Origin of the sequence: Spirosoma profusum (assembly GCF_014699005.1) — a bacterium.
In the GTDB taxonomy this organism is placed as follows: Bacteria; Bacteroidota; Bacteroidia; order Cytophagales; family Spirosomataceae; genus Spirosoma; species Spirosoma profusum.
Map to the genome: position 1 here is coordinate 115,344 of NZ_JACWZY010000010.1, position 57,671 is coordinate 173,014.

The 57,671-nt window shown below is 46.9% G+C and carries 49 protein-coding genes (2 of these 49 cut by a window edge); 22 read left to right on the forward strand and 27 right to left on the reverse strand.

Translation table 11 applies throughout. The annotated features are described in order from the left end of the window. A protein-coding gene (locus IC229_RS14025; RefSeq protein ID WP_190887620.1) for a PAS domain-containing sensor histidine kinase crosses the window boundary here: on the forward strand, positions 1 to 322 show its final stretch. 2,798 nt of this gene lie to the left of the window's left edge; only the last 322 of its 3,120 coding nucleotides appear in the window; its start codon lies beyond the left edge, outside the window; the stop codon is at positions 320 to 322. Positions 323 to 421: 99 nt separating this feature from the next. On the opposite strand, the gene IC229_RS14030 is transcribed toward IC229_RS14025, so the two are convergent. The 8 genes from IC229_RS14030 to IC229_RS14065 form a co-directional block, all read right to left on the reverse strand. After that, positions 422 to 1,564, reverse strand: a complete 1,143-nt coding sequence (locus tag IC229_RS14030; RefSeq protein ID WP_190887621.1) for a cellulase family glycosylhydrolase — start codon at positions 1,562 to 1,564, stop codon at positions 422 to 424. 113 nt (positions 1,565 to 1,677) lie between these two features. Further along, entirely contained in the window at positions 1,678 to 2,679 is a 1,002-nt protein-coding gene (locus IC229_RS14035) for a glycoside hydrolase family 43 protein (RefSeq protein ID WP_190887698.1), read from the reverse strand. Between the two features lie 193 nt (positions 2,680 to 2,872). Continuing rightward, positions 2,873 to 3,346: a Fur family transcriptional regulator gene (locus tag IC229_RS14040; RefSeq protein ID WP_190887622.1), complete on the reverse strand. Its 474-nt coding sequence runs from the start codon at positions 3,344 to 3,346 to the stop codon at positions 2,873 to 2,875. Between the two features lie 182 nt (positions 3,347 to 3,528). Next, entirely contained in the window at positions 3,529 to 3,726 is a 198-nt protein-coding gene (locus IC229_RS14045; protein WP_190887623.1) for a hypothetical protein, read from the reverse strand. Positions 3,727 to 3,753: 27 nt separating this feature from the next. Continuing rightward, positions 3,754 to 4,095, reverse strand: a complete 342-nt coding sequence (locus tag IC229_RS14050) for a DUF6686 family protein (RefSeq protein WP_190887624.1) — start codon at positions 4,093 to 4,095, stop codon at positions 3,754 to 3,756. Positions 4,096 to 4,284: 189 nt separating this feature from the next. After that, entirely contained in the window at positions 4,285 to 5,007 is a 723-nt protein-coding gene (locus IC229_RS14055; protein ID WP_190887625.1) for a LytR/AlgR family response regulator transcription factor, read from the reverse strand. Next, positions 4,982 to 6,121, reverse strand: coding sequence for a sensor histidine kinase (locus IC229_RS14060; RefSeq protein ID WP_190887626.1), 1,140 nt, complete (start codon positions 6,119 to 6,121; stop codon positions 4,982 to 4,984). Before IC229_RS14060 ends, IC229_RS14055 begins: the two co-directional genes overlap by 26 nt. After that, on the reverse strand, positions 6,121 to 7,206 hold the full coding sequence (locus IC229_RS14065; RefSeq protein WP_190887627.1) for a sensor histidine kinase: 1,086 nt from the start codon (positions 7,204 to 7,206) through the stop codon (positions 6,121 to 6,123). The genes IC229_RS14060 and IC229_RS14065 overlap by 1 nt, the downstream gene beginning before the upstream one ends. A 264-nt stretch (positions 7,207 to 7,470) precedes the next feature. Here IC229_RS14065 and IC229_RS14070 point away from each other — a divergent pair, with 264 nt between their 5' ends. Continuing rightward, the gene (locus IC229_RS14070; RefSeq protein WP_223833992.1) at positions 7,471 to 9,549 is read left to right on the forward strand and encodes a beta strand repeat-containing protein; all 2,079 of its coding nucleotides are present in this window, start codon (positions 7,471 to 7,473) and stop codon (positions 9,547 to 9,549) included. A gap of 106 nt (positions 9,550 to 9,655) precedes the next feature. Here IC229_RS14070 and IC229_RS14075 read toward each other — a convergent pair whose 3' ends face one another. Beyond that, entirely contained in the window at positions 9,656 to 10,051 is a 396-nt protein-coding gene (locus IC229_RS14075; RefSeq protein ID WP_190887628.1) for a c-type cytochrome, read from the reverse strand. A gap of 173 nt (positions 10,052 to 10,224) precedes the next feature. Here IC229_RS14075 and IC229_RS14080 point away from each other — a divergent pair, with 173 nt between their 5' ends. After that, the gene (locus tag IC229_RS14080) at positions 10,225 to 10,962 is read left to right on the forward strand and encodes a class I SAM-dependent methyltransferase (protein ID WP_190887629.1); all 738 of its coding nucleotides are present in this window, start codon (positions 10,225 to 10,227) and stop codon (positions 10,960 to 10,962) included. Between the two features lie 24 nt (positions 10,963 to 10,986). Here IC229_RS14080 and IC229_RS14085 read toward each other — a convergent pair whose 3' ends face one another. The 4 genes from IC229_RS14085 to IC229_RS14100 form a co-directional block, all read right to left on the reverse strand. Continuing rightward, positions 10,987 to 14,298: a CotH kinase family protein gene (locus IC229_RS14085; protein ID WP_190887630.1), complete on the reverse strand. Its 3,312-nt coding sequence runs from the start codon at positions 14,296 to 14,298 to the stop codon at positions 10,987 to 10,989. A gap of 365 nt (positions 14,299 to 14,663) precedes the next feature. Beyond that, complete coding sequence (locus tag IC229_RS14090; RefSeq protein ID WP_190887631.1) at positions 14,664 to 15,341, reverse strand: cell division ATP-binding protein FtsE; 678 nt, start codon at positions 15,339 to 15,341, stop codon at positions 14,664 to 14,666. 106 nt (positions 15,342 to 15,447) lie between these two features. After that, positions 15,448 to 16,116, reverse strand: coding sequence for a fructose-6-phosphate aldolase (gene fsa, locus IC229_RS14095; protein ID WP_190887632.1), 669 nt, complete (start codon positions 16,114 to 16,116; stop codon positions 15,448 to 15,450). Between the two features lie 98 nt (positions 16,117 to 16,214). Then, the gene (locus IC229_RS14100) at positions 16,215 to 17,384 is read right to left on the reverse strand and encodes a galactokinase (protein ID WP_190887633.1); all 1,170 of its coding nucleotides are present in this window, start codon (positions 17,382 to 17,384) and stop codon (positions 16,215 to 16,217) included. 306 nt (positions 17,385 to 17,690) lie between these two features. Here IC229_RS14100 and IC229_RS14105 point away from each other — a divergent pair, with 306 nt between their 5' ends. The 3 genes from IC229_RS14105 (at position 17,691) to IC229_RS14115 (ending at position 19,706) form a co-directional block, all read left to right on the forward strand. Then, positions 17,691 to 18,440 carry a tetratricopeptide repeat protein gene (locus IC229_RS14105; RefSeq protein ID WP_317171571.1) on the forward strand — a complete coding sequence of 250 codons (750 nt, stop codon included), beginning with the start codon at positions 17,691 to 17,693 and terminating at the stop codon, positions 18,438 to 18,440. Between the two features lie 73 nt (positions 18,441 to 18,513). Then, positions 18,514 to 18,867, forward strand: coding sequence for a transmembrane 220 family protein (locus tag IC229_RS14110; RefSeq protein ID WP_190887634.1), 354 nt, complete (start codon positions 18,514 to 18,516; stop codon positions 18,865 to 18,867). Beyond that, entirely contained in the window at positions 18,864 to 19,706 is an 843-nt protein-coding gene (locus IC229_RS14115; protein WP_190887635.1) for a hydroxymethylglutaryl-CoA lyase, read from the forward strand. The genes IC229_RS14110 and IC229_RS14115 overlap by 4 nt, the downstream gene beginning before the upstream one ends. A gap of 45 nt (positions 19,707 to 19,751) precedes the next feature. On the opposite strand, the gene IC229_RS14120 is transcribed toward IC229_RS14115, so the two are convergent. Next, the gene (locus IC229_RS14120) at positions 19,752 to 20,276 is read right to left on the reverse strand and encodes a DUF7935 family protein (RefSeq protein WP_190887636.1); all 525 of its coding nucleotides are present in this window, start codon (positions 20,274 to 20,276) and stop codon (positions 19,752 to 19,754) included. Positions 20,277 to 20,441: 165 nt separating this feature from the next. On the opposite strand from IC229_RS14120, the gene IC229_RS14125 reads away from it, so the two are divergent. Beyond that, on the forward strand, positions 20,442 to 20,741 hold the full coding sequence (locus tag IC229_RS14125) for a HesB/IscA family protein (RefSeq protein ID WP_190887701.1): 300 nt from the start codon (positions 20,442 to 20,444) through the stop codon (positions 20,739 to 20,741). Between the two features lie 113 nt (positions 20,742 to 20,854). Then, complete coding sequence (locus IC229_RS14130) at positions 20,855 to 24,703, forward strand: sensor histidine kinase (RefSeq protein ID WP_190887637.1); 3,849 nt, start codon at positions 20,855 to 20,857, stop codon at positions 24,701 to 24,703. 52 nt (positions 24,704 to 24,755) lie between these two features. Here IC229_RS14130 and IC229_RS14135 read toward each other — a convergent pair whose 3' ends face one another. Then, entirely contained in the window at positions 24,756 to 25,340 is a 585-nt protein-coding gene (locus tag IC229_RS14135) for an HNH endonuclease (protein ID WP_190887638.1), read from the reverse strand. A gap of 257 nt (positions 25,341 to 25,597) precedes the next feature. Here IC229_RS14135 and IC229_RS14140 point away from each other — a divergent pair, with 257 nt between their 5' ends. The 6 genes from IC229_RS14140 (at position 25,598) to atpH (ending at position 29,162) form a co-directional block, all read left to right on the forward strand. After that, positions 25,598 to 25,969, forward strand: coding sequence for a CoA-binding protein (locus IC229_RS14140; protein ID WP_190887639.1), 372 nt, complete (start codon positions 25,598 to 25,600; stop codon positions 25,967 to 25,969). 55 nt (positions 25,970 to 26,024) lie between these two features. Next, positions 26,025 to 26,387: a hypothetical protein gene (locus IC229_RS14145; protein WP_190887640.1), complete on the forward strand. Its 363-nt coding sequence runs from the start codon at positions 26,025 to 26,027 to the stop codon at positions 26,385 to 26,387. A 19-nt stretch (positions 26,388 to 26,406) separates the two neighbouring features. Next, a complete protein-coding gene (atpB, locus tag IC229_RS14150) occupies positions 26,407 to 27,522 on the forward strand; it encodes a F0F1 ATP synthase subunit A (protein ID WP_190887641.1) in 1,116 nt (371 codons plus the stop codon). 135 nt (positions 27,523 to 27,657) lie between these two features. Beyond that, complete coding sequence (gene atpE, locus IC229_RS14155; protein WP_394355941.1) at positions 27,658 to 27,906, forward strand: ATP synthase F0 subunit C; 249 nt, start codon at positions 27,658 to 27,660, stop codon at positions 27,904 to 27,906. 215 nt (positions 27,907 to 28,121) lie between these two features. Next, entirely contained in the window at positions 28,122 to 28,616 is a 495-nt protein-coding gene (locus tag IC229_RS14160; RefSeq protein ID WP_190887643.1) for a F0F1 ATP synthase subunit B, read from the forward strand. Between the two features lie 6 nt (positions 28,617 to 28,622). After that, on the forward strand, positions 28,623 to 29,162 hold the full coding sequence (atpH, locus tag IC229_RS14165) for an ATP synthase F1 subunit delta (protein WP_190887644.1): 540 nt from the start codon (positions 28,623 to 28,625) through the stop codon (positions 29,160 to 29,162). Positions 29,163 to 29,262: 100 nt separating this feature from the next. Here atpH and IC229_RS14170 read toward each other — a convergent pair whose 3' ends face one another. From IC229_RS14170 to IC229_RS14180, 3 genes are read right to left on the reverse strand one after another with little or no spacing between them, the layout of a single operon-like run. Then, the gene (locus tag IC229_RS14170) at positions 29,263 to 30,189 is read right to left on the reverse strand and encodes a serine hydrolase (protein ID WP_190887645.1); all 927 of its coding nucleotides are present in this window, start codon (positions 30,187 to 30,189) and stop codon (positions 29,263 to 29,265) included. Further along, positions 30,189 to 30,644: a GNAT family N-acetyltransferase gene (locus IC229_RS14175; RefSeq protein ID WP_190887646.1), complete on the reverse strand. Its 456-nt coding sequence runs from the start codon at positions 30,642 to 30,644 to the stop codon at positions 30,189 to 30,191. Before IC229_RS14175 ends, IC229_RS14170 begins: the two co-directional genes overlap by 1 nt. Before the next feature lie 36 nt (positions 30,645 to 30,680). Beyond that, the gene (locus tag IC229_RS14180) at positions 30,681 to 31,331 is read right to left on the reverse strand and encodes an oxidoreductase (RefSeq protein ID WP_190887647.1); all 651 of its coding nucleotides are present in this window, start codon (positions 31,329 to 31,331) and stop codon (positions 30,681 to 30,683) included. A 72-nt stretch (positions 31,332 to 31,403) separates the two neighbouring features. On the opposite strand from IC229_RS14180, the gene IC229_RS14185 reads away from it, so the two are divergent. Then, positions 31,404 to 33,866: a TonB-dependent receptor plug domain-containing protein gene (locus tag IC229_RS14185; protein ID WP_190887648.1), complete on the forward strand. Its 2,463-nt coding sequence runs from the start codon at positions 31,404 to 31,406 to the stop codon at positions 33,864 to 33,866. Between the two features lie 56 nt (positions 33,867 to 33,922). Here IC229_RS14185 and IC229_RS14190 read toward each other — a convergent pair whose 3' ends face one another. From IC229_RS14190 to IC229_RS14200, 3 genes are all read right to left on the reverse strand, one after another. Beyond that, positions 33,923 to 35,362 carry a Gfo/Idh/MocA family protein gene (locus IC229_RS14190; protein ID WP_190887649.1) on the reverse strand — a complete coding sequence of 480 codons (1,440 nt, stop codon included), beginning with the start codon at positions 35,360 to 35,362 and terminating at the stop codon, positions 33,923 to 33,925. A gap of 259 nt (positions 35,363 to 35,621) precedes the next feature. After that, positions 35,622 to 36,062: a DUF5990 family protein gene (locus tag IC229_RS14195; protein WP_190887650.1), complete on the reverse strand. Its 441-nt coding sequence runs from the start codon at positions 36,060 to 36,062 to the stop codon at positions 35,622 to 35,624. 1 nt (position 36,063) lies between these two features. Continuing rightward, positions 36,064 to 36,462 carry an iron chaperone gene (locus IC229_RS14200; protein ID WP_190887651.1) on the reverse strand — a complete coding sequence of 133 codons (399 nt, stop codon included), beginning with the start codon at positions 36,460 to 36,462 and terminating at the stop codon, positions 36,064 to 36,066. Between the two features lie 137 nt (positions 36,463 to 36,599). On the opposite strand from IC229_RS14200, the gene IC229_RS14205 reads away from it, so the two are divergent. The 3 genes from IC229_RS14205 to rodA all read left to right on the forward strand — a co-directional run bounded on the left by IC229_RS14205 (position 36,600) and on the right by rodA (position 41,112). Continuing rightward, a complete protein-coding gene (locus IC229_RS14205; RefSeq protein ID WP_190887652.1) occupies positions 36,600 to 37,643 on the forward strand; it encodes an SMP-30/gluconolactonase/LRE family protein in 1,044 nt (347 codons plus the stop codon). Positions 37,644 to 37,779: 136 nt separating this feature from the next. After that, on the forward strand, positions 37,780 to 39,723 hold the full coding sequence (locus IC229_RS14210) for a penicillin-binding transpeptidase domain-containing protein (RefSeq protein ID WP_190887653.1): 1,944 nt from the start codon (positions 37,780 to 37,782) through the stop codon (positions 39,721 to 39,723). A 108-nt stretch (positions 39,724 to 39,831) separates the two neighbouring features. Next, positions 39,832 to 41,112: a rod shape-determining protein RodA gene (rodA, locus tag IC229_RS14215; RefSeq protein ID WP_190887654.1), complete on the forward strand. Its 1,281-nt coding sequence runs from the start codon at positions 39,832 to 39,834 to the stop codon at positions 41,110 to 41,112. 72 nt (positions 41,113 to 41,184) lie between these two features. Here the strand turns inward: rodA and IC229_RS14220 are convergent, their stop codons facing one another. Further along, a complete protein-coding gene (locus IC229_RS14220) occupies positions 41,185 to 42,018 on the reverse strand; it encodes an AraC family transcriptional regulator (RefSeq protein WP_190887655.1) in 834 nt (277 codons plus the stop codon). A 100-nt stretch (positions 42,019 to 42,118) separates the two neighbouring features. Here IC229_RS14220 and IC229_RS14225 point away from each other — a divergent pair, with 100 nt between their 5' ends. Next, positions 42,119 to 42,580: a DoxX family protein gene (locus IC229_RS14225; protein WP_190887656.1), complete on the forward strand. Its 462-nt coding sequence runs from the start codon at positions 42,119 to 42,121 to the stop codon at positions 42,578 to 42,580. Between the two features lie 92 nt (positions 42,581 to 42,672). Here the strand turns inward: IC229_RS14225 and IC229_RS14230 are convergent, their stop codons facing one another. From IC229_RS14230 to IC229_RS14240, 3 genes are all read right to left on the reverse strand, one after another. Continuing rightward, positions 42,673 to 46,416, reverse strand: a complete 3,744-nt coding sequence (locus tag IC229_RS14230; RefSeq protein ID WP_190887657.1) for a cellulose binding domain-containing protein — start codon at positions 46,414 to 46,416, stop codon at positions 42,673 to 42,675. A 34-nt stretch (positions 46,417 to 46,450) separates the two neighbouring features. After that, a complete protein-coding gene (locus IC229_RS14235; RefSeq protein WP_190887658.1) occupies positions 46,451 to 47,011 on the reverse strand; it encodes a type VI secretion system tube protein Hcp in 561 nt (186 codons plus the stop codon). A gap of 498 nt (positions 47,012 to 47,509) precedes the next feature. After that, positions 47,510 to 51,412, reverse strand: a complete 3,903-nt coding sequence (locus IC229_RS14240) for a beta strand repeat-containing protein (RefSeq protein ID WP_190887659.1) — start codon at positions 51,410 to 51,412, stop codon at positions 47,510 to 47,512. Between the two features lie 323 nt (positions 51,413 to 51,735). On the opposite strand from IC229_RS14240, the gene IC229_RS14245 reads away from it, so the two are divergent. Next, positions 51,736 to 54,846 (forward strand): ATP-binding protein, encoded by a 3,111-nt coding sequence (locus IC229_RS14245; RefSeq protein ID WP_190887660.1) that lies wholly within the window; start codon positions 51,736 to 51,738, stop codon positions 54,844 to 54,846. Positions 54,847 to 54,918: 72 nt separating this feature from the next. Here IC229_RS14245 and IC229_RS14250 read toward each other — a convergent pair whose 3' ends face one another. Continuing rightward, positions 54,919 to 55,401, reverse strand: a complete 483-nt coding sequence (locus IC229_RS14250) for a hypothetical protein (protein WP_190887661.1) — start codon at positions 55,399 to 55,401, stop codon at positions 54,919 to 54,921. A gap of 184 nt (positions 55,402 to 55,585) precedes the next feature. Beyond that, positions 55,586 to 56,128 carry an RNA polymerase sigma factor gene (locus IC229_RS14255; RefSeq protein WP_190887662.1) on the reverse strand — a complete coding sequence of 181 codons (543 nt, stop codon included), beginning with the start codon at positions 56,126 to 56,128 and terminating at the stop codon, positions 55,586 to 55,588. A gap of 707 nt (positions 56,129 to 56,835) precedes the next feature. On the opposite strand from IC229_RS14255, the gene IC229_RS14260 reads away from it, so the two are divergent. Then, on the forward strand, positions 56,836 to 57,210 hold the full coding sequence (locus IC229_RS14260) for a hypothetical protein (RefSeq protein WP_190887663.1): 375 nt from the start codon (positions 56,836 to 56,838) through the stop codon (positions 57,208 to 57,210). A 57-nt stretch (positions 57,211 to 57,267) separates the two neighbouring features. Further along, positions 57,268 to 57,671 carry the 5' portion of a hypothetical protein gene (locus IC229_RS14265; RefSeq protein WP_190887664.1) on the forward strand. Its footprint extends 247 nt past the window's final position, so the window shows 404 of its 651 coding nt (coding positions 1–404); its start codon is at positions 57,268 to 57,270; its stop codon lies off the right edge, out of view.

Below are 57,671 nucleotides of genomic sequence, written 5' to 3' on the forward strand. Positions count from 1 at the left end.
TCAGAAACCTGGCCTGGTTCCGCATATCCAGATTAAAGTGAACCAGGTACCTACAACGGAGCTACCTGCCGCCATAAAGCCTGCGCGATACAGTGCAACGTATCACTGCATTCGAGTCACCGATAACGGGATTGGTTTTGACGAAAAATACGTCGACCGCATCTTTCAGGTGTTCCAGCGTCTGCACGGACGTACCGAATACGCGGGTACGGGAATAGGACTGGCTATTTGTGAGAAAGTCGTTTCCAACCACGGCGGAGCCATCACCGCATTCAGCAACCCCGGCGAAGGTGCTACGTTCGTCATCTATCTACCGGCATAAAAGTCAATAGTCGTCAGTCTTTAGGAATAGTCAGGTAAGTCAAGTCTGAAACTTACTACGTCTGATTATTCCTAAAAACTGATGACTATTGACTGATGGCTATTTCCCCGTTGCCTGTTTGATGGCTGCTGTCTCGGCGGGGTCGACGGGCGTTCCGTTCTGTTTGAACACTTCGTGGAACCAGACGGCAGGCTCGCGGCCGTTTACGTAAGGTTTCTGCCAACTATCCCAGGGTAAGAACGTCTGAGTTTTTCCAGCTACAAAACCCCAGTTAATCATGCCCACTTTTGCCTTTTTGGCAATGGGCAGGTGCGTCTGGAATTTACTGTTGACGCCACGTGCCATATACTCCGTGCAAATAACCGGACGGCCCATTTTCTGGAGAATGGGGATGATTTTTTCAAGATCCTGGGTGGTGGAGTACTGGTGAAACGTAATGATGTCGGAGTTTTCAAACTGAACCTTCTCCATAGCCGTCCACTTGGCCGGATTACTCCAGTCGTGTGTGCCATTGAAAATCCAGGGGGCAGAGGTCAATGGTTGCGTAGCACCGGCCGCCCGCGCCCACTGAAATACCTGCGGCAGGAGTTTGGTTGCGAGAGCAATTTTCTGATCTTTCGGCAGTTCCGTTTTCAGATGATTCTGACCATAGCTATTGTCATTGCCGTTATCGGGTTCGTTCCACATATCCCAGGCCAGAATCCGGTTATCGTTTTTAAATGCACCCACAACCCCTTTTACATAAGCTTCAAGCCGTTTGTATTGGGCTGGATCAGCCAGCGCATCGGCACCAGGGCTTTGGAGCCAGCCCGAATTGTGAATACCAGGCTGTGGAGCCCGTTGTTTCCCTAATTTCGGATGCGGATCCCAGCAAGAATCGAATAATACCAGCATGGGTTTGATTTTATGCCTGGCGCACAAACCCAAAAACTGATCGAGCCGTTTGGTAAAACCGGCGGAATCTTTCCAGAGCAAATCGTGCAGAAACACGCGCATGGTATTCATGCCCAGACCTTCGGCTAGCGCCAGTTCTTTATCGATGGTGGCCGGGTCGAAACTTGCTGCCTGAAACATTTCAAGCTCATTGATAGCATTGGCTGGTATGTAATTGGAACCTACCAGAAACGGTTGTTTAGCATACCAGGCATTGGCTTTGGCCGCCGACCAACGCCCAGGTTCGCTTTGCTGCGCCAGCGATAACGTAGCACTAAAAAGAAGAATAAAAACAAATAATCGCTTCATAAGAAAATGAATAATGGAGAATGGATTAAGGAACAATATAGAATGAACAACGTAAATGAGGGTGCAAGTTAATCAACTGTCAATTACTCATTTTACTACTATTCATTCTTTGATTATGAACCCGAAGGCACTGGCATCGGTGTTTTAGCAACTGGCCGACCAAAATTGGGGGAGCCGTCGGCATTCCACGTAAAAGGCTGGATATGAGGTGCCCGTTTATTTCCACAGCCATCTTTCTCCGATGGATTGGCGTGGTAAATCATCCAGTCCTGTTTACCATCGGCGGAGCGAAAAAATCCACCATGCCCTGGCGCCCAAACCCCGTTTTCGGCCGATTGTGTAAAAACGGGCTGCTGGCTTTTAGTCCAGTTAGCCGGATCGAGCAGGTCGCCCTGACCTTTATACGTCAGCAGTCCCAGGCAATAGTCGAGCCAGCAGGCATTGGCCGAGTACACCAAAAACAGTTTGTTGTCGTGGACCAGAAATTCGGGGCCTTCGTTGACGTATATTTTAGGAACCTCGCCATTTTTCTGCCACTCCTGCGGTACATCGCCGTGTCGTTCCCAGGGCAAATCAGGTTGAGAAAGCTTAACACGGTCGCCGTCGATGGTCCAGGGATTTTTCAGGCGGGCGATGTAAATATCCTGCCGCCCATTGGTAGGGCCTTCCCACCCCGACCAGGCCGCGTATAATTGCCCGTTAAAATCGACTACCGACATATCGATTTCCCAATGGTCGCCTTTATCGCCAATTTTCCCTTTCATCGTCCATTCGCCCTGCATCGGGTCGGGCGACGTATTTTCAATGACCCAAACGCGGTGAGTGAGATTATTGAGTGAATCGGCGGAGAAATAGACGTACCAGCGATTATTGAAAAAATGAATCTCGGGCGCCCATAAGTCGCGGGAGTAGGCTTTGCCGGGAGGTGGCGTATAGATTATTTTACTCTCAGCCGTACTAAGCTCTGCTACGTTGCGGGTTTTCCAGAGAGTAAGATTCCGGCCCGTTGTGTTCATGTAATAATACCAGCCATCTTTCTGAATCACCCAGGGGTCGGGACCGGAGTTTTTGATGGGATTGGTAAAGGTGCGCTGGCCAATTGCCAACTGGCTCATCAGGCATATACTGAAAAGCAGTGATACGCCAAACTGGCTTTTAAAGAAAGGAAAGGTCATAGGGAAATAATACGTAGTTGGTAGGTAAAGACCGAAACATACGTTTTTACCCCCTCGCCGATTTAGAATAATGTATGAGCTATGATGTATGATGTATTACTCACTACACACATCATACAGTATATAGCATACCTCATTCATTAACGTTCCCGCAGTCACCGTCGGTGCAGTGCCCGTAAAACACCAACGAGTGCGAATCGACCTGAAACTGCATCGATTGCCCTACGTTCGTTTTAATCAGGTGTAGCCGGGGGTCGCAGAATTCGGTAACGCGGTGGCAAACTGTGCAAACCAAGTGGGCATGTTGCTGTCGTCCAAGCGATTTCTCGTAACGACTTCTGACTTTATCATTGTCGCCAAACTGATGTCGACTGACCAAACCGCATTCTACCAGTACCTCTAACGTATTATAAACCGTGGCCCGGCTCACCGGATACGATTTCTGGTGCATGGCCTGATACAAATCTTCGGCGTCGAAATGGTCGTTTCGCGAATATACTTCTTCCAGAATGGCGAATCGTTCCGAGGAACGACGTAACCCTCTGGCCAGCAGCATTTCTTCTAATTTGGCGCGGGCGGTGGCTAAAAGTAAATTTGACTCCTGCATACGTACTGAAGTTTGTCAGAAAGGAACTAGTTAACAACTAGTTCCTTTACTCTTTCTCTACTAACCTATGATTACCTGGTGAAGTTCGTTTAGTCGAGCTGCAGATAGGCTTCCTGCAAGGCCAGACTGAGTTCGTTGAATTCCTGAAGTGTTATCTGAAAATTTTCGCTTTGAAATCCTGTTCAGACGCACGTATCCCAAAGGTCGAATAGTCTGACCCGATAAAGAACAGTCCACGCGTTCGAAAGCCCGCTCAGCAACGTAGCGATATCCTGTTGACTCAGTTTAAGTTGCCTGCCTTTAAAAGGAATCTCAATAAGCCCGCAGGCATTCTGAAGATTATAACTGAGAGTCTGGGAATATGTCGATGGCTTATTCATTACGTTGTGAAAAGGTTATGGGTTAGGCTAACGATTTGTCGATGAAGGTGTTGCCAGAATTTGCTCCACTTCCCGCAGCAGATAAGCTTCATCCAGCATTTGGGTTAGCTCATTTATTTCTGAGTCAGCGAAAAGTATGAAATAATTTGGCATCGGTGTTTTGAGAAGCCACTCTTTTCCGTGCGACGTAAAAAAAGAGTTCATGGCAGTACGTTCCAGCATTATCTGCCGGTAGCAATTGAACTCCTCTTCCGATAAAATAAACAGAGAATTTTTGTACGCTACGTTGTACGACTGACAGCCCGCACAATAACCAATGTATCCATTGTCGGTTTGAGAAAGAGATTTTAAGTGGTGTTTATGTTCCATAACAACCTCTCTTATTTAGACTAATTTTAAACAAAAGTAGAATGAAAATTCTCACGTGCAAACCTTATTAGTATCTTTTACGGAAAAAATATTGGAGCGTATTGATTATCAATGAGTAAAGACATTCTAAATTTCTCCTGGAAGAAGACACAACTTTGTCAGCCAAAACCAAGTCTAATTAGTTTACTTTTAACTTAAACGTAGTACGCGCTCCACCTCTTTCTGATACAATCGGCCGATGGGTAATTCCTGTTGCCCCACCTCCACATGACGGGGTGTGTAGGTACCAACCTGGGCCACAGCGACGATAAATGACCGATGTATCCGCACAAACTGGTCGTCCGGGAGCATGGTTTCTAACGTACTAATGGACTGCTTTACAAGTAAGGGCTTACTAGTGGTGGTCACAATACGAACATAGTCTTTCAGACTTTCAATATAAAGGATGTCATTGATGAGGATTTTCACCAGTTTGCGTTCAGCCCGAAAAAATAGAAACCCTCCTTCTGTAGAGCGAACGGACTGTTTTTCAGCAGGCTGGGGAAGAGCTGTTCCGGCGGTCGCCTTCAACACTTTCGCGACAGCCCGTAAAAATCGGTCGAATGGAATTGGTTTCAGCAGGTAATCAACAACATCTAACTCATACCCATCGAGCGCATATTCACGATAAGCCGTTGTAATAATAACTGGAGGTGGATTACGTAGCGTTCGCAGGAAATCGGTTCCTAACAGTCTAGGCATCGTTACGTCCAGAAACATCAGATCGATGGGTTGCTGCTGAAGGACTTGAAAGGCCTGTAAAGCATTTTCACATCGAGCCGCTACGGTCAGCCTGTCCATAGATTCAATGTAATGTTCCAGCAAATCCAGGGCCGGAGGCTCGTCGTCAACGATCAGGCATCGTAGTTTCATGATTTATTGGAGAGAGCGGTTTTACAACTGAATCCGATTTATCATCAATTCCTAAGGGCAAGGTCATTACAACGATAAAAGCATCTTCCTCTGACTGAATCTGAAGGTGATACGTATCGGTATAGTGAAAATAAAGTTGTTTCTGAATATCAGCAAGTTGTTTTGAGTTATTGGCTGCTAGAACAGGTTGGCCATGAATTACTTTCAGCGTCAGGTGCGTTTCGCCAATGGCCAGATCAATACTTATCCAGGCAGGTTCGTCAGGAGGTCGTGACGTCAGATCGCTGGGTAAGTGCTGAACTGCATTTTCGACGAGTAAAAGGAGCAGCAGCGGGGGAATGGTCCAGTCGGCAGGATTTCCCCGAATAGCCAGCGAGATTTCCACTGTATTCGGGTGCATGATACGTTGCAGATAAACGTATTTTTCAATAACATCGGTTTCCGAGGCAAGTGGTACGTGTTTTACGCGGCTTTCATAAAGAATGTACCGCAAAAAATAAGCTAAATTCAGAGTGACTTCGGGCGCTTGTCTATCGTGTTGACGGGTCAGTGTATAAAGCGTTTTAAGTGTTCCAAACAGTAAATCGGGGTTGAGTTGTAATTTAAGCAAGGCCAGTTCCTGTATCAGTTTTTCGCGCTCAAGCCGCTGACTTTCTGCTACGTTCTGTCGCCATTGCCGGAAGAGTTTCAGACAAACAAATATCCCTGCTGTCAGATACGTTGCCCGATAATCGGCGCCGGGAAATGCTGAGTTAAAGAGCCAGTTATCGGGCTGAAAAGCTATTTTTTGGGGCAACCAGTACGTTAGAACGTAGAACACTACGTAGCTCAGCAGATCGTACAGAAACCAAGAGATTAAATTGAGCAGGAATAAACCTAGCCCAAACTGGATGAGTTTCCCGCCAAATACGAGGGGTAGCACTCGATAAGCCAACAGATACGTATACACCAGGAATGTTGGCAGGCTTGCAAAAAGCAGGCTGCCGAAGGGTGGAATCCAGTTGCAGAAACAAAAACCGGGATTGACCAGTATCATTACCCCGAAAAACAAAACGATACCTGCCCAAAACAGCAGATGTCGTATGAGTCGGTTGGTGCGAAGTTGAACAGCCATTAGTAGTCGATGGTCTGTAACGTAGACCGATTCCACTCAGGTCGCAGAAGAATCGTCAATTCTACCACAAATCGTTCGGCTTCGGGCCGGATGATTAACGTATGTGTGTTTGGATAGAGCAACTCCAGCCGCTTTCTGGCGTTAGTTAACCCCAGGCCGCTGTAATCGTCGGAAATTGCCTGTTTATCCCGGCTATTTTCAAGCCTGAAAGTTAGTTGATTGTCAGTTAGTTTTATTACAAATTCAATATGTGCTGAACCGATTTGTTTGGCAGAACCGTGTTTAAAAGCGTTTTCGACAAAGGGAATAAGCAGCAGTGGAGCAATGGACGTACTTCCCATTTCGCCCTGTATGGTGATTGAAACTGTTAACCGCGACCCATAGCGCAGCTTTTCGAGGTCAATATAATTACGTAGAAAATCTATTTCCTTTGCCAGCAATACAGTCGGTACGTTGCATTCATGAATCATATAGTGTAGCAATCCTGATAATTTCAGCACCATGTCGGGCGCCAGTGGCGACTGCCTGAGCGTTAGCGAATAGAGATTGTTGAGGGTATTGAATAAAAAATGCGGATGAATTTGTGCTTTCAAAACCTGCAATTCTACAGTTAATGTTTCGCGAATTAATCGCTGATTTGCCTGCTCCCGCTGATACCAGAACCGGTATAGCTTAACCCCCACCGCAACACCGACAACAACTAATCCAATAATCCAGGCCCCGAGCGTAAAAATTTCATGATACGTAGGAAACAGAGCCAGTTTACCCGTTCGAAATGGAATCAGCACAAACGCCCGGTAGAGATAGGTAAATATCCAGCCACCTATCAGGTAGATAAGCAAACGATAAACGAACGGGCGATATTGATTCTGCAAAATTGGCGTCAATACCCAATACAAAGCTGCATAGACCAGTATCATGTTATACGGTAAAAAGAGGTAGGTAGTCTGTACATTCTCCCAAAACCGGCTTATAGACATACTATGAGCAACTGACAGCCCTGTATTTACAGTTAGCCAAAACAGCAAATGACGTCCCAGCCAGTTAGGAGTCAGGTTTTTCAATTCTACAGATAGCCCATTCATTTCATTGAGAAATTTAGACTAAAAGGTAATTGGGTTTTTATAAATAGACTACTCACTATCAGACTTTTGGCCGAATCTTCTATATCCGATGATGCTCACTGTTCGTCGTCGATGAATGGCATTCGTTTGTTTTTTTCGGGAGTATGTGCCTACTAACTGGAGACCCGTCGATTAATTAAGCAGGTTATGCGGAAGAAGCCCAATTTTCAGTAATTATTCTAAATGTTCATACTGTCCAGAAAGAATACTTAACTCATGTTGGTTATGAATAAATACTTACTTCTGCTGTGCTTGCCCCCGCTAGCTGGTCTGGCGCAAAGCAATTATGTATCTACTGGACCTAGTGTAGGCTCTCCGGGTGGTTTTAATACGTTGGTTGGTCTCCAGGCAGGTAACGGTATCACCGCCACTGGTACTGGAAATGTATTTACAGGATACCAGGCAGGTTTTTCGAACACTATCGGTACTAACAATGTGTATTCAGGTCTGGGCGCTGGGTATAATATCGCAACTGGTAGTCAGAACGTACTGCTGGGTCATCAGGCAGGAGTTGGCTCAGGCAATTATTCCGATGGGGTGGCAATAGGTTTTCAAGCAGGCAAAAACAATCAGATCAGTGGAAACGTATTTGTGGGTTCACAGGCAGGATTTAATAATACGTCCGGGAGCCAAAATTCATTCGTGGGATATCAGGCGGGTTATTCTACGTTAACAGGTTTCGGGAATGTCTTTATTGGCAATGGAGCAGGCTATTCCAATACGATAGGGCAACAAAATACGATGCTGGGAAGCACAGCTGGCTATAATAATACACTGGGCAACTTCAATGTGTTTCTGGGAAATAATGCGGGGAACGGTAATAAAGATGGTACGTTTAACGTGTTCACAGGCATGAGTGCCGGTTCCTTCAATACCAGTGGCAGCTATAATGTATTTCTGGGTGGTTACGCAGGAGGTAAAAATACAACGGGCACCAACAATACCTTCACTGGATTTAATACTGGGTTTAATAATACAGGGGACTTTAATGTCTTTATGGGCAGTGCTGCCGGATACGGTAACATCAGTGGTACGTACAACGTATTTGTGGGCGGACTAGCGGGCAAAAACAATACAACGGGTACGTATAATACGTTTCTGGGAGGAGCCGCTGGGCAAAATAATACCACTGGAGAAAGTAACGTCTTTATTGGCCAAGTCGCGGGGTTTAATAATAATGGAAGCAATAATCTGTTTGCTGGTGTCTTCTCTGGTATTGCCAATACTAGTGGTAGTAACAACTCTTTTCTTGGCTATAAGGCTGGCTTTCAGAATACTACTGGTGGCAACAACGTTTTCCTGGGTTATCAGGCGGGTTACACGAATTCTACTGGTATCAGCAACTTATTCATGGGTTCTTATGCCGGTGCCAGTAGTACCGGCAGCTACAACCTGTTCATCGGCAACTCTTCAGGGCAGCAAACGACCTCGGGTGCGGGCAACACCTTCATTGGCAATGGTTCGGGCTATGGCAATACCACGGGTCAGAACAATACCTATATCGGCAATGGGGCGGGTTTTACGGGTAATGCTTCTGGCCAGAGCAACACCTTCATTGGCCAGAATGCAGGGGTCTCATCGGGGGCCGTGGTTAATAACTCGACCGCCATCGGAGTGGCTGCCCAAGTTTCAGCGGACAATTCGATTGTGTTGGGGGCTCCCAATCCACTCTGGAAAGTGGGCATCGGCAACACCGCCCCCGGTAATAAGCTGGAGATTACGCATGGCACGTCTGGTCAATCAGGTCTGCGCTTCACCAACCTGAAGAGCTCGAACGCTGCTTCGTTGACTAACCAAACCAAAGTCCTGTCCGTCAATGAGAATGGAGATGTCATTTTGGTCAGTACCAATGGTTCGACTCGTGAAGGGGTAAACGAGTCGCTGTGGCAACGTAACGGTACGTTCCTGCAAAGCACTCAAAATGATGCCGTGGTTATCGGTATCAACGTAGCACGCAGACCCGCAGGTTACAAGCTATTTGTTGAAGAGGGCATTCTAACCGAAAAAGTAAAGGTGGCGGTCAAAAATACATCGGAATGGAGTGATTACGTATTTGCGCCTAACTACACGCTGAAGAGCTTACCGGAAGTAGAATACTACATTAAAAAGCACGGGCATCTACCGGGAATTCCATCGGCACAGGAGATGGTGGAGAAAGGGAATAACCTCCATCAGACCGATGCTACGTTACTAACGAAGATTGAAGAGCTGACGCTCTACGTAATTGATCTGAAAAAAGACAACGTGCGACTACATCGTGAAAATCAACAGATTAAGCGCAAGCTGACTCACATCCGACGTTAAGAAGACGTTTTCCCTAAAGTGCGCAAAACTTGCATAAGCCGCTTCGGATAATGCACAAAAAAGCCCTTCCTTGAGCTAGGAAAGGCTTTTTTACACAAAACCTTACTTATGACTTTTTCGTGGTTTTCTTCGTAGTCGAAGAGGACTTTTTTGTAGTTGTTTTTGCACCACCATCAAGGGAGTTGATCCAGTGGGCCAGTTTCATCGCGTCTTCTTTTGGAACCTGTGTCATAGGGGCCATTGGAGGATAACCCGGCCAGTGCGATGGCTCAGGCTTATAAATCAACTCTACAATCTTCTCATCACTATATTTTTTCTTTGCTACGTCGGCATAAGCTGGTCCTACGAGCCGCTGGTTAGGGCGGTGGCAGGCAATACACGTATGTTTCGTCATCAGGGCATTCATATCAGCCGGAATATCGGCGGGTGCCTGAGCGTTAGCGTCGAACGAAGCTGCGACAAGCGCAGCCGCAGCGATGAGAATGCCAAATGGTTTTTTCATGTGATTAGGTAATCGATAAATTAACAAACAATTGAATGAGCGATTAGTAGGTAAGCCGCGCAAAAATATATGGTTTCAGACGATAACCCAATTTTAGCTTCGGTTTTTCCTATTAAACTAAACATTAGATAATTATTGTTAGAAAACGTTTAAAATTTGTAAAAAAACGTTTCATGCAACCTCTCGACCGCTTCTCTGGCCATGCCGATCTCTACGCACAATACCGCATCGATTACCCGGCTGATCTATATGCGTTTATTCTTTCCAATACGTCCGGACGGCAAATTGCGTGGGATTGTGCGACGGGGAACGGGCAGGTAGCAGGCGCTCTGACTGAGCACTTTAACCAGGTAGAAGCAACTGATATCAGCGAAAAACAACTACTACTCGCCGTTCAGCAACCCAACATTCATTATCAGCTAAGTCCGGCCGAGCAAACTCCATTTGCTGATGCTACGTTCGATTTAATCACCGTAGCACAGGCGCTACACTGGTTCGACCTTACTGCTTTTCATCAGGAAGTCAGGCGAGTTGCCAAACCCGGTGCTACGCTTGCTGAATGGGGTTATGGTCTGGTTCAGCTCGGTACAGACCTCGACCCACTGATACTGGATTTTTATCGAAATCGCATTGGCCCTTACTGGGACCCACAACGCAAGTATATCGATACGGCTTATGCTACGTTACCTTTTCCTTTCCACAACCCACAACGGGCAACGTTTACCGCCAAACGTAGCTGGTCGCTGGAGCGATTTTTAAATTATTTGCGAACCTGGTCGGCGGTACGTCAGTACATCCACGAAAACGAAACTGACCCCGTTATCGGGCTGGGCGAAGAAATGAAATCACTTTGGGGTGCTGACGAACATGAGATGCATTTCCCGATTTTTTTACGGTTAGGCCACGTTTGAAGCTGAAGTACGTTTACTCTATTTTCAGGGCTTAATAATGAATATGTTGGCTGAGGGCGTTCCATATACTAACCGGCCATTTCCTTCTAATCGCAGACTTTTTATTTCCGTATTATAGGTGGAGATGTTTACTTGATGACCTGTCTTGATGATCACATGGTCCTGAACCGTAGGGGTTCGTCCACAATTCCAGGTTGCCGTATCGTACCAGTTTCCCGATGTTACACTCCAGCATCTGTCGCCGGGGGTAATAATAATATCATCGAGCCTTAACTGATCCCGCGTTCCTGAGGTGCCAACGCCCGTGTAATAATATTGCCAGGCCAGTTGAATATAAGGCTGGTTCAGTAACGGCGCAGGAAGATCAACAGGCCCAATTATACTGCTGTGGTTTGCTGTTTCGCTACGTACATATTCGACGATCTGGTCCGATGCATCGAGCAAGTCCTGAAATGGACCAGTGTTGCCGATCCGGTAACGCAGCCGAATCCTGTATTGACGCGATCCAGGGGTAACCGTGCCGCCTACCCACTGAACAGTCGCTTTGGAAACGCCAGTTGTTTTAAGTGCTAACACAGCTGCTCCTAGCAAGGTACCTACGTAACCAGGATTACTGCCTCCAGTATTGATGAACGAAAGTCCATTAGCTTCCATTCCATTGATACGAGTACTGCTATTGAGATTATAAGCCCCTTTAACTGTATCGGCACGGGCAAAACTGGCCGACAAGGGAGGGTCTGCCTGATTCATGCTTACCAAATGCATATGAGCCGGGTACGTACCCGCTGGCGCACTTGCCGACCAAGAATCAAACCGATATTCACCATTACTAAGTACATGTGGGGTTGGCGGATCTGAATAATCAATTTCGAAAACGGCTACCAGCTTACGATTAAAGAATGGGGTATAGCTATAAGCCGTATCCGTAGAAATCGTCACACCTGCATCTTGCCAGCCTGTAAACACAAAACCTGCTTTCGCTTTAGCTACAAGCCGGATAGGATTACCCTGAAAATAAATGCCTTTCCAAGGATAAGGAGTAGCCGATACACCAACCGTAGTGGGAAGTATGTCGATGGTATTTACCTTAACATAACCTGCCGCTGTACTGGATACATCAACGGTCAGACTGTTCGTGCCAGATACGTTAAGCTGGCTTAATATGTGGTTACGAGCAGAGGTAGGGCGTTCTCTCAAAAAATTTCGAATCTCATCGAGATTAGCTATCCACGACGTTACTGTAGTTCCTGTAATCCACCGATGATAATGCTCTGTAATGTAGGGCTGATAGGCCTGTTGCATCGTATTCAACAAAGCAATGGTACGTGTGCTGTCGAACGTAGTATTTAGAAGGTCAGCGAAGCGATTAATGAAATATGTTCTATAACTCGGTAAGGCTAATAATTTTGGGAGAAAAAGATTAAGTGGCGATTGCATAGCCCACTCAAGAGTATTTCTTGAAGAGCCACCCAAAAAACCCAGCGACAAATCCATATCTTTCATCATCCAGCGAAAGCGGCCATCATGCCCCTTCGGCGCATTCGGCAAGTAGGAGCTGGTCCGTTTCCGCCAGCACATCATATTGTTTTGCGGCCAGTCGACATTACTGAGAAATATTTCACTAATCTGATAGTCCGTGAAATTCTCAATATCCATTTGCGAACTCATATAACTATAACTGACCGGTTCGTTCAAGTTACAATAATCGACCAGGGAGAAATAACGCGTTAAATCACCCTCATCAGCTTTATAACCAAAGGCAATGGAAACGATGTCAACACTGTCAGTATCTACATCATAATTCCGATTTAGGTAATATTTATCATAGCGTTCGTTCAGCGTGTAAACGCCATGAAACTCGCCATTCATAAAAATTATACCGGGTCGGTTAGCCTGCGTATCGAATGGCAGATGCTGAACAATTGTTTGGGCGTACGGATCAGGAATATTACTATAATGCCAGAGATTTCCGCCACTACGTAACAATAATCGATTATAGAACTGGTTATTGGGTCGATTACTAAAGAAGGGATATCTAAACTCTGCGTTGCTATAAAGACGTAAACTCTTTGGCGGAATCATTCGCGAACAGCCTCCGTGAATACGCAGACCTACTTCCTGATTGATAACGGCATTATCACCCAGAAAAAACTCTACGTTACCTGGTCGCTGCCAGGCATCGCCCTCATTGGAATAATTACCGATCCCATTTGAGTACTCACCATCTCCACCACACTGCACGTCCATATCAGGGTTAGCTGTCCGCCAATTATCGAATGCAGCACCTGCCGTGAAGATTCCTGTATTATAGTCAAATAGGTTGCGTTCGCTGGTGGCTACCGACACAACAGGAATAGTATATCGTTGAGATCCATTGGGGGTAACAAAATACGTTTGCGTAACAATGTCACTAGCAAGTTCTCCCTCCTTGTAGGCAACTGCCCGTACTACTGTTCCCTTGAAAACAGGCGAAACAGGAAAGTAGTTAACCGTAAAAAAATAGCTGGACGCTTTCGTTGAAATCCTATTGGCATCATTCGTTCGGTCGCGAATAAGTATAGGCCCTGAGTAGGTGTACGTCAGCGACGAATCGGTCAGGAAACTACCAAATGGCTGCCCAGGAAACTCGGGAAAGCTGTTTTTATACTGGAAAGTAGCACCTGTCAAATTGGTAGGATCAGGCTCCGAACCATCAAGTGTGTAGTAAATCGTTACACCAGGGTCGTTTGACGTAATCGTCAGATTAAAACTGTCGGCGTAAAAACCACCATTTTGGGAGAAAGTAGGCGCATTTAGCACTACAGGATAGCCCGTTCTACCATTATTCGAGGCACCGGGACTGATATTCGTAACTGACGGGGTGTTTTTGAAGAAAATCCAGTCTTCGGATCCGTCCGGCTGCCGTCCCCAGGAGACATCCGACCGTTGTGGCCCAAAAATTACCTGGTTAACCACGGTTGTGGCCGGGCTAAACAGGCCAATAGCTTCTCCATCAGCAGAGAGTTTAAAACCAACATGTAGTGGCCCTCTGCTTAGAGCTTCACTGGCCCATAATACAATGTACCCGTTCGCAGGGATGATAGTCTGTGGAGATCCGGTCGGTATTCTATACTTTGTGGGATTTGTAAGGTTGTCAGTAACATAATAGCCGCCTATATCAACCGTAGTAGATGCAGGATTATAAATCTCAAACCAACCTTCGTAGCTCCCCGACGAATCGGCAAGTGTAGTACCGTTGGAGGCCATAATTTCATTAATGTAAAGCTGCTGGCCCCGAACGGATAAACTAACAAAATAGAATAAACAAAATAAATGCAGTAGATACAGTTTCTTCATGAGCCCTCGGGCAATGAAAACGATGACGGATTAATAAAAAGAGTTGAGTAAACGCCTGTATAAGAGAAGAATAAAACTAATAATTGACCTTATAAAACGGTTTTTTAGCTTATCGTCAAATTACGCAAGTAGTACAGGCAAGGAGAGCAATTGATTACAAAATTACACCATTTTCAGGCTTGCCCAATACGATATTATTATTTTTTCAAGAAATAGCTTACATAATCATATAATTAAAATACAATTTTATGTAATTGTTATTTATTCTATACCTCATAAACGTATTTAACTCAAAATCGAACTACCAACGTAGCGAAAGAGTTCGAAAACGTAAACTTATACGAATATAATAATTCATCTACTCTCTACCCTTTTAACTCAATCACCTGACCCTCCTGACAACGTAGGACGCGGGCGGGGTATTTATTGAGCAAATCGTAGTTGTGCGTAGCCATCAGAACGGCAGTGCCCGCATTATTAATGGCTTGAAAAACCTGCATGATCTGATCAGATACAACGGGGTCGAGGTTGCCCGTTGGTTCGTCGGCAATAAGAATCTGTGGCTCATTGAGCATGGCGCGGGCAACTACTACGCGTTGTTGTTCCCCTCCCGACAGTTGATGGGGCATTTTCTTCTGAGCCGTTCCCAAACCAACCTGCATCAATACGTCGGCGATGCGGTTATTCATGTCCTGCTTTTTCCAGCCGGTGGCTTTAAGAACAAACTTCAGATTGTCTTCGACGGAGCGGTCGAAAAAAAGTTGAAAATCCTGAAAAACGATACCGATTTTCCGACGTAGCTGTGGAATATCGCGAGGCTTGAGCGTTTGAAGGGGATAGCCTGCTACCTGTCCCTGTCCATTCTGAAGCCAGAGGTCAGCGTAGAGCGTTTTGAGTAACGATGTCTTACCGCTTCCCGTTCGACCAATGAGGTAAGCAAAATCGCCTTTATTGATTTGAAACGATACGTCGCCTAAAATCAGCTTGGTACCCTGATAAATATCAGCGTGGTTTAGGATTAGAACGGGCTCAGAGGAAAACATGGGTGGGTTAATCGTTAGTATTAAGTCGCTAGTCGTCAGTCAATAGTCGTTAGGAAGGACGTTCCTAACGACTGATGACTAACGACTAGCGACTAAAAACTGATATTTATTTTTTCACCGGGAGGGCTGCTTTTTCGTGATCGGCCAGGAACTTAGCTAGTCCACTGTCAGTCAGTGGGTGATTCAAAAGGGCTTTGATAACGCTCAGCGGACTTGTCATTACGTCGGCACCGATTTCAGCACATTGAATAATATGCATCGGGTGACGTACCGAAGCAGCCAGTACTTCAGTTGTATAACCGTAATTGGTATAGATGGTAACAATTTGTTCAATCAGGGCCATACCGTCGGTCGAAATGTCATCCAGCCGACCAACAAAGGGCGATACGTACGTAGCACCTGCTTTAGCCGCCAGCAACGCCTGTCCGGCCGAAAACACCAGTGTACAGTTCGTGCGAATGCCCTTTTCGGAGAAGTATTTAATGGCTTTTACTCCGTCGCCAGTCATGGGTACTTTCACAACGATATTTTCGTCGAGTTCGGCCAGTTCTTCGCCTTCTTTAATCATCTCGTCGAATTTTACGGAGATGACCTCTGCACTCACGTCATTTTTAACGATTTCGCAGATTTGTTTATAGTGGCGCATCACATTGTCTTTGCCCGTAATACCTTCCTTCGCCATCAGCGATGGATTGGTGGTGACACCATCGAGAATTCCCATTTCCTGGGCTTCACGTATGTCGGCCAGATTAGCCGTATCGATGAAAAATTTCATGTTAATTAGAAGTTAATTTATTGAGTCAATCTGTCGGTACGTTGTAACTAGTTATAGTATAAGCCACACGGTGAAAAATATACCCACACCGATATTTGCTACGTTATCGGGAGCGGCTCACCAACGAGGTTAGTACCGTTTTGAATTTTACAAATGTGAATGTACGTTTCTTTCCCGGTTTGTGCCTTGTACTGTTTCGTAACCTGTTCTGAGAACGTATCAAGTGCGTTCTCACGAACCAGATTAATAGTACAGCCCCCAAAACCTCCACCCATCATGCGGGCTCCCAGTACGCCCGGTTGCTGACGAGCAATTTCAACCAGCAAATCCAGTTCAGGACAGCTCACTTCATACCAGTTACTTAGCCCTTCATGTGAGCCATACATGAGTTGGCCGAAAGCCGCTACGTTGCCCGATTCAAGGGCTGCAACTCCGCTGAGCAGTCGTTCGTTTTCCTGTACTACGTAAGCGCAACGGCGGTAAATTAATGGGTCAGTGTCACGCAGGTGCTTGTCGAGCATTGTCGTCGTTACGTCGCGCAGGCTTTCAATTTCCGGGTAGTAAGTTTGCAGAAATCGAACACCCGATTCGCATTCAGCCCGGCGGGTGTTGTATTCGGAAGTCACCAGCGAATGTTTCACCCGCGAATCGCAGAGTACAATGCTGATGCCATCCATACGTAACGGCGCGTACGTATAATCGAGTGAGCGACAGTCGAGTTTTATTACGTTGTCGGCTTTCCCCATCATGCTGGCAAACATGTCCATAATACCGACTTTGGCCCCAACAAAATCATTTTCAGCCCGCTGCGATAGTCTTACCAGGTCAATTCGGTCCAGGTTCAGATCAAACAATTCGTTCAGGGCGAAACCGACGGCGTTTTCCAGGGCTGCCGATGATGATAGCCCCGAGCCCATCGGAATCGTACCGCCGAAAACACAGTTGAAACCTCCAATGGCATAACCCGCCAGCTTAAACTGAGCGACCACACCCAGCAGATAATCGGCCCACGTATTGGTAGGCAACAGATTGGAAAGAACGCCCTGATACGTTTGGTTAAGGTCGTTCGCGACAAAATGGAGCTTCTTATCGGCACGGGGGCCAATAGCCAGATAAATGGCTTTGTCGATAGCGGCTGGCAGTACAAATCCATTGTTATAATCGGTGTGTTCGCCAATGAGATTGACGCGGCCAGGAGAGCAGATGAGCAACGGATCTGCCTGAAACGTATCCCGAAAAACAGACGTTAGCTGAGTCAGTAGGTTCATAGCGGGTTCAGCAAATTTAGCGGACGCTGCAACGGCATTGCCACTAAATAATCGTAGCCAAAGGACTGGAAAACAGGCTGAGTAGAAACAAAAAATGGCAAACCAATGTCTCACCGCTACAACCACCTACCCTTGCTTCGGTCAAGACCTGGGGGATTCAGCAGGAGCTGGTAGCACCGATTTGCCGATGCAAACTTACACAATTCCTGATTAAACGACCAAATTTCACGCATACCTTTGCCGAAAAATCAATTCACGATGTTTAAAGAGCGAAAGAGTGAAAGAGCAAGTATAAAGAGTGAAAGAGTGAAAGAACGAACGAGTGAAATGCCTACCGGATGGCTTTCGCACTTTTACTCTTTCACTCTTTCCCTCTTTATACTTGCCTGTAGTTCAGCTGATAAGGACGTTGAATTAGGGCGTGCTTACGTAAAAGAAGGAAAATTTCGTGATGCTATTCAGACGCTGAACCGAGCCATTGAAGCAGACGACGATAATGTGGAAGCGTTCATTACGCGGGGTGTCGCTTATTTTGAGCTGAAAGAATACGCCAACGCCAGCCTCGATTACGAACAGGCCATTAAAATTGACCCGAATTTTTACCGACCTTATTACAATCGGGGCCTGCTCAAGGTGGCACAAAATGATTTAACAGGAGCTCTGAAGGATTACTCTGACGCCATTCGATTAGCCCCCGATACCAGTCAACGTATCACGGCCGAACTATTTCTGAATCGGGGACAGTTATTTGCTACGCAGGGCCAGATTCAGCCTGCCCTCAGCGATTTTTCGCAGGCCATTACGTTAGATTCTCGAAATGCACTGGCTTTGTACAATCGGGGAAACCTGCGTTTCCAGCAGAAAGACCTGGCGGGTGCTACGTCTGATTTTCAGCAGGCTGCCCAGGCCGATCCTCGGTTTGGGAAAGCTTTTTACGGACTGGGTATCGCTCAGATTTTGCAGGATCAGCGTGAGCAAGGTTGTCTGAATCTGAAACAGGCCCAAAAGCTAGGTTATGCCGATGCCGCAAACGCTGTAACGGAATATTGTAATTGAGTCGTAAGTCAATAATCATTAGTCTACAGTGGTTAATGATTATTGACTTACGACTACTCACTGCTGACTCATTATGCTTAAATTACTTGCTATCATTTTCGGGCTGCTGTTTATTTTGTTTGCGGCCTTTCAATATAACGATCCCGACCCGGAAGTCTGGATTCCGATTTATGGCATGGCAGCTGTTGCCTGTTTTATGGCCTATGCCGGTGTTGGTCGCTGGTGGTTTTTTACGGCTATGGCCGTGATGTATATCGTAGCTGCTGTGTATCAATGGCCTCCGCAGTTTGAGGGGTTTCTGTTTAGCGAGATGGGGATGCGTAGCATGAATATAGAAATGGCGCGTGAAGCCGGTGGCCTGGCTATTTGTGCGCTTGTCATGATCATACTGGCGTTTTTGGTACGTCGTCAACCGCTACGTCGATGAAACTGGTTGAATGTCCCCGAGATGCTATGCAGGGCTTGGCTCATTTTGTGCCAACCGCGCTCAAGATCGAGTACCTGAATACGCTCCTGCAAGTCGGATTTGATACGCTTGATTTCGGAAGTTTTGTTTCGCCCAAAGCCATTCCACAAATGCGCGACACAGCGGACGTACTGGCTGGACTGAACGTAGCAGCTACCAAAACCCGACTGCTGGCAATCGTAGCTAATGTTCGCGGGGCTGAGCAGGCCGTTACGTATGAACCGATTCGTTACGTTGGTTTTCCGTTATCAGTATCTGAAACGTTTCAGCAACGTAACACCAACAAGGCTATCGCTCAGGCGTTTACCGACGTAGCAGCAATTCAGGAATTATGTCAAAGGAAACGGAAAGAACTAGTAGTCTACCTTTCGATGGGCTTTGGCAATCCATACGGTGATACGTATAGCCCCGAACTGGTCCGCGATTTTACAGCACAACTTGTACAGATGGGCGTGGGCATCATCTCGCCTTCCGACACCATCGGTACGTCGACACCCGAAGCGATCGAAACGCTCTTCAGGCATCTGATTTCTGAATTTCCGACTATTGAGTTTGGCGCCCATCTCCACGCCCGACCTGGCGAAGCTCCAGACAAAGTTCGAGCAGCTTTGCGTGCTGGCGTTCAGCGAATAGACGGCGCACTACGTGGTTTTGGCGGTTGTCCCATGGCGGCTGACGAACTCACTGGCAATCTCCCCACCGAAGAAATCATCCAAACCCTAACCGCGTCTGGCATCTCCCTGGTGATCAATAAAGAAGCCCTCCAGAAAGCTATGACCCTGTCGGCTGGGGTATTTTAGGGCATAGGGTACGTAGTAGGGAGAGCTTTTACCCTCTGCCCCATGCTACATGAACATCGCCTGAATTTCTTCTTTTACGCTTTTAATAGCGTCGGCGGTGGGCAGTTTGTCTTTCTGGATGATACGTTCGAAAATCCGTTTCGAGAGTTCGAGCGCGGGAGCGTCGGGGCGCGTGTCGCCGGACGCCTGGTTGATGAGCGTCATCACTTCGTTCATAGCCCCCTGAATCTGATCCCAAACGGCCTGACTCATATACACCTGCTGCGACAAATTGTGGTTGTATTCTTCGCGAATTTCCTGAAGCAGACGTTGTTGAAGTTCGAGCACGGTAGTCGAACTTCCACCGAGTCGAAGCAATAAATTATTGGGGCTGATACGTTCCAGAAACAAAACCATCCGTTCATACGCCTGCAAACGTATTGGAACTACCGACTCGGTATAACGTCCCTGTACGTCGTAGCGATGCCGGTCGGCTTCCCGCTCCAGCAATAATTTGACAGTCAGATACATGCCATAGAGCACTAAACCGGCGGGTACGAGCAGTTTAAGGAAATCACTGATAAGGTCCATGCAGGAAACAAATTTATTAAGCGGAAAAAAGTAACTTTGATAAAGACAACATCAATTAACTACGTGTTAAATGAATAATGGATAATGATTAGAGCGCCCTTCAATCAGTATGCATTCGGGGCCGCCCGTGCGGTTCATTATCCATTATTCATTGATCATTTAACCATGCTCCAACTCGATAATCCCGTTCGTGTTCGACCGGAAGCACGCCAACAAATTCTGGAAACTTTACAAGCCAATAAAATCCCTGACGACTACGGATTACGTATTGGTGTACGGGGCGGAGGCTGTGGTTCATCCTGGTTATTAGGGTTCGACCTGCCCAGCTCCGCCGACGAAGTGTATAACGTAGAAGATGTACGCGTCATTATCGACCGGAAGCATTTACTCTACGTACTGGGTGCCGAAATCGGCTATGAGACGGGTGGCTTCACCATTGAAAAAGCTGGCGAAAATCAGCTATAAATGATCGTTATTCAGTACGTCGTATGAATACCAGTGGCTACGAAATACCGGCTGGAAGCTAAAAACTTGGCATGATTTTAGGGTAGTTTTTAGAGACGACAATACACCCGTTAGTGAAACGTATCGTAGAACATATTTTCCTGTTGCTGGCTGTTGTGTTTCTTAGCATGTCAGGCCTGTATTACTCGCTGCTGGAACAGAGCTCCCCTGGTGCCACCGATGAGCAATACATTTTTTCGGTTCAGCAGCGGGTAAAGGAAGAAATGCAGGTCAGCAGCAACGAGCTGGCCAAAGTGGTAGCTATCCTGAAAACCAAACCCAATCCTACGTTTTCCGAACTACGTATCGATGCCCGCTATCCGTATTTTGTTTTCCGCAACAAACAACTCGAATACTGGTCCGACCATCGCTTCATTCCCGATTATGCACGTATCGAAGCTATCACCAATCCGAAACTGATTGATGTTGAGCAGAGTCGCTATATCGTTAGTCACCAGCGTGTTCGCTCCGGGAACGATCAGGTAGACGTATTTTCGCTGGTAAACGTGTATCGGTATTACCATTCCAATAATACTTACCTGAAGTCGGGTTATAATCCTAATTTGTTCAGTCAAGATCCACAGGATGTTGTTTCAGAGCGACAAAAGGATTTTCAGGCCATTTATGACAATTCGTCGGCTTTTCTATTTTCGGTGATACCGCCCGTTGTAGATGCCTATCGCAACCAGAATACGCCGACCAACACAGTCATTCTGGCAACCGGCGGGATTCTGTTTCTGGGAATCTATCTCATACAGCTGATGCTTCGACTGATGCGGAAGCGTCAGTACGAATGGGGTTTTCTTTGTCTGGCAGGCTATTTACTGATACTTCGGGCGGTCATGCTCTATTTCAGCGTACCATTCCTGTTTTATGATATCGACCTGTTCAATCCAAAATATTATGCCTCGTCGGTACTGGTGCCCTCACTAGGCGATTTGCTGGTGAATACTGTCTTCGTAGTTATTCTGGCATTTTATTGGGTTCGACATTATTATCGGTCGCGGTCGTACATGGCGCTGCTGCACCTTCCCTCCTGGGTGCAATTAGTGCTCTCTGTAGGCTGTATTGTGCTCAGTTACACGGTTTTTTCGCTTTGTTACAGTGAGCTAAACAACATTTACGAGAAGTCGCAGTTTACGCTCGACATTACCCTAAGCATCCATTTTTCATTTCTGAAAATTGTGTGCTTAGTGGTATTCATTACCATTTCCTTCATTTATTTTCTGATTACCCACGTACTGGCCAGCCTGTTTCTGCGCTTCAATCGCAATAAGCCTATTCTGATCGGTTTATCACTTATTCTGGCTGGAACCATTCTGAGTGCTGGGGTTTGGCTTGCTATTGGCGGGTCGCTGGACAGCGTTTTTCTGCTGAACGGGTTTTATCTGGTGCTTATTTATATTTCTGAGCTTCCAAGAAGTCTTTATTCATTTCGCTATAAAACATCATCTTACTTGTTTCTGGCGGCTCTGATTTGTGCCGTTATGACTTCTTACGTTGTCTATAAGCAGGAAATCAGGAAACAATTAGTACATAAACAGGAATTTGCTACGCAGCTTCTGGCCGAAAACGACCAGTTGGGCGAATTTCTGATGAGTAAAGCGCAGGAGTTGATTCAAAAGGATGCCGATATCAGCCGTTCGCTGAAAATCGATACGTTGTTCGTTCGCGAACGTATTCAGCACCGGGTCAAAAACATACATCTGGATAAATATTTTGACAAGTACGATATCGACGTATTATCGTTCCAGGCAAATGGGCTTCCGCTTGATATCAGTCCCAACGCAGTACCGCTCGCTACGTTGACCAGTCGCTATCGTCAGGCGGCCTACAAAACAGCTTACCCAGGCATTTATTTCGTTAACGAAGTAGGGAACGAGTTCGTTAAGCAATATCTCTGTTTTATTGGTATTCCGTCGAATAGACCCGCTTTAACTCCAGGTGGCAGTCAGTCAGTTAGCCCTCCGGATACGGTTGGGTATGTAGTGCTTGACCTTCGACTACGTAATGAACTGCCCAAAAGTGTGTATCCTGAATTACTGGTCGACACTAAATTCACCCAAAATCCTGATATTCAGAATTATAGCTATGCGCTCTTCAGCGGGCCAAAGCTGGGCGGACAGTCGTTGGGAGAATTACAACCCAGGAAGATTTATGGCACAGGCAGTTACAATTACGATCGTAAATTTAACCTGGGCATCTTAACGAATCCAGCCTTGTTTACGACCGGCCTGACGAGTAATGGCTATCAGCACGTAGCACAGCGCGGTCAGGACGGACGTATCGTGGTGGTATCGTCAGAAGCTTATCCATTCAAGAATATATTTTCCAACTTCTCATTCCTGTATCTCCTGCTGGTGGTAACGGTTATTGTAGTTATCATTGGTTACGCCATTAAATACTTTTTCTCGCAGTACGGCATCAATTATTCGACCAAAATTCAGATGCTGCTGAATTTTGCTTTCTTTCTGCCGCTGGCGCTGGTCATCCTGCTTATTTCGAAAGATATTAGCTCTAATTACATTGATAATCAACGTAGTACATACATAAGTAATACACGTAACATTGCCACTAACTTTCTGACGTATCTGGATGAACACCTTACTCTGAAGAAACGTAGTAAGGCGTCGATGGAGGAAGAATTGGCCAAAATTGCGCGCGATGCCGACCTCGATATTAATCTGTTCGATACCAAAGGTCACCTGTACACATCGACCCGGCCGCTGATTTACGAAAGTGGTTACCTTTCTAAACAGATCAATCCAGAAGCTTTCATCCACATTATCGAGGATAAAGAAAGTGAACGTTTGCTCGATGAATCGCTGGGAAATAAGCAGTATCGGACGGCTTACGTGGCTGTTAAAACCTACGATGGACGTTTATTGGGTGTGCTCAGCATTCCATATTTCTACGCCCAGCCCGAACTCGACCGTCAGATTATCGAAGTGACGGCGTCAGCACTGAGCGTTTTCTCGATTCTGTTCCTCATTTTCCTGGTTCTGTCTTACATCGCGCTGCATTTTCTGATAAAGCCGTTGAAACTACTGACGCAGAAAATCAGGAAAACCAATCTGGAACACAGAAACGAGCCTCTCCCCTGGCGGACAGATGACGAAATTGGTCTGCTGATTCGGGCGTATAACCGGATGCTGGTGAAGCTGGAAGAAAATAAACAGGCGCTCGCTCAGACCGAAAAACAATCGGCCTGGCAGGAAATGGCCAAACAGGTGGCACACGAAATCAAAAATCCGCTGACGCCCATGAAGTTAACGTTGCAGCATCTGCAACGAACGCTGCCTAATCAGAGCAATTCAGCGAATGGCAATAATGATCCCGCACGACGTATCATTCTTCGGACATTTGACTCGCTGCTCGACCAGATCGATACGTTGAGTGATATTGCTACGTCGTTTTCTGATTTTGCCAAGATGCCACTTCCCAAGCGGGAAACGTTTGAGGTAACGGCGGTACTCAACAAAACCGCTGATCTTTACGCCGATAACCCGCGCCTGACGCTACGTCGGCAAATTGCAAAAGGGCCTATCCTGACCACTGGCGATCGGCAGATGATTGGACGTATCATCACCAACCTGATTGTCAATGCCATTCAGTCGGTGCCACCGAGCCGCAAACCTGTTATTGAGTTGAAGCTATTCATCAATAATGATGACGTACAGATTGAAATTCACGACAACGGGGCTGGTATTCCTGAAGCCATTCAGGGAAAAGTTTTCCTGCCAAATTTCAGCACCAAACAGGAAGGTTCTGGATTAGGACTGGCTATTGCCAAACGGGGCGTAGAACACGCTGGTGGCACGATCTGGTTCGAAACCGTTGAAGGAGTTGGTACGTCGTTTTTTATATCGTTGCCGCTCGAAAAAGTCGCCGAAGCCTCTGTTAGCAAACCGGTTAATTATTAGTATTCTGTGAGGGCAGATTTAAGAACCTGCCCTCACAAAAAGGATTTTCTAGCTATTCAATTGTTACGTGTTTCCAATTCTCTCCTGACCGAATCCGATTAAGCTGCGTGTGCGTGATGCCAAATTGCTTGGCTATCATCTTCAATCGATTCTTATCATTCTGAAGTAGTTTTTTGATCATCTTCACCTTGCTCTCAGTTAATTTATAATTACGGGTTTGACGGGGTAACTGACGATTTTTGAGGTTAGGATTATTCCGGTTGTGTTCGATCATTTCGTCCTTTGTCACCCAGCGCAGATTTTGAAAGTAATTATTCTGCTTGTTATAGTCGAGGTGAATCACAAAAAGCTGATCGGGTTGGTCGCGCTTAATAAAATGTTCAGCTACGAGTTTATGAACGTATCGATTCAGCGTTTTTCCAGCTGAACGAATATTCAGTGAACGATACCCCTGAATCACAGACCCTTTAATGAGCGTACTGCTCGGCTTACTACCGGGCTGGGTCGACGCTACGTTCTGAAAGCTGCGCAACCTGCCGTAATTTGAGACTTCATAATGGGGTGGATTTGGTACATTATCAAATAGAATAGGCACCCAGTGCTCATTCCAAAAACTCTGGTTTCCTTTGGTTTCCATGAACGCAGCAGTTATACGTATATTTTTCTTATGGGCAGCAAAACTATAGGGAGGTAAGAGCTTAACAATTTTAGACTGAAATGGTTATGGGATTTTTCCATCATTTTTTTTGAACAATTTCACTCCCCCATATCCGACATTTCATATACGCAATTTCAGTTGGAGCCATGTACTGATGGTTTGTCTATGAAACCGCAAGGCCCTCGGAATGGTTATAGAAAGGGCAGGAAAATGCAAACATGCTGTCTGCCAGTTTTATGAATACCAATAGTAAGAAAACGTTAGTAATGGGCGCCACCGAAAATCCGGGGCGATATGCGTATCTGGCCGCTAATAGTCTGTTACGTCATGGACACCCGATTGAGCTGGTCGGCCTGAAAAAAGGGCAAATTCAGGGTCAAAACATCCAGACCGGGCACCCCCAGCTCGATGACATTGACACCGTGACCATGTACGTTGGTCCTCGCAACCAGACTGATTTATATGATTACGTTAAAAGTCTCAAACCCCGCCGGGTTATTTTCAATCCGGGCGCTGAAAACCCTGAATTTGAGCGGCAGCTCCGGGAGGAAGGTATCGAACCTATCGAAGCCTGTACGCTTGTTATGCTTTCAATTGGAACGTATTGATTGAGTGACCAATCGTAACGTAGCGCAGTCTCTGTATCGACCGATACTAATTTTCATGCTTCGTCCTTTTCTGTTTACCGTTTTTTTAGCAATTGTATTTTTTGTAGCCAAACAATATTTTGCCGCGTTCTGGTTGCACCCGGGCTGGAAAATATTACTGGTCTTTTTTGGCTCTGTATCGATACTCACACAACGGCTGGTAGAGACTGGTTTACAAGGAGATCGATCCCGATTCATTCCTTTGTACCTGGCAGCCACCGTGGCTCGGATGATATTGGGATTGGCCTTTGTTGGTTTTTTCCTGTTCCGCCATATCGAGCAACGACGTACGTTCATTTTGGACTTTCTTGTACTATATATATGTTACGCAGGCTTTGAGATTTGGACGCTTACTCGTAACTTGCGACGCGATTCGTAAAAACGATCTGTCACATCATATGATGCGTTCTGGGATTAATAGAATTTTATTGGTAGTAGCTCTCATTCTGAGCTCATTAGTTGGCGTTCGTGCGCAGGAGCACGAACACAGTGGAGAACCACACACAGAACATGCCGGAGACGAAGCGGCTAAAAAAGGAAAATTTGATGTGGGTAGCATGATTATGCATCACATTAAAGATGACCACGGCTGGGAATTCGCTCACGGTGTTACGTTGCCACTTCCGGTTATTCTTTATTCGAGCGACCGGAGCCTTGAAGTTTTCTCTTCATCACGGCTGGCACACGGCGAAGTGTACAATGGCTACAAAAATGAACACGGTAAAATTCATCGTGTCCATGAAGGCGGTGAAGCAAGTCATGAAGCTAAAGTTTATGACTTTTCGATCACCAAGAACGTAGCATCGCTGTTGTTGAGTGCAGCCATTATGTTGTTGGTGTTTTCGGCTGTAAGCAGCGGTTACGCAAAAAACAAAGGCAAAGCACCAAAAGGGATTCAATCGTTTCTGGAGCCAATTATCCTGTTCGTGCGCGACGAAATTGCCAAACCCAGCATTGGGCCGAAATACACGAAGTATCTGCCCTACCTGCTGACACTGTTCTTTTTCATCCTGACGAACAACCTGCTCGGTCTGCTGCCGGGAGCCGCTAACCTGACAGGCAATATTGCCGTTACATTAGTACTGGCCGTTATTACGTTCCTGATTGTTACGTTCAGTGGAAATAAGCATTACTGGATGCACATCCTTAAACCAACAGGCGTTCCAGTTGCCTTGCTGCCGATCATGATTCCGGTTGAGATTGTAGGTGTGTTCATGAAGCCGATCTCGCTCATGGTTCGGTTGTTTGCCAACATCACTGCCGGTCACATTATCATTCTAAGTTTGTTGGGTCTGATTTTCATGGCTAACGCTCTTGGTGGATCTGGTACGAGCCTGGCCATTAGCCCAGTCGTGATATTTTTTACCCTGTTTTTGAATATGATCGAACTGCTGGTTGCTTTCCTTCAGGCGTTCATTTTCACCCTACTAACTGCTATGTACATTGGCAGCGCGGTGGAGGAACACCACGAAGCCGACCACGGTATCGGTTACGAAGGCGCGGAAGCGCACTAAAAATAGTGGTCAGTTAACAGTCGATAGTCTAGAGTGGCTAATGACTTATGACTGACGACCGCACCGGCGGCCCGGTATCAACTAATACGCAATCTTTTGTTTCACTAATAAATCTGTTTGAGTTTTATGTTATCCATGTTATTTGCTCTGCTGTTAGAAGCTACTGGTAGTGTTTCGGTTATGGGTGCCGCTGTTGGCGCTGGTCTGGCCGCTATCGGTGCTGGTCTTGGTATCGGTCGGATTGGTGGTAGTGCTATGGAAGGGATTGCCCGTCAGCCAGAAGCGGCTGGTCGTATCCAAACCGCTATGCTGATCATCGCGGCTCTTATCGAAGCCGTGGCTCTGTTCGCAGCCGTTATTTGTCTGCTGGTGGCTACAGCCTAAGCAGCGACTCAAAAAAGAGTAGGCTGGTTGCATTAGGCGCTGGCTCCACTACTCGCCCGTTTTCAGAATGTTGTTTGCCCGTTTGGGGTTGCCGGTGGGCAAACAACTTCTAACAAAAGATTGAAAAAGAGTTTGATATACGATTTATGAACGATGATTTATAAGCGTATATCGTGAAGTGAAGTCGTTAGTCAAACATCGAAAATCGTAAATCCATGGATTTGCTTACTCCCGATCTTGGTCTTTTATTCTGGCAGGTAATTGTTTTCCTCGGCCTGTTTTTTATCCTGCGCGCGTTCGCCTGGAAACCTATCACAGATAGCCTGAATGAGCGCGAAAACAACATTCAAAGTGCACTAGATCTGGCCGAAAAAACCCGGCTGGAAATGACGGCTCTCAAAGCTGACAATGAAAAACTGCTGGCTCAGGCACGTTCAGAGCGTGAAGCTATTTTGCGTGGTGCTAAAGAAACTGCCGACAAAATGCTTGCTGATTCGCGTGATAAAGCAGAGTCAGAAGGCAAGCGGATACTGGAACAGGCCCGCGAGTCGATGCAGAACGAGCGTCAGGCACTGGTGCAGCAGATGAAAAAAGAAGTTGTTACGTTGTCGCTCGATATTGCAGAGAAAGTACTACGTAAAGAACTGAGCGACAAAACCGCGCAGGAAAAACTGGTTACGGATTTAGTAACTAACTCAAATCTCAACTAATCGATTATGGCCGTTGCTACAGTAGCCGCTCGTTACGCCAAATCGCTGTTGGATTTGGCACAGGAAAAGGGCATCACGGAGAAGCTATATCAGGATATGCAGTTTTTCAAAAGAACAGTGGAGCAAAGCCGACCGCTGTTGCTGATGCTGAAGAACCCAATTGTCCGGGCTGAAAAGAAAAGTGCCATTATCAAAGCCGTTTTTACCAGCCACGTTGATCCGGTAACGATGTCATTCTTTCAGATTATTTCGCGAAAGAACCGCGAAGGGATTATGGACGAAATTGCCAATCAATTTATCAGTCAGTATGATCGGTTGAAAGGTGTTGAGCGGGCAACCGTTATTACAACTGTACCGCTAACCGATGCGTTACGTAAGAAATTTAAAGCAGCGGTGGCTAAAACAACCGCTGCAAAGCTGGTCGAACTGGAGGAAAAAATTGACAATCGTCTGATTGGAGGGTACGTACTACGTATCGGCGATCAGCAAATTGACGGATCTATCCGTAGCCAACTAAACGATTTACGTCTGAAGTTTCTGAACTAAAATCGATACGTTTCTTTATTCAAAAAAGCCGCTTGCTACGTAGTAAGCGGCTTTTTTATACAATTGAGTCTGGGCCAAGTTCCAGCTTGTCACAAACATATCAATACCACTTCTCGTAACCGTCACTTGGTTTCCAGTCAGATTTAGGCTCAAAATGCTTCCACAAGATAGCCGCTACGTTCCGCAGCAGCGTAAAACCTTCATTACTACGTTGCCAGCTCGCGTCTTTCTGATTTTTGGTCATAACGCAATACACGTATGCACCGTGGGGAGCCTCCACAAGCACCACTTCGGAACGTGATTGGTCTACCGCACCGTTTTTAGTAGCCACTTTTACGTTGGGCGGAATCTGCGACAATCCATGACTGTCCCAATACTGTCGTCCCAGGTTTCTATACATTTCTTCACTGGCATCGGGACTAATCGCCCGCCCTTCCCGAATGTATGCAAGTAGTTCAGCCAGTTCGCGGGGCGTTGTTTGTCCCCAACCGTAACGAGTCCGGTTTTCCTGCCGACCGGGCGTGCGCGAATTAACGCGAGTCTGGTGAAATCCGTTAGCCTCGAGCCAATTATTGATAGCAGAACCACCACCCGCCAACGCCTGACACCACAAACTGCCCGTGTTGTCGCTGACAGTTTCCATAAGCATAACCACCTGACTGAGCGGCATTTTGGCCCCGTTTTTCAATGAACCAACAATCCCATCGTCGTAGTGTAGCGAATCGCTGTACGTCAACTCCTGCTGATACGTTAGGTCGCCCTGCTGAATCTTCGCAAACAGACCGCATTGAATGGGAATTTTGATGGTGCTGGCCGTCGGAAAAAGTGTATCAGCATTAATAACCACGCCTTTTCCTGTCCGGAGATTTCGCACGTAAACGCCCGCATCGCCCTGAAAGCCATCCAGTGCCGCTCGAAGGGTACGCTCCAATTTGACGTCGTTACGTAGCTGGGGTGTTGCTGACGTCTGACCTAGAACGGAACTTGTTGAGATGAAGATTGCTAAAAGAAGTAGAGCAAAAGGCATTATGTCTGAATCGGTTTAACTAATTTAAAGTGAGTTTTTGTAAAGGCTTCCCGCTCATAAAAACGGACGGTATCAGCGCGTTTCTGATTCGTAGTGACTTCCAGATTGACAAAGTTTTCCTGAATAGCTAACGTAGTAAGTGCCTCCACAAGTTGATGCCCAATACGCTGGTTGCGAACGTCGGGCCGGACGAATAGCTCCTGGATTTCGCCAACTTTTCCTACGTGATGCAGTAGTTGCTGCACATGGCAACTGACAAATCCCACTACCTCACCCGCCAGTTCGGCAACGAGATAATGAACCGACGTACTAGTTAGATTATGGTTAAAAACTTGTTGAAAAGCGATGAGGTCAAAGCGGGTTTCTTCAAGCATACATAGAAAGTCATAGATGATTGCTACGTCGCTCTGAGTGGCTTCCCGGATAAGCACGGCATTGGATAGCGAAACAGGCATTCGTTTGTGAGCGTTACCGATTGAAGAAGCCTTCGTCTAATAATCCTGTAATTTATCAGACTCAAAAATGTGTTTACCCGTAAGTCCTTGCTGTATTGTGATTAGCATAGCGTTAGCCACTTTCTCGGCTTCTATACCTTTGTACTTATCAGGAATCAGTGGATTGAACAACCGCATAAAACCAGCTCCAATACGTTCGCCTAAGCGGCTTTCTGAACGATTACCCAACAGAAGTGATGGTCGAAAAATGAGTAAATTAGGGTAATTCAGGGCAGTCAGATCACGCTCAACTTCACCTTTTACCTTGTTATAGTAAATCGAAGAGTTAGGATCGGCACCCAGCGCCGTAACGATGGCAAACTGACGAGCGCCACTAGCTAATCCCAGCCGGGCAATATCAAGTGGATACTGATAATCTACTTTTCGGAAGGCCGCTTTCGAGCCTGCTTTTTTCATGGTCGTGCCCAGACAACAGAATATATCGTCGGCCTGAGTGAGCAGTCCGTTAGGATGATCGAAGTCAAAAACGATTTCCTGTAAACGTGGGTGTTGCCAATTCAGCGATTTGCGTACTAAAACTTTCACTTTTTCATAAAAGGGAGCATCAACAAGACGGTGAGTGAGTATGTCGCCAATCAGGCCCGTTGCGCCTACTACCAGCGCGGTTTTATGCATAGGTACAGTCATGACGAGAAATAATTTCTGCTAATTTAGTCGCTTCATCCATTTCGGATGATCTATCCACCTAAAACCTATTTTATGCGTCTCCTACTTTTTTGTTTTTTCGTTGCGGCCTCGCTGAGTATCGCTTTTCGTCCCAAAGACGACGATTTTATCAAACAGTTGCTTGAGCGCCTGCAAGCCTATAATCGGCAACGCCCTACTGAAAAGGTTTATGTTCACACCGATCGTGACGTATATCTGACCGGCGAAACGATCTGGCTAAAAGGGTCTCTTTTTAATGGAAATACTCATGATGCCGATACGTCAAGTAAAGTTCTCTACGTCGATCTGGTAGACCTGGCGGCCAAACGTACCCGATTACGGATGCAGTTGCGGACGACGAATAGTTACGCGCCCGGCCAGCTCAGCCTACCCGATACGTTGCCATCCGGTACGTATCAGCTTCGGGCCTATACGAATTATATGAAGAATTTCCCGGACACTTATTTTTTCACTAAAACGCTTACTATACTACGTCCAGACGAAACTTCTGATAAAGGAAAACGTAGTGCTACTACGTCTAATGCAAAGCTTGATGTTCAGTTTTTACCCGAAGGCGGTCAGTTGGTAGCCGGTCTTGAGGGTAGGGTTGCCTTTAAAGCGATTGACGGCAACGGACAGGGCGTGTCGGTAAGGGGGTTTGTATTGAACAGCCAGAAAGATACCGTAAGTGGCTTTTCAAGCCGCTATTTAGGTATGGGCTTTTTTACGTTTAAACCCGAACCGGCGCAAACTTACACTGCCTTTATTCAAACAAATAAAGGGCAATTTGTATCCTACGCTATGCCCACCGCACAGGCGCAGGGTATAACGATGCAGGTTGATAATCTGTCTAATAAAGAGAATGTGATTGTCTATGTTATTCACAATAAATCGGCTGCGGATGCGGGTGCTACGTTAACACTGGTCGCACAGACGCGGGGGCAGGTTGTGAGTGCCGCTAAAATACCAATTGCAAAAAAAATGTCGGCGCTACGTTTGCCAAAGAAAGAGTTTCCCGAAGGAATCGCGCAGATTACCATTTTCGACGAAACCAATAAGCCAGCTGCCGAACGACTGGTTTTTATCAATAATAATGAACAGTTACGCGTTCAAATAGCGCCTACTAAAACTGTTTACAAAAACCGCGAACAGGTTAATCTCGACATTAGTACAACCGACGCTGATGGCAAACCGGTTTCGACGAACCTCTCGCTGGCAGCCGTTGATACGCGATTATCGCCCGAAACTGATTCGAACGGGACTACTATCGTTTCGCATCTGTTACTTTCTTCTGACCTGACGGGTAACATCGAGCAGCCTGATTATTATTTTAATCCGACGCATACCGATCGCTGGATACAACTGGATTTACTACTGATGACACAAGGCTGGCGTCGCTTCGCATGGTCAAACGTATTGACAGGCAACGTACCACCTGTTAAATATCCAGTTGAAGAAGGACTCTCGCTCACAGGGCGCGTAGTACGTCCGAATCAGAAAGATGTTGGCGGAAAAGTCGCGTTGACATTTGTGTTATCAAGGCGCGACAGCACGCGGTCTTTTCTAATGGGCGAGACGGATGAAGCCGGGAACTATGGAGCTTACGGCCTGGACTTTTCCGACACAACCACCGTTTTCATTCAGGGTGTGAAAGGGTCAAACAACCGAAATCTCGTCATTTCCCTCGATCAGTTGGTAGCTCCTCCCCTAACCCTCTTACGAGTACCTTTTAACCCTTTGGAAGTCAGCAGAGATGAGTATGGCGAGTTTATCAGACGAGCCAAAGAATATCAGGAAATTGAACGGCAGATTCGTCAAAATAGAGAGGTACTGCTCCAAGCTGTTACGGTGAAGGCGAAAAAGCAGGAACCCACCGACTCCCGAAAAATCTACGGCCGAGCCGATGCGACCGTGAAATTTGATGCCATGAATACAGCCGGACGGCTAACGATTCTGGACGTAATTCAGGGGCGGGTAGCGGGCGTGCAGGTCACCGGTACCGGCATGAGTGCCCGCGTACAAATTCGCGGAGCTGCAAATTTCAGCGGCCCAGTTGAACCGCTATTTGTTATCGACGGAATGCCTACCGACCTTCAGGGCGCGATGAGTATATCCGTGCAGGACGTCGATCAGGTCGATATTTTAAAAGGAGCATCGGCAGCCATTTACGGCTCACGGGCATCAGGGGGCGTTATTTCGATTCTAACCAAACGCGGTGATTCTTCCTATGACTACTCGAAGGACTTAGCACCCGGTACGTTGGTAGCGAAGTTACCGGGGTTTACAGCTGTCCGTGAGTTTTACGCACCCCAGTACAACGTAACCAAGCCTGAACATGTGCGCCCCGATTATCGGACAACACTGTTTTGGTCGCCACTAATTCAGACCAATGCTGAGGGAAAAGCCAACGTATCATTTTTTACATCGGATTCTAAAACTACCATTCGCCTTCAGGCCGAAGGTGCTACGTTAAATGGGATGCCTGGTGTGGGACGTAGTACGTTGCGGGTAGACTAAAAAAAAATCCCCGGAAACGTAGCATTTCTGGGGATTTGAAAAGTTTTAGCAACGTGTTAGACAGTTGGCTGAATCTTCATGTTGATCGGGTCCCAACCAACAATTTTCTTCTGGAAGTAGCTCATATTTCCACACTGAGTTGGACCACACGCCCGTAGTCCGAACGTAGCGTCTTCGATGTTTGGGGCGCCGGTACGTATCGAATTGAAGAAATTAACGAAGTGTTCGTAACGGTCGCCTTTGTAATCGGCAGGGAAAGCGTATTTAAACTCCTTAGGCCCAACCAGTTCAGGCTTTTGTGGATATAGTTTATTGTATTCGGCGATGTACGCATCTTTCTGGTCTTTCGGGAAATTCCCAACCGACATACCGGGTGCTTTCGGGAATTTGTTCCGATGTACCGTCAGGCTATCCATCCCAATCGACAGATCGCCTTCTGTACCGACCAGACGGACTAAATAATTACCTCCTCCCCCATCGACGAAGTTAGAACGCGTAGTCAGGTTGAATTCTGGGTGCTCGGCCGTCTTCGGATAATCGTAGATACTTAATTGAATATCAGGCACATCACGCCCATCTTTCCAGTAACGTAGTCCACCGGTTGAATAGACGCGGGTTGGACCTTTCGAGCCTGTGATGCAGTGTAGCGACGTCAGCAGGTGAACGTATAAATCACCAGCGATACCCGTACCGTAGTCGGTGTAATTGCGCCAGCGGAAGAAACGTAGCGGGTCCCAGGCGCGTTTTGGTGCCGAACCCAGGTACGTATCCCAATCGACGGTTTGCGGAGACGCATCGAGAGGAACCGAGTATTGCCAGGCTCCCTGTGCGCTGTGTCGGTCGTAGATGGCTTCTACAAACACGAGTTCGCCAATGTCGCCGGCTTTCAGAAGTTCGCGGGCTTTGGCAATGAGCAGCGAACTGGCAAACTGGCTGCCTACCTGAAACACTTTTCCGGTTTCCTTCGCCACTTTAATCAACGTATGGCCATCCTCAACTTTCTGCACCATCGGCTTTTCGCAATAGACGTGCTTGCCTTTGTGCATCGCGTCGGACGAGATTTTTTCGTGCCAATGATCGGTGGTTCCGTTGATGATGGCGTCGACATCACTACGTTCCAGAAGCTCGCGGTAGTCTTTCGTAACGGGCAGGCTATCCCCCCAAAGTTCTTTTGCCCGACGCAAACGACCATCGTAAAGGTCGCAGGCTGCAACCATTTCAACGCCTTCAACCATCAGCGCGGTCTGCATGTCACCTATGCCCATTCCACCAGTTCCGATGAGAGCCATCCGTACCTTATCGTTGGCCGCCGTGCTGCTATGACTACGTACCAGATTGAGGTATTGTGGGATAACGGTTGTGTTTGATGCTGTTTCGGCCAGGGCGGCAGGTGCCGTAGCTGCGGCCGTTCCGGCCAGACCAAGCGTTTTCAGAAACGACCGCCGGGAAGAATTGTTAGCGTTTTCCGGTGACGTTGCCTGTTTTTTATTTTTCATGTACGACTAAGATTGGGAAGAAAAAAATCCAATAAAAATAAGAGAATTTGACCAAAGTCGTAGCTAAAAATCACCGAAGTTCTAAATCAAAGTCCGGACGTAGCGTACTACGTTGAACCTGCTTAAACTTTTGATGATACGTTAAATTCATGCGCTTTTGTCATTCTGAGGGACGAAGAATCTTAACGTATCATTAACTGAGGATTTGGATACGTTAAGATTCCTCGTTCTTTAAAATGACAAAAAATTACTGGAATCTTTAACTAATCCGCCACCCAGCGAAAGGTTTTACAGTTGCGCAATTGGGGCTACCGTCTTTACCCGTTCCCGGAACCTGCGTTACTAGCATTTGACCGGGGTTTTCACCCAGTTGATGAATCATTTCCCAGCTTATACCCGTTAACGGTATTTTCAGCCGCCGACTCCATTCTGTATCATGCTGGCCCGCAGTCTTACCAATATCAAGGTAAACAAACCGACTGTCGGGTGGCCCCTGAACAAATGGCCCTAGCAAAACGGGCGATTCTTTATTGAATGAATCACTTTTCACCCGGGCCGTACACGTAAACGACAAATCGGCTCCGGCGGAACGTTGCGTCTGGATGGTTTCGTAGGCATTTCCGCTCCCTTTCTGAAGGCCAAAATCGACGCCCGGTGTCGGTTTCTCCAATACAATTTGCAGACGTAATTCCTGTTCCATTCTATTTCTTCTTTTTAGCCTGCTTTTTGATCAATTCCTGCTCCTGATTCTTTTGGGCACCGTGCTGCACTATTTTAGTAATAAGTTGAGCAGGAATCGGTTGGTTAACCGGAAGATGGATGGCCGATTTTGTCTGGCTATATTTACTCAGTTCATCCTTAAAAGCAGCGATAAAACCGGGCGGTACGTAGAGACCGTAATGATTTTTGTTGGCCGCAAACCACACAAGCTTCCCATGATATCGATATCCCGGCATTTGGTAACTAATTAATTCCTCTACGTCGGGAATGGCCTGCTTAATGATCTGCCTGATTTCCGTTAATCCAGCACGCATTGATTCGGGTTGCAAGGCAATATATTCGTCAACAGTGGCAAATTGTTTTTTAGTCGAGTTGTCCATTAGGTATGATTGTGTTTTTATTTTGAATGGTGACGGATGACGTATCACTACGTTACCCGTCCACACTACGTTAAAAGTCAACTTCTATACGCTTTTCCTCATTAGCTGCGTATTACCCTTAATTCCTGACACTATTTATGAAAACCAAACTTTTACTGATATCCGGCTGGCTGACTACCGCGCTGAGTCCGGCTTTTGCACAGACATCTCCTCTACCCACCATTGGTCAGGTGGTACGTGCCGATCCTCGTCTGGATAAACTGATTCTGCCCGATACAAAAATTGAAGTACTTGCCGACGGTTTTATGTGGACCGAAGGACCAGTCTGGGTGAAAAGTGAGGCTTTTTTGCTCTTCTCCGACATTCCACAAAACACTATTTACAAGTGGACTGACAAGGAAGGTGTGACAACTTTTTTGAAACCTTCTGGCTATACAGGCGTCGGTACGTATGGCGACGAACCGGGTTCTAACGGACTGGCAATCGACAAGCAGGGACGACTCATTTCCTGCGAACACGGCGATCGACGTATCACGGCCATGCCCGTCAACGGCGGTGGTGGCAAACGTACACTGGCTGATAACTTCAACGGTAAACGATTCAACAGCCCTAACGACGTAGCGGTACATTCTAACGGAAGCTACTACTTCACCGACCCGCCTTATGGCATGCCGAAAAAGGAAAAAGATCCGGGACGCGAAACGGATGGCTACGGTGTTTACCGGATCGCCCCTGAACGTAACGGTGTAGCGGGAGCCGTCTCGATTGTTGTCAGCGACTTAAGCCGACCCAACGGCATTGCCCTTTCGCCCGACGAGAAAACGTTATTCGTCGCCCAATCAGACCCACTACGCCCGGTTGTGATGGCTTACCCAATTCAGGCCGATGGTTCCGTCGGAAAAGGACGTATCGTTTTTGGGCCAGAGAATATGAAAAAGCAGGGTCTGGAAGGCGGATTCGATGGCATGAAAGTTGACCGTGATGGTAATCTGTGGGTTACGGGCAGCGGGGGTGTATTGGTACTGGCACCTACACAGGGAACGGGTCCTTACGATTTTCTGGGACACATTAAAATCGGAGCAGCCACCGCCAACTGCGCCTGGGGCGACGATGGAACCGTGCTGTACATCACCGCCGATATGTACCTCTGCCGAATCCGAACAACCGCCAAAGGATGGTGATATTCAATGAATAATGAATAATGTAGAATGAATAATGGATAATGTAGGCCGGATATATTCGCTGAGCTACATTATCCATTATTCATTCTACATTATTCATTAACTTTGTTATCTTGATTGAAAGGAATTAATTCTCATGTTAGAGAATCGGAAGTGGGTTATAATTGGAGTTTTCTGCCTCGTCGGGCTGACGTATCTGGCCCGACTATTTTACTTGCAGGTTTTAGATGATACGTATTCGCTGGGAGCGTCGAAAAACTCCATTAAGCGGGTTGTCGAAATTCCGTATCGAGGGCAGATTTATGACCGGAACAATCAGTTAATTGTCTATAATACACCGGTTTACGATTTATACGTAACGCCCAAACAGGTGAAGATTCCTGATACGTCGGCTTTCTGCCGGATGATGGACATTACCCGCGCTGACTTCGACAGCATTATGGGTATAGCGGTGAACTACTCACCCGTGAAACCGTCTCTGTTTTTGCGACAACTTTCTAAAGAAGATTTTGCCCGAATTCAGGATGCGCTGGTCGATTACCGGGGTTTTGAACCGATCATTAGCTCCATGCGAACGTACCCGGCCCATACGATGGCGAATGCGCTGGGCTACGTGAGCGAAATTAGCAAAAAACAGCTTGAAGATCAGGACATTATGTATTATCGCCAGGGCGATTACATCGGGCATAATGGTCTGGAAGAGGAGTACGAAGAACAACTTCGGGGCAAGCGGGGCGTAAAGTTCATGATGCAGAACGTTCGTGGCGTTAACAAGGGCTCCTGGAAAAATGGCGCTTTCGATACGTTAGCCGTAGCCGGGCAAAACCTCATTACGGGTATCGACGTAGAGGTGCAGAAATACGCCGATACGTTAATGCAGAACAAAGTAGGAGCCGTGCTGGCTGTTGAGCCATCGACCGGCGAAATTCTGGTTTCTGTCTCAGCGCCAACCTACGACCCTAATATGCTGTCGAGTCGGTTTTTCTCGAAAAACTATCGGGCATTGATAAAAAATCCTTATAAGCCCCTCATTAACAGACCAGTGATGGCGAGTTATCGACCGGGTTCTACGTTCAAGCTGATTCAGGCGTTGATCGCCCAGCAGCAGGGATCGCTTTTTACCAATACGTACTACGGACATGGCGGGTCGCCGATGCGGTGCCACTGCCGGGGTGGAAACGATTTGCGGGGAGCAGTCCAGAATTCCTGTAACCCGTACTTCTACAACGTTTTCCGGAAATTCATCTACCACAACGGCGAACATAATACGTTCAAAGCATCGGCCATTGGTTTGCACGAATGGCATAATATGGTCGAGAAGTTCGGCATGGCTGACCGGCTTGGCATTGATTTACCCAGCGAACTGAAAGGCAATCTCCCCACTCCAGAATATTATGACAAAGCCTATCGGGGCGCGTTACGTTGGAAATTCTCGAACGTGTATTCTTTGAGTATCGGCGAGGGCGAGTTGCTCATCAGCCCGATGAAACTGGTGAATCTGGCCGCTACTATCGCCAACCGGGGCTGGTACATCACCCCGCATTATATCAAGGGGTTTGGTAAGGCAGGAACAGGTGTCCCGAATCAGTACCATCAGCATCATGAGACAGGAATTGATTACAAGTACTACTTACCGGTGATTGATGGAATGCGGAGGGCAGTATTGGCAGGAACGGTAACTCCTCTGGTCAATACAACAAATATTGAGTTGTGCGGAAAAAGTGGTACGTCGCAAAACGCCAAATACGGACATAAATACGACCACTCGATTTTCATTGGTTTCGCCCCAATGAATAACCCTAAGATCGCGGTTGCAGTGTTCGTCGAAAACGCCGGTTGGGGTGGTAAGGCGGCTGCATCGGTAGCTGCGCTGGTTGCTGAACGTTACCTGAAACGTAAAACCGAGGCCCTTGTACTCGATGCTCAGGTAAAAGCATCTAATTACTTACCGCCAGCCAGTGCACTTATTGCACCGAAACCCAAAAAGCCCGCTCCGAAGGATACGACGCAGAAACCAGCTAAACCTTTGATGGCAACCCGTCCTAAATCGATTACAGGAACGGGCATTTCAGGAAACTAAATTGCTAAATCAATGTAATTTTTGTCATGCTGAGGTACGAAGCATGACAAAAATTACATTCGAATGACGCCCTATAAAATACGTCATACATCATAAATCACTACGTCTTTGGCTCGCAGAAACGACCCGTTTTCCCAAAACATCGACTGGCTCACACTCCTGCTTTATTTCTGCTGCGTAGGTATGGGCTGGCTCAATGTGTATGCCGCTGTGTATAGTCCAGAAGCGCACACCAGCCTGTTCGACCTGTCGACCAACGCCGGTAAGCAGCTTATGTGGATTGGCACTACGTTGTTGCTGATTATCTGTATTCTGGTTATCAACCACACGGTTTTCGATACGTTCGCCTTTATTTTTTACGGCTTCATGATTTTGATGCTGGTTTTGGTACTATTTCTAGGAAGCAACATCAACGGATCGCGGTCGTGGTTTAAGTTTGGTTCTTTTACGATTCAGCCCGCCGAGTTTGCCAAAGTCGCTACAGCGCTGGCCCTCGCCAAATATCTGGACGTACCGGGCATCAATCTGTCGAAACAGAAAGATTTACTCTGGGTCGGAGGCATTATTCTGCTGCCCTGTATCCTGATTATTGCGTCCAACGAAACGGGTTCTACGCTGGTCTTCGCTTCGTTCGTGATCATGCTCTACCGCGAAGGACTACCCAGTTGGATTCCCGCTCTGGGCATCACGGCGGCTGCGTTATTCATTGTGGCCCTGGTCTTTCCCAAGCTGTATATTTTTCTCGGCGTTGTGGCACTGCTGGGATTGATTATTCTCATCATGCCACGCCATAACCGTTCCGTAACCAATCTGATTGGCATCGGCGTACTTGGAATCGGCATGATGATTTTCGTGACAGGCGTTGATTTTTTTGTAAACGGCGTATTGCAGAAACACCAGCGCAACCGTATCAAAGTGCTCGTCGACCCAACTATCGACCCGCTTGGCGTGGGCTGGAACGTAACGCAGGCCAAAATTGCGATCGGCTCTGGTCGGCTTCAGGGGAAAGGTTTTCTGGAAGGGACGCAAACCAAATTCGACTTCGTACCCGAACAAAGTACCGACTTCATTTTCTGTACCATCGGTGAAGAACACGGTTTTATTGGTGGGCTGGTGGTGATTGCGCTCTTTGTCGGGTTGCTGTCACGCATTGTTATTCTGGCGGAAAAACAACGTACCAAATTTGCCAGGGTGTACGGCTATTGCGTGGCGGGAATCATCTTTTTCCACGTAATGGTCAACATTGGAATGACCATCGGCCTGATGCCCGTTATCGGAATTCCGCTGCCGTTTTTCAGTTATGGCGGTTCGTCGCTCTGGTCGTTCTCGATTCTGCTTTTTATTTTCCTCAAACTCGACTCCCGACGTACCGCTCTAGCCCGGCGGTAAGAATCTGCTCTGGAACGTAGTAGAAAAATTTCGCTGTAGCATACTGTCTTACGTCGGTATGTGGAGCGAATATCATTTCTTAATTTTTCTGTATTCCAACGGGCTCATCTGATGCTCTTTTTTAAACGTATTCGAGAAATGGCTAGCATCGGTAAAACCTAGAAAACGGGCTATTTCATTGATGTTTTTAGTGGAATGGAGTAGCAGTTTGCGGGCGGCTTCCATCTTATACTTTATCAGATGCCGGTGGACCGTAATGCCCGTTTGTTCCTTAACCAGGCTATTGATATAGTTTGGAGACAGATTGAACGTATCACCTACCTGCCGCAAGTCCGTCGTAGTCGATTGATAAATGCTGTTGTAGAGATAAGACAGAATATCCGTTACTTTTTGCGCATGAATGCTTCGGGTATTCACAGCATTTTCGCCCACATTTCTAAAAATAATAGTGAGCATCACCTGTAGCAATTGTGGGAGATTATCGTGCTGCCAATCCGGTGTTTTTGCATACTCATGCTGCATTATTTTCAGCAACATAAACATGTGTGACGTATCATCTGGATTTGTTACGCAATTGCTGTAGGGTATTCTCCTGAAGTCATACTGCGTTTTGAGAATTTCTGGATTCATGTTTGTCGCAGAGCTATTGCTTTTACTAAAGTTCAGGAATTTTATATACGCAAAAACTGCCCTGGTCTTAATCGTGTAATAATGAGCATCATCGGGCTGGATAAACAGAATATCGCCTTTTTTAAACGGCTCTGATATATCATTGATATGGTGCAGGCCAGTGCCCTCTTCGACAAAGACTAACTCGTAGTGATTGTGCCGATGGACAGGATGTTTCCAGAGCGTGCTTTCGACCGTAAACAAGTGAATTGGCCTACGGGTATTGGTCCGGTGCATGAGTCGTTGTTTTTTGCAAAAGTTCTCATTTTTTCTACAAAAAACACCGAAGAATAGCTATCAATTTTGCATCAGTAATTTACTTAAAAATGCAAAAGCTATGTTACAGTCATTTTTTGTTCGCTTCAATCAGCTCTCATTTTCAGCGCTGTTACTACGTATAACGATGGTGGTGATCTTATTTCCACATGGTTCTAATTTAATGCTGGGATGGTTTGGTGGTAAAGGATTTACGCAGTCGGTAGAAGGGCTTTCATCGGGCGCAGGCTTACCTTATTTTATAGCCGTATTAGTGGTTATGCTGCAATTTTTCGGATCGCTCGCCTTAGGATTCGGGTTGCTTACCCGCTATTTCGCCTTTGCAACCATGGTCTTATTTATCGGAATGATTCCATATCATACGGAATACGGCTTTTTTATGAACTGGTTTGGAAAGCAGCAGGGAGAGGGATTCGAATATCATTTACTGGTATTGGGTATTTGTGCCGCTTTAGTAGTGTCCGGCGCTGGTCAGTGGAGTGTGGATGGATTTTTACAAAAGAAAAAGTGGGCATTCAATTAGTTAATGTTTGCGAACTAGGATAGTGTTTCACAAAAAACAGCCGGTTTGATCACTTGATCAAACCGGCTGTTTTAGTATAAATTAGCTGTCTATTAACGTTCCTTGATGACTCGGACGGTTTGCTGCTGATTGAGCGTACTCACCTGCAACAGCAGTGATCCGGCAGGAACTCCTCCCAAAGACAATCGTTGTTGTTCTACGTACCCAGCTATCTCAACTGTCTTGGTACTCAGGAGTCGGCCTGTTACGTCTGTCAACTGGAACTGTAGCGGCTGACCTTCAGCCCCGCGTACTTCCACACCGACTTCAGAGCCCTGCACCGGATTACCTAACACCGTTACCTGTAAGGCCGATACGTTCTCGTTAACGCCTTCCCGTGCACCCTGGCCCGGCTCGACGCCATATACCCGCTGACTTCCTAAGTAGATTACCACCCGATTGTTCTCACCCATCGGATTGGTGCCATTCTGATAGGAGTGGTCGTTGCTCTGGCTAAAGTTGCTCCAATCTGCCTTGGCAATCCGGTACTGAATGTTTCCAGTACTGCTCAAGGGATACAACTTACCGATATTCACAAAACTCAGCTCCAGATACGTATCGGCGTTGGCCAGCGGTGGACTAGGTTTAACAAAACGGCCCTTGACATTCCCGTTGCCTAACACAGCATAATCCACATAGAAGTTGAGCGTCTGATTACCTTCCAACGTAAAGTAATACCGTACTTTCACATCGCTATAATTGACCGCTACGTTGCCTTCGTTACGTATTTGCAGAAACGTACCAATGCTGTTCGTCGTGACACTGTTCTTGTTCTCCGTAAACGACTTCAGGCTCTGAACGGTTGATACGCCCAACGGTTCAGTACCCCAAACCAGGTTGCCATTTCGGTAAGCGGTGATACGTGTATTCGCCAGATAGCCACTGTTATTGGCAAAAGAGTAATCGTCGCTCTCGCTGAAATTGGTCCAGTCCTGCTTGGCGATACTAGTCTGAATCTGGCCGGAGTTCTGTCCTGTTCCCAGATTACCGGCCGTCGCCAGGAAGCTATACTCGACGTAACCCAAAGCACCCTGACGAGGCTGTGGCAACTCGACATACTTCATCTTCACCTTATCGGTACCCAGTTGAGCGTAGTAAACCGATAAGTTGGTCATAGGCGAAAACTGCTCCGCTGTAAACCAATAACGCACGGTTATCTCGCTGTACGAAATGGGCGTTGATCCGTCATTCTGAAGCTGGAGGTTGGGTTTTACGGTGCTGTTCTGCAGCTGGTTATAATCAGCGTTCTGATGCAGTACTTTCAGGCCAGCGGTCACCGTCTGAATAGCCATTGTTACCGAAGCAGCCGGACTGGTGCAGGTACCCAACTTGCAGGTGGCCGATAACGTATAGCTACCCGGTTGCGTGAAGGTATAAATGCTTCCATTTGCCTGACCATTACCGCCCTGCGTCTGCCAGTTGATCGTACCCGAACAGCCAATTGCCGTTACCGATATTGGTTGATTCACAGTCGTCTGAGCACTGGCCTGTAGGGTTGGTGCCGTTAAATTATTGCTGCTACTGACTACCCGACTAGCTATAGCGGTGCAACCGTTAACCCCTGTCAACGTAACGGAATACGTAGTCGCTGACGTAGCACTGATGATTTGAGTAGTAGCCCCTGTACTCCAACGATATGTTCCACTACCCACCGCCGATAAGCTTACCGCCGAAGTGGAACAACTCAACGTAGCAGTAGCAGGATTTATGCTCACCGTAGGATCGGTTTTGTTCTGACTCACGGTAACAGTAGCCACCGCCTGACAGCCATTAGGAGCTTTCAAGGCCACCGTATAATCTCCGGTCAGGCTCACCGAAATAGATCGGGTAGTAGCGCCCGTACTCCAGAGCACCGTTCCCGTACCGACCACCGACAGACTCACCGACGGGCTGGCACAGGTAAGCGTTGCCGAATTAGGCGTAATGCTCACGACTGGCGCATTTTTATCCTGACCCACAACTATAGATGTCATAGACGAACAGCCATTGGATGAGGTCAGTGTCACCGAATACGTAGCGGCTGTGGTTACCGAGATGACCGACGACGTAGCGCCGGTGCTCCACTTATACGTACCAGTGCCCACCACACTCAGGCTCACCGATGACGTAGCACAGGTTAACGTAGTACCGGCCGGAGCGCTGATACTTACAGAAGGTGCGCCCCCGCCCTGAATAACTGTCTGGCTAGCCGTAGCTGTGCAACCGTTAGCTGCCGTCAACGTAACAGAATACGGTCCTGCCGAAGTCACCGAGATAGCCGACGTAGTGGCGCCGGTACTCCACAGATACGTTCCTGTACCCACCGCACTCAAGCTTACGGATGGGATGGAGCAGGTCAACGTAGCAGAGTTAGGTGTAATACTCACTGTAGGGACGTCTGCATTCTGTCCAATACTAACGTTGGCTATACTCGTACAACCGTTCTCCGCCGTTAGCGTCACAGAATACGTATTGGCAATACTAACCGAAATAGACTGAGTAGTAGCGCCCGTACTCCACTTATACGCACCACTACCAACTGCCAACAAACTTGCTGTTGGGCTTGCACAAGTCAACGTAGTTGAGCTAGACGTAATGCTTATGGAAGGAACTGATAGGTTCTGCTCGATGGTGATACTATCCGTTGCTACACATCCGCTGGCTCCCGTTAGGGTTACGGAATACGTAGCAGCTACGCTCACCGAAATGCTCGGCGTACTATCACCCGTACTCCACAGATACGTACCATTTCCCACTGCCGACAAGCTTGCTGTTGGGCTGGCGCAGGTCAACGTAGCAGAGCTGGGGACAATGCTCAGGGAAGGGGTTGATACGTTCTGTTCAACCGTAGAGCTGGCCGTGGCCGTACAACCATTAGCGCCCGTCAGTATGACGGAATACGTTCCGGCAGTGTCCACAGAAATGACAGACGTACTATCGCCCGTACTCCACAGATACGATCCCTCTCCTACCGCACTCAAACTTACGGTCGGACTAGCGCAGGTTAACGTAGCACCGGTCGGCGGGTTGATGCTCACTGTGGGCGCAGCAATATCCTGTCCGATGGTGGTACTGGTAACTGCCGTACACCCGTTGTAGCCTGTGAGCGTGAGGGAATAAGTGCCTGCCTGAGAGACGGTGACTCTTCCTACACCGATTACTATTCCACCTGGACCATCTAAACGTAGCGTATCCACACTAATCCCCGTTAGCGTTACCAACGTTTGGGCGCAGGTGAGTATACCGTTGTTGGTGGCTATCAAATCAGTCGAAGGGGCGGCATAGTCCTCCGTTATGGTTGCTACATCGGTAACCGATTGTCCGCTCGACACGCTCAACGTAACGGTATAGTCGCCTACCTTAGTCACTACAGCCGTCTTACTAGGACCACTGCTGATGATGCCGTCGGGGCCTTTAAATATATATGTACCAGTCGTTGTCTGGCTGCTGAAAGCCGTTAACGTAACAGAATTGGTCGAACAGTTCAGCGCTCCACTATACGTCAAACCTACTGACAATGAAGTGTCAATAATCGCGTTACACAATGAACCATTACAATCATCGGCTGCGATACGTACTCCGGGTGAACCCGACGATCGTTTTTTTGCAGCAAAGAGAGCGCTATAATACCCAGGGCGGGTAAGTCGCTGCAGACTGTCAACTATTTGCTTGATTCGCTGAACCGGTGTTACGGCTCTGGTTGTCGTTGCCCGATGGCTGGAAACTAAGCCTGGAGGACTCAGTTGTGCCAGGGCAGACAACGTAAACAAGCAAACGATAAACAGTCCGAGCAAAGCAGTATGAAAAAAATATCTCATGGCCTTGTCGGTTAGCAGATGAATAAGGCCAGGCTTATTGTTCGTACGTGAAAGCAACCTTACCGATGTTTTTAAGCTGGCTCCATTCGATAGGGCGCCTTGGGGTTAGCGTACGGTCTACTATCGCAACCTCACCGTAATTGATTGTAAATGTTTCAGCAATTCCCGGGCAACCATTTTCACAGACCTCAGCCGCACTTGTAGAGTAGCCGCTTATAAAGGCCGTGCCTATATAAAGATCATAGAGCACATCTCCAGCAGCATTCTTATAGCTGAATCTAATCCGTGAAAAATGAGCTCCACTCATGATTGCGTACTGAAAAGCATTACTGGCCTTATCCGCAGATTTAGTCACTGTTAGCGGTTGAAACGCTACTCTACCGCCCCCACTGCCACCCGTTCCGGATCCGATGGTTGATTGATTTAGTATTGAATTCTGTAGGCTGGTGATCTTAAAAGTGCCTGCCGTTGTAGCAGTACTACCTGTAGCAGGTGTAATTTCCATATAGATCCCCGCACCCTGGCCCTGGGCGAATGATGCGCTGGCAACGAAGAAGAGCAATAAAGCGAGAAAGGATGTAAACGTGGTTTTCATGAGTTTTGTGATTGTTTAAAGAGTTGGTTTTGAAAAAAATTATGGGTAAAAGTTGTGGAGCAAAATTGACGGATAAAGGCTATTAGCAGTGAGCTCAAATGTCTCTAATGTGGCTACGCATGTCGCATCTTTAAAGAAACAGTTGGAAATGAACATTTCATCAATAGATAATCATGACCTGTGAAAGTTTGTAGTAGGGTCGTTGATTGACACTGTAAAATTGGTCTTTACGACCGCTTCGGAACTAACACGATTGAACCATTTCTACCTCATTTGAACCATTTTAGTGTAGTTGATCCGGATTGCAAGTCAAAATCCGGTTTTTCTGGTTAGTGAAGTTTCACTTTAATTAGAATTACGGGCAGCTATTTTTTGTCATCCTGACGCAGGAAGCATCCTAAGGCTTCCTGAATAAAGTGCCAGGAAACAGTAAGATCCTTCCTTCGTCAGGAAGACAAAAAATCTGATAAGCATCACGTAGGTTGGGGCCGACCAAACCTAATTCCCCCCCAACCGCAATCGACTGGCCGGATCAAAGATTAGTCGGCCCGTCGGGGCGTAAATGATCCGCATAGCCTGTCCTTGATAACCGTTGGTCAACGTAACAGGGTGATTAATCGTCACGACATCCGTGAGGAGTGGTACCCGTCCACACGACCACGTACTGGCATCGCTCCAACTACCGGCCTTAATACTATACATAGTTGCACAGCCACCCGGATTCACCACACTCAACGGAAGAAGGGTCGAAACAGAACCACCTGCCGCGTCGGTGGCGGTCACGGTCACGCTGTAGAACGAAATAGTCGTGGCCGATACAGTACCCATAATTGTGGCCGGAGCCACAAAACTCAGACCCGCCGGTAAGCCCAGCACCGATAGGCTCAGGCTGTTGGGTGTTTCAGCGTCGGTGAAGGTGTTGGTCGGAATCGTATAGCTGAACGCCTGCCCCACCGTAGCTGACTGAGGAGGAATGGTGTTCTCCACCCGTGGGTTTCCGTTAGCACAATTCGCTAGCCAGTTATAGCTGAACGTTGCCTCACCCGGAGTTCCCTGCTGACTGGCCCTGAACACAATCACCGGATTATCCGTAAACACGTTCAACTGATAAGGCTCATTGATGGTGATCGTGGTGGCCTCATTGACCACTGAGAGACTGAGGGGCTGTCCATTGGTCGCTTCAAAGCTGACCCTGAAGTTGATCCGCCGTTCAAAGTAACTGATGTGATTACAGTCGAGCATGGTTACGCCCGTGATAGCGAAACTGCGGGGTTGCACAGTTATCGTAAATGTTGTCGAAACGGACAGCCCACCGGGATCGGTAGCCACCACCGTTACAGTGAAGGGCGAACCTACCGTGGCGGAAGGTGTACCGGTAATGGTGTTAGGCGAAACGAAACTTAAACCAGCGGGTAAACCCAGCACTGATAAGGTGAGACTGTTTGGCGTTTCGGCGTCGGTGAACGTAGTGGCTGGAATCGTGTAGCTAAACGCATCGGCCAACGTAGCAGATTCGGGCGGAATAGCATTAGCCAGCGTAGGAGCGCAATTCTGATACGTAATGGTGGCACTAGCGGTGGACGAACAGCCATTGGCGCCTGTCAGCGTCACCGAATACGTAGCGGCCGACGTAGCACTGATGGAGGACGTAGTAGCCCCCGTACTCCACCGATACGTACCACTGCCAACCGCCGACAAGCTTACTGAGGACGTTGTACAGGTCAACGTAGCACTGGCCGGGGAAATCGTTAGCGAAGGTGGAGTCTGATCCTGACTAACGCTGGCACTGGTAGTAGACGAACAGCCATTGGCTCCGGTGAGCGTAACCGAATACGTAGCAGCTACACTGACGGAAATGACAGGCGTTGTGTCTCCTGTACTCCACCGATACGTACCATTGCCCACCGCACTCAAACTTGCGCCTGGAGTAGCGCAGGTTAACGTAGCGCTCGATGGTGAAATACTAAGTAAGGGTGATGTGGTATCTTGAGATAAGGTGGTGGTAGACGAAGCGGAACAGCCGTTTGCCGCCGTTAACGTAACGGAATATGTATCAGCGGTGGAGACGCTAATAGTTGGTGTGGTAGCGCCGGTGCTCCAGCGATAATTCCCTGTACCAATCGCTGAAAGACTTACCACTGGAGTCGCGCAGGTCAACGTAGCGCTGGCCGGGGAAATCGTTAGCGAAGGTGGAGTCTGATCCTGACTAACGCTGGCACTGGTAGTAGACGAACAGCCATTGGCTCCGGTGAGCGTAACCGAATACGTATCAGCTACACTGACGGAAATGACAGGCGTAGTAGCTCCAGTGCTCCACCGATACGTACCACTGCCCACCGCGCTTAGGTTTACCACGGGCGTCGTGCAGGTTAACGTAGCACTGCTGGGTGAAATACTTACCAGTGGCGAACTAATATTTTGCCCCACGGCCACGGTAGTGCTGCTGGTACAGCCTACACCTGACGTAGTGACAGTCACCGAGTAGGTGCCCATCGCATTAACTACAGCAGTGCCGGACGTAGCATTCTGGCTCATAATACCCGCTGTTGTGGAGCCGGGGCCACTGAACACGTAGCTGGTTCCCCCGCTCGCCGTCAACGTAACGCTGGTCTGAGCACAGGTGAGCGTGCCACTGCTGACGAGACTGGCCGTGGGCAGAGCATTAACCGTTAGACTAAAAGCACTGGAGGTCAGACTGCTGACCGAATTGGATACCACAACCCGATACGTCCCCTCATCGCTGGCTTGTACATTGGTCAGGCTGAGGGTGGGCGACTGCTGGGCTACTCCTAGTGATACGTTATTCTTGTACCACTGGTAAGCCCGTGCATTACCCGACACTCCCACCGAGGTGGAAACCGGCGTGCCGATACAGACCGCCGACGAACTGGCGGGCGGTTGCGTAATCATCAACGGAACACAACCGTCCTGAACTTCATTCTGGGAATTACAGCCCGTTGCGTTGTTTCGAATGGTAGCTGAGCCCGGACGATCAGTCAGGAATTGGCAGATAGGCTCAATGGCACAGACGCTCAGTTGCGGATTGCCGTCAATGGTAAGGGACCCACCTATACTGGTCAGGCTACTCAATCCACTAAGGCTGGTCAGAACAGAATTACTTTGAATACGTAACGTATTAGAAATACGGGGAATATTATTGAGTCCATTCAGATTAGGCAGTTGGCCATTACCTGTAATAATAAGATCAGTAATCGCACTCCTCACGTTGATTAGGGAGAAGAGGCTGGTCAGCATAGAGTTGTTTGCAATATTTAATTCTTCACCAACATGGGTAAGCTGATTAAGTCCGGTCATATTGGGCAGTTGGTTATTACCTGTGATGATCAGATCAGCTCCTACACTGGTCAGGCTATTCAACCCACCAAGACTGGTCAGGGCAGAGTTGCTCTCGATGCGTAAAGCAATAGGCGTACGGGTAATTCCACTGAGTCCATTCAGATTAGGTAGTTGGTTGTTACCTGTGATTTTCAGGTTAGTACCTATACTGGTCAGGCTGTTTAAACTACTGACACTGGTCAGCGCACCGTTGCTATTAATATTTAACTCCCCACCAATACGGCTAAGCTGGCCAAGCCCGTTCAGATTAGGCAGTTGGGGATTATCTCCGATGTTCAGATTGTTACTTATACTGGTCAGGCTACTCAACCCACTGACGCTGGTCAGAACAGAATTATTCTGGATACGTGAATCCCTGCCAATACGGGTAAGCTGGCTGAGTCCGGTCAGATTGGGCAGTTGGGGATTACCTGAGAGGTTCAGATCATTGCCTATACTGGTTAGGCTGCTCAGCCCACTAATGCTCGTCAGAACATTGTTATTCTGAATGCGTAAATCACCGCCCGTACGGATGAGCTGACTGAGTCCGTTCAGATTAGGCAGTTGGTCATCATCTATGATTTGAAAATGATTACCCGTACTGGTCAGGCTACTCAATCCACTGACGCTGGTCAGAACAGGATTATTCTCAATACGTAAATCTCCGCCGGTACTGATAAACTTACTAAGCCCGTTCAGATTGGGTAATTGGTTATTATATCTGATGTACAGTTCATTACCCGTACCAGTCAGATTGCTCAACCCACTAATGCTCGTCAATACAGGATTATCCTCAATGCGTAAACCACCTCCTACATAAGTAAGCTGACTGAGCGCCGACAGATTGGTAATATCTGTCCCCGATATGATTAAGTTACCGGCTAGGGTTGTGCATCCTGATGCAGGGAAATCATTCACCTGTTGCTGGGTACTTAACGTGAAATTTATGCACTGAGCCGTAGCCACTGAGGACTGGAGAAGGAGCGAGATCCAGAGCAGAAGTTGGGTAAGTGCTAAGGAAAAATGAATGGGCCGAAGGCCGATTAATAGAAGTTGTGTTTTCATAGCTGAATAGTTGAGAGGAGTCTTGAATACATCTTGGGTAAACAGTCAAGGCAGGAGGTCCGGCCCTCTTGGGAAACGCGATAGGTAGGCGCATACAGACTTAGGTTTGGGCTGGTGGCGAAACAGGTAGTTTGTTTTCGAGTGTACTGATTTACTGATGCCATTGCGCGCCGTAAAATTCCGATCTAAATCCCTCCAGAAACTAACACGATTGAACCATTTCTAGCTCATTTGAACCATTTTGACTCTATTTACCCTAGAAACCCCCTTGGATAACAGGAAATAGGGTTGTAGTTTCGGGTCTGTGTTGCCATAAAAAAACCATGACGCGAATCAGTCGATTTGTGCTTTTTCTGCTGACGACGGTAGGGCTCCATACGAGGGTGCTACAAGCGCAGCAGTTCATGCTGCCGCCCCCTTCCCGGCAGGTAACGCAAATGCCGATAGTTACGCCATTTAGTGGACAGCCGACCGATGAACAGCAAATGCTGATCTGGCTGTCAGGCAATGGCATTCCTCTTTCTTATGATGGGCAGCGATTTCTGAATTTTGACGCCAGCAAGCCTGATCGTTATCGACTCTTTCAACGGCATCCCCAAAGCCGGCTTTGGATTATTCGGGAACGTGCGAACAAGCCTAAAGAATTACTCTATGCCGACTCCACTACCCGGCAACTCGTAAATCTGCCTGATACGTTACAATTGGTACGTGTTTATCTTCGTTCGCAGGGCATTGAAGACCTGTATCTGGGACGCCAGGGAAAACTCTGGATTCGCCTGTCCGATCAACGGCTGCTGGGCGTAAATCCTCGTACGCTGGCCGTTGAGCAAGTGCTCGAGCTGGAGTCGTCTACCGTATTGGAAGAAGCCCCCGACGGTCGGCTCTGGTTTGGTACACCAACGGGTCTAAACGTGATCGATCCACGCACCGGACAACGATGGCGTTATGACTACGATCCGGAAAAGACGGCGCATTTAAGTAGCGGTAAAATCATTACAAAAATTCGTGTCCGCGATAATGGCGACGTATTGCTGGGCCTGATCAACGAAATCCATATCCTGACGCCTAGAACGGGTGTAATACGTAAAATCAAACTTCCGTTGCCTACCGCAACAGCTCAGTTGTGGACAGCTGCATTTATACCGGATCGGTATGGAAATGATTATTTTTCGGTTGGCCTGATGGTGTGTCGTATCACCACGAAGGGACAGTTGGAACGTATCAACTTTGCCTATCCTGCCGAAAAAATAATTGCCGTATATATTCCTCAGGACAAAGAAGGGTTATCGGATCGGATGTGGGTAAGAGTGGTGACCAATCGGCTCGATTTATACGATCTGAAAAAGCTGAAGTCCATTTCATCGTTCAATGTGCTGGATGTGATTATCAACGGAAACCGGCTCATCGAAAACGAAGAAACGCAGGATACCCGATTTCAGCGGGACTCAACGGGATACCCCACGATTCGGATCAAAGAAGGAGATTTTGTGCAGATCCGTTTTTCGCCCTTCGCCGAATACAGACAGGTCTTATTTCGCTACAAACTGGAGGGGTATAGCTCCCAATGGACAACCTATTTCGACCTGTTCGGGATAGGCACTTATCAACTGGAGGCAGGAACGTATCAGTTTCTGCTGAATTGGGAAACGCCCAGCGGCTGGCAAAAACAACCGGCCAGCCTACGTATCGATGTGCAGCCAGTTATCTGGAAAACTGCCTGGTTTCGGACAATCGTTCTGCTTATTGTGACAGGGATTGGCTATTGGCTGACACGTAGCATTATCCGACGGCGAAAACTGCGGCAGGAACTGGCTCGTCGGGAGTTTGAAGCCGCTACGCTACGTCAGATGGATGAACTGAAAAGCCAGTTCTTTGCGAACGTAACGCACGAATTTCGAACCCCGCTGACCATCATCCTGAATGCGACCGAACAATTGGCGGATGAATCGCTGGCTTCTAAAAGAGCTACCGACCGGCTTGGCGCAATTCGGTACAATGCGCACCAACTGCTGCGGCTCATCAACGAAACCCTTGATATGGCCAAACTCGATGCGGGCAAACTGGATCGTCGCGAATTGCTTGGCGAGCCGCTGACCTTTATCCAGCAAATGGTCAATCAGTTTCAGGGATTGGCTCAACAGAAGCATATCAGGCTGGAATGTCACAGGCAACTAAACTCCGAACTCTACCTTTTCGACCAGGAAAAGCTGGAGAAAATTGTCTATAACCTGCTCTCTAACGCTGTAAAGTTCACCCCCTCAGACGGCTCCATTCGGGTAGAAAGCCTGGTAACAGCCGAAAAACGGCTGGTAATTCAGGTAGCTGATACAGGAATTGGCATACCGGCCAATCAGTTGGAACGTGTTTTCGACCGGTTTCATCAGGTAGATTTGTCTTCTACCCGAGCATATTCGGGTACGGGAATTGGGCTGGCGCTGGTAAAAGAATTAACTGAATGGCTGGGTGGCTGTGTCACTGTTGATAGTACTGCTGGTAAAGGCAGCCTTTTCACGGTCGAGATTCCATTGAATACGTATCAGTCAACGGAATCGATCAGTCAGCAGGGAGAACCAATAGAACTTACCTTCAGCAAGGAAGTCCATAATGACGGAAAAGCCATTGCTACGTCGGAAGTTGCTACGTTGCCCAAAAATGGCAGCAACTCACAAAATGAAAATCGTCGGCTGGTTCTGGTAGTCGAGGATAACGCTGATCTGCGCCAGTACGTAGTGGATTACTTAGCTAATACGTATCGAATTATCGTGGCTGAAAACGGAAGATTGGGTTTTGAGATGGCGCAGGAAAAAGTCCCCGATTTGATTATCAGCGACGTAATGATGCCCGAAATGGACGGTTATACATTGGTCGAACGCCTGAAAGCCGACGACTGTACAAGCCACATTCCCGTCATATTACTGACCGCGAAATCATCCTACGATAGCCGACTGAAAGGGCTGGGCATTGGGGCCGATGACTACATTGGCAAGCCGTTTAATCTGGAAGAACTGGCGCTACGTATCGGCAACTGTTTAAAGACCCGTGAAAATTGGCAGCGTTGGCTAGCCAATCGAACCGAATCTGTTGACTTACCGAAAGAAGATACTCCCCTTCTGGACAAGGAAGACCGGTTTTTGGCTCGAATCCGGCAGGCGGTATTGGATCATCTGGAAAATCAGGCCCTGGATGTCGACTGGCTGGCTACGCAGGCAAACATGAGTCGCACCCAACTTAATCGCAAATTGTCGGCACTTACCGCGCTGAGCCCGAATCGTTTTATTCACCGGGTCCGACTGGAGAAAGCGGCCGAATTATTACAAACTGGCGATTTGAACGTAACACAGGTAGCTTATGCAGTTGGTTATAGTTCGCCGTCTCATTTCAGCAAAGTGTTCCGGGAGCATTTTGGCTACCTTCCTGCCGAACTGAGAGTATAGACGCAGACTTATTCGACCAGCGAAGTACGTAATGCTACGTTACGTAGTAACACCCCAATGCAGTTTACTCTGCTATCGTGCTACGTAGTTCCTGTTGACAATGAGCGCAATAGGCAAGCCCACGAACACCATAATGATGACTATACCAATCCAGGCTTTACTCAGGTCAAAGGGTTGAGCGGGTAACTTACTCAGTGGAATCACCACCCGGTTCATAATCAGCCAGACGAAAATGCCGTAGAGTAATCCAACAATAACTGGTTGATTAATGTATTGACGAATGGCAGGAAAAATCAGAAAGAAAAAACCGGCAAAGGTCAGCGCAATGAAAAAATGGAAGACCAGCCCCCAAACGACCATAGGCGTTCCGCCTGTAAGTGCCTCCTGACCAAATGCTGCACTCGCTACGTAGGACCAGACTGCCAGTGGGTTCTTGCCGCCCCGGATCATGAGCATAGTCATTGCTGCAAGGGCGTCGAGTACGCCAGCAGTCAGTCCTGCCGAAATGATTGTACGTAATGCTTTTGATCGGGTATAAGTTGTTGACGGGGCCATAATATCGTTTATTGTCAAGAAGTTAAGGATATATATACGTCGTGAAGATAAGATTATTTTAGCTTTCAGTTATTGAGCCTTTGCTGTTTGGCGCTCGGTCTGTCAACTACGTATGCAAAAACAAAACCCGGACTCAAAAGAGATTCCGGGTTTCTTAAACTAAACTCAACAGGTTGGTAGCAAATCATTGGTTATAAGTACTTTCAAAAAGAGCAGCCAGTTTATCACGCGATCGTTTCAGGCGCATTTTAATGGCACTTTCTTTAATTTGATAGTGATCACTTAGCTCAGCTATTGATAAATTTTGTTCGTATTTCAATTTAAGAAGCTGTACTTCTTCTACTGGTAACTGCCCTAATACAGAGTCTAAGAGATGTAGTTGGTCGCTGGCAGACTCCTGATTGTCAGTCCCTTCTATATTATCAGCCAGTTCGTAGGTTAACGTTTCGGAAGGGAGCCGCTTATTTAATCGTATTTGATCCAGGCAGTAATTATGCGTAATTGAATAAATCCAGGTTGCCACCGTCGATTTATTCTCAAATTTATCCATTTTCGAAAACACCTTGACAAATATATCCTGGGTATAGTCCTGAGCTACATCAGAATCTTTGGTCATCGTCAGGCATTTCTGATAGACTTTGCTAACATACTGACTATATAGCGACTCAAAAGAGTCTATACTCGTTGGCACTTTACTCCGCTTTCTGGAGAGTGTAGTTTTTAACATGAGTGTAGTGTACGATGGTTAGTCAGGATAGTTACGGAAACAAAGATATTACAGATTTATGAGTATACACATAGTGACATTTACTCAAGTCAAGCTATCATTTATACTTGATTACGAATATATTAAAGAAAATGTTGTTTATACACGCAATTTTGAACTTTTACTGTATAAAACTATTGCTTAAAGGGTTATTTTTAATATATTTTTGAGTCTTTTCAAGAACATAAATTTTAAAAATATTTATTATATGGTAGTAAATTCTGCAAAAAAGTACGGTTGTCTAAATCGATTCTGACTCCTTAACTCAACATAGGCTATTATGAAGCAGGTATCCATACTATTGCATCTATAAGATGAACCAGCCACTTTGGCGTATACCGATACGTTGCGTTACCAGGCCTTATCAAAAGGAGGTAAATCACTACTAAAAACGGGAAATAACCCGTTTTGGGTGCCAGAAACGGGACGTATGTTTGGCTCAGCTATGTGGCTTACCTGGTTGTCAGTATAGTATACGTACTGTAACCCGCGCTTGATTTTGTCCAATTTGTTCACCAATGCCTGTATACATTACGTTGTCGCAGAACTGTTCAAACTTTCTCAAATAGACATAATCGTTTGAGTCATTCCAAAACAAAATTCAGCTATTCCACCTTCGAATTAAATTTTCATTCAATAATTTTTCCACCTTTAACTAATAAACAATCATGGCTAACCCCGCTTGTGAGTCAGATGCTGCTGTGCCTTATCCATTTGGTGGCTGTTTACTCGCTGAGGAGACATATCTGAAAGAAGGTATCTGCAGATGGTTAAACGTTTTCCAAGACAATCCAGCATTTACGCTTTTTTTCGACTTTGATAAAGATTTAATTAAAGAGACACTTGATATAGAAGGTTGCAAAGGGATTCGAATATTTCCGGTAATCGATAAAGGTGGCAAAATGAATGTAATGATCGTTGCGAAAAATACCGAAAATAATGAAATAACGAATGCAGAAGGAAAGATAACTCATATAGACTGCTGCGGGCAGAACGGTGAGTCGAGATTCTACAATGAGAAAGTTAAAGATAAATGTGAATAATGTTTCACCGTGCTCCCGAATGAACTCATTCGAGAGCACGGATATTATGTTACGTGAATGGTAGTAAAAACGTTGGAGAATATTTTTATGGGCCTGTATTATGGCAGCTTACTAGGCGCTATATACTGTTCCGTAACCTTTAAAAATAATCATTCAAAAGCCTTTCAAAAGTTATGGATATATCTGATACTTACATTAATCGTAGAGATGTATACCCACTATGAGAATAAAACAGGCGGTAAATTTCTTCACGTTTATGTAATGCTTGCCCCGTTTGAGTATTTTTTTATTTCGCAATTATATTTAGAGAAGTTTAAGGATAAATTTCTAAAAAATTTTATTGTATTTACGCTTATAGCTTATACAATTTTATGTGCGTTTCTTCTAATAGATTTTAAAAATAGTAATCATTATTTTGCATTTAACTTACGAGGTATTTTAATTATTATCCTAACGTTAAT

Excerpts from the sequence above, each read along its gene's own strand:
- IC229_RS14030 (WP_190887621.1), bottom strand. The coding sequence starts at position 1,564 with ATGAAGCGATTATTTGTTTTTATTCTTCTTTTTAGTGCTACGTTATCG.
- IC229_RS14035 (WP_190887698.1), bottom strand. The coding sequence starts at position 2,679 with ATGAGCCAGTTGGCAATTGGCCAGCGCACCTTTACCAATCCCATCAAA.
- IC229_RS14040 (WP_190887622.1), bottom strand. The coding sequence starts at position 3,346 with ATGCAGGAGTCAAATTTACTTTTAGCCACCGCCCGCGCCAAATTAGAA.
- IC229_RS14045 (WP_190887623.1), bottom strand. The coding sequence starts at position 3,726 with ATGAATAAGCCATCGACATATTCCCAGACTCTCAGTTATAATCTTCAG.
- IC229_RS14050 (WP_190887624.1), bottom strand. The coding sequence starts at position 4,095 with ATGGAACATAAACACCACTTAAAATCTCTTTCTCAAACCGACAATGGA.
- IC229_RS14055 (WP_190887625.1), bottom strand. The coding sequence starts at position 5,007 with ATGAAACTACGATGCCTGATCGTTGACGACGAGCCTCCGGCCCTGGAT.
- IC229_RS14060 (WP_190887626.1), bottom strand. The coding sequence starts at position 6,121 with ATGGCTGTTCAACTTCGCACCAACCGACTCATACGACATCTGCTGTTT.
- IC229_RS14065 (WP_190887627.1), bottom strand. The coding sequence starts at position 7,206 with ATGAATGGGCTATCTGTAGAATTGAAAAACCTGACTCCTAACTGGCTG.
- IC229_RS14070 (WP_223833992.1), top strand. The coding sequence starts at position 7,471 with ATGAATAAATACTTACTTCTGCTGTGCTTGCCCCCGCTAGCTGGTCTG.
- IC229_RS14075 (WP_190887628.1), bottom strand. The coding sequence starts at position 10,051 with ATGAAAAAACCATTTGGCATTCTCATCGCTGCGGCTGCGCTTGTCGCA.
- IC229_RS14080 (WP_190887629.1), top strand. The coding sequence starts at position 10,225 with ATGCAACCTCTCGACCGCTTCTCTGGCCATGCCGATCTCTACGCACAA.
- IC229_RS14085 (WP_190887630.1), bottom strand. The coding sequence starts at position 14,298 with ATGAAGAAACTGTATCTACTGCATTTATTTTGTTTATTCTATTTTGTT.
- IC229_RS14090 (WP_190887631.1), bottom strand. The coding sequence starts at position 15,341 with ATGTTTTCCTCTGAGCCCGTTCTAATCCTAAACCACGCTGATATTTAT.
- fsa (WP_190887632.1), bottom strand. The coding sequence starts at position 16,116 with ATGAAATTTTTCATCGATACGGCTAATCTGGCCGACATACGTGAAGCC.
- IC229_RS14100 (WP_190887633.1), bottom strand. The coding sequence starts at position 17,384 with ATGAACCTACTGACTCAGCTAACGTCTGTTTTTCGGGATACGTTTCAG.
- IC229_RS14110 (WP_190887634.1), top strand. The coding sequence starts at position 18,514 with ATGCTTAAATTACTTGCTATCATTTTCGGGCTGCTGTTTATTTTGTTT.
- IC229_RS14115 (WP_190887635.1), top strand. The coding sequence starts at position 18,864 with ATGAAACTGGTTGAATGTCCCCGAGATGCTATGCAGGGCTTGGCTCAT.
- IC229_RS14120 (WP_190887636.1), bottom strand. The coding sequence starts at position 20,276 with ATGGACCTTATCAGTGATTTCCTTAAACTGCTCGTACCCGCCGGTTTA.
- IC229_RS14125 (WP_190887701.1), top strand. The coding sequence starts at position 20,442 with ATGCTCCAACTCGATAATCCCGTTCGTGTTCGACCGGAAGCACGCCAA.
- IC229_RS14135 (WP_190887638.1), bottom strand. The coding sequence starts at position 25,340 with ATGGAAACCAAAGGAAACCAGAGTTTTTGGAATGAGCACTGGGTGCCT.
- IC229_RS14140 (WP_190887639.1), top strand. The coding sequence starts at position 25,598 with ATGAATACCAATAGTAAGAAAACGTTAGTAATGGGCGCCACCGAAAAT.
- IC229_RS14145 (WP_190887640.1), top strand. The coding sequence starts at position 26,025 with ATGCTTCGTCCTTTTCTGTTTACCGTTTTTTTAGCAATTGTATTTTTT.
- atpB (WP_190887641.1), top strand. The coding sequence starts at position 26,407 with ATGATGCGTTCTGGGATTAATAGAATTTTATTGGTAGTAGCTCTCATT.
- atpE (WP_394355941.1), top strand. The coding sequence starts at position 27,658 with ATGTTATTTGCTCTGCTGTTAGAAGCTACTGGTAGTGTTTCGGTTATG.
- IC229_RS14160 (WP_190887643.1), top strand. The coding sequence starts at position 28,122 with ATGGATTTGCTTACTCCCGATCTTGGTCTTTTATTCTGGCAGGTAATT.
- atpH (WP_190887644.1), top strand. The coding sequence starts at position 28,623 with ATGGCCGTTGCTACAGTAGCCGCTCGTTACGCCAAATCGCTGTTGGAT.
- IC229_RS14170 (WP_190887645.1), bottom strand. The coding sequence starts at position 30,189 with ATGCCTTTTGCTCTACTTCTTTTAGCAATCTTCATCTCAACAAGTTCC.
- IC229_RS14175 (WP_190887646.1), bottom strand. The coding sequence starts at position 30,644 with ATGCCTGTTTCGCTATCCAATGCCGTGCTTATCCGGGAAGCCACTCAG.
- IC229_RS14180 (WP_190887647.1), bottom strand. The coding sequence starts at position 31,331 with ATGACTGTACCTATGCATAAAACCGCGCTGGTAGTAGGCGCAACGGGC.
- IC229_RS14185 (WP_190887648.1), top strand. The coding sequence starts at position 31,404 with ATGCGTCTCCTACTTTTTTGTTTTTTCGTTGCGGCCTCGCTGAGTATC.
- IC229_RS14190 (WP_190887649.1), bottom strand. The coding sequence starts at position 35,362 with ATGAAAAATAAAAAACAGGCAACGTCACCGGAAAACGCTAACAATTCT.
- IC229_RS14195 (WP_190887650.1), bottom strand. The coding sequence starts at position 36,062 with ATGGAACAGGAATTACGTCTGCAAATTGTATTGGAGAAACCGACACCG.
- IC229_RS14200 (WP_190887651.1), bottom strand. The coding sequence starts at position 36,462 with ATGGACAACTCGACTAAAAAACAATTTGCCACTGTTGACGAATATATT.
- IC229_RS14205 (WP_190887652.1), top strand. The coding sequence starts at position 36,600 with ATGAAAACCAAACTTTTACTGATATCCGGCTGGCTGACTACCGCGCTG.
- IC229_RS14210 (WP_190887653.1), top strand. The coding sequence starts at position 37,780 with ATGTTAGAGAATCGGAAGTGGGTTATAATTGGAGTTTTCTGCCTCGTC.
- IC229_RS14220 (WP_190887655.1), bottom strand. The coding sequence starts at position 42,018 with ATGCACCGGACCAATACCCGTAGGCCAATTCACTTGTTTACGGTCGAA.
- IC229_RS14225 (WP_190887656.1), top strand. The coding sequence starts at position 42,119 with ATGTTACAGTCATTTTTTGTTCGCTTCAATCAGCTCTCATTTTCAGCG.
- IC229_RS14230 (WP_190887657.1), bottom strand. The coding sequence starts at position 46,416 with ATGAGATATTTTTTTCATACTGCTTTGCTCGGACTGTTTATCGTTTGC.
- IC229_RS14235 (WP_190887658.1), bottom strand. The coding sequence starts at position 47,011 with ATGAAAACCACGTTTACATCCTTTCTCGCTTTATTGCTCTTCTTCGTT.
- IC229_RS14240 (WP_190887659.1), bottom strand. The coding sequence starts at position 51,412 with ATGAAAACACAACTTCTATTAATCGGCCTTCGGCCCATTCATTTTTCC.
- IC229_RS14245 (WP_190887660.1), top strand. The coding sequence starts at position 51,736 with ATGACGCGAATCAGTCGATTTGTGCTTTTTCTGCTGACGACGGTAGGG.
- IC229_RS14250 (WP_190887661.1), bottom strand. The coding sequence starts at position 55,401 with ATGGCCCCGTCAACAACTTATACCCGATCAAAAGCATTACGTACAATC.
- IC229_RS14255 (WP_190887662.1), bottom strand. The coding sequence starts at position 56,128 with ATGTTAAAAACTACACTCTCCAGAAAGCGGAGTAAAGTGCCAACGAGT.
- IC229_RS14260 (WP_190887663.1), top strand. The coding sequence starts at position 56,836 with ATGGCTAACCCCGCTTGTGAGTCAGATGCTGCTGTGCCTTATCCATTT.